Source organism: Rhodococcus sp. P4_E4 (genome assembly GCF_056401575.1).
Window position 1 is genome coordinate 221,318 of record NZ_JBFUJB010000011.1, and the last position, 56,977, is coordinate 278,294.

53 protein-coding genes (2 of these 53 cut by a window edge) are annotated in these 56,977 nt (G+C 62.7%); 30 read left to right on the top strand and 23 right to left on the bottom strand.

Annotated features, from left to right (window positions below):
- The 6 genes in view from AC1DVN_RS14520 to AC1DVN_RS14545 are tightly spaced (at most 52 nt apart) and all read left to right on the top strand, a layout consistent with a single transcriptional unit that may run on beyond the window.
- Positions 1-744 carry the 3' end of a polyamine aminopropyltransferase gene (locus tag AC1DVN_RS14520; protein ID WP_097386837.1) on the top strand. It extends 831 nt beyond the left edge of the window, so 744 of the gene's 1,575 nt are visible here — the last part of the coding sequence; the start codon falls outside the window, past its left edge; it ends in the stop codon at positions 742-744.
- Positions 745-796: 52 nt separating this feature from the next.
- Positions 797-1,537, top strand: coding sequence for an enoyl-CoA hydratase/isomerase family protein (locus AC1DVN_RS14525; RefSeq protein ID WP_097386838.1), 741 nt, complete (start codon positions 797-799; stop codon positions 1,535-1,537).
- A gap of 5 nt (positions 1,538-1,542) precedes the next feature.
- Complete coding sequence (locus AC1DVN_RS14530) at positions 1,543-3,096, top strand: acetolactate synthase large subunit (RefSeq protein WP_477993956.1); 1,554 nt, start codon at positions 1,543-1,545, stop codon at positions 3,094-3,096.
- 49 nt (positions 3,097-3,145) lie between these two features.
- Positions 3,146-3,823, top strand: coding sequence for a GAP family protein (locus AC1DVN_RS14535; RefSeq protein WP_042952994.1), 678 nt, complete (start codon positions 3,146-3,148; stop codon positions 3,821-3,823).
- 18 nt (positions 3,824-3,841) lie between these two features.
- Positions 3,842-5,764, top strand: coding sequence for an SEC-C domain-containing protein (locus AC1DVN_RS14540; RefSeq protein ID WP_477993957.1), 1,923 nt, complete (start codon positions 3,842-3,844; stop codon positions 5,762-5,764).
- A gap of 35 nt (positions 5,765-5,799) precedes the next feature.
- Positions 5,800-7,722, top strand: coding sequence for an SEC-C domain-containing protein (locus AC1DVN_RS14545; RefSeq protein WP_477993958.1), 1,923 nt, complete (start codon positions 5,800-5,802; stop codon positions 7,720-7,722).
- Positions 7,723-7,758: 36 nt separating this feature from the next.
- Here the strand turns inward: AC1DVN_RS14545 and AC1DVN_RS14550 are convergent, their stop codons facing one another.
- On the bottom strand, positions 7,759-9,189 hold the full coding sequence (locus AC1DVN_RS14550; protein ID WP_477993959.1) for a coniferyl aldehyde dehydrogenase: 1,431 nt from the start codon (positions 9,187-9,189) through the stop codon (positions 7,759-7,761).
- Positions 9,190-9,298: 109 nt separating this feature from the next.
- Between AC1DVN_RS14550 and AC1DVN_RS14555 the strand changes: the two genes are divergently transcribed.
- The 5 genes from AC1DVN_RS14555 (at position 9,299) to AC1DVN_RS14575 (ending at position 15,000) form a co-directional block, all read left to right on the top strand.
- Positions 9,299-10,096: an enoyl-CoA hydratase gene (locus tag AC1DVN_RS14555; RefSeq protein WP_477993960.1), complete on the top strand. Its 798-nt coding sequence runs from the start codon at positions 9,299-9,301 to the stop codon at positions 10,094-10,096.
- A gap of 44 nt (positions 10,097-10,140) precedes the next feature.
- Complete coding sequence (locus AC1DVN_RS14560; protein WP_029256328.1) at positions 10,141-11,661, top strand: acyl-CoA synthetase; 1,521 nt, start codon at positions 10,141-10,143, stop codon at positions 11,659-11,661.
- Positions 11,662-11,781: 120 nt separating this feature from the next.
- Entirely contained in the window at positions 11,782-12,948 is a 1,167-nt protein-coding gene (locus AC1DVN_RS14565; protein WP_019745415.1) for an acyl-CoA dehydrogenase family protein, read from the top strand.
- A 42-nt stretch (positions 12,949-12,990) separates the two neighbouring features.
- Positions 12,991-13,731, top strand: coding sequence for a 3-oxoacyl-ACP reductase FabG (fabG, locus tag AC1DVN_RS14570; RefSeq protein WP_003940214.1), 741 nt, complete (start codon positions 12,991-12,993; stop codon positions 13,729-13,731).
- Between the two features lie 72 nt (positions 13,732-13,803).
- Complete coding sequence (locus tag AC1DVN_RS14575) at positions 13,804-15,000, top strand: CaiB/BaiF CoA transferase family protein (RefSeq protein WP_070386343.1); 1,197 nt, start codon at positions 13,804-13,806, stop codon at positions 14,998-15,000.
- Positions 15,001-15,005: 5 nt separating this feature from the next.
- On the opposite strand, the gene AC1DVN_RS14580 is transcribed toward AC1DVN_RS14575, so the two are convergent.
- The gene (locus AC1DVN_RS14580; protein WP_205906893.1) at positions 15,006-16,226 is read right to left on the bottom strand and encodes an acetyl-CoA C-acetyltransferase; all 1,221 of its coding nucleotides are present in this window, start codon (positions 16,224-16,226) and stop codon (positions 15,006-15,008) included.
- A gap of 310 nt (positions 16,227-16,536) precedes the next feature.
- Here AC1DVN_RS14580 and AC1DVN_RS14585 point away from each other — a divergent pair, with 310 nt between their 5' ends.
- Positions 16,537-17,727: an acyl-CoA dehydrogenase family protein gene (locus tag AC1DVN_RS14585; protein ID WP_477993961.1), complete on the top strand. Its 1,191-nt coding sequence runs from the start codon at positions 16,537-16,539 to the stop codon at positions 17,725-17,727.
- A 50-nt stretch (positions 17,728-17,777) separates the two neighbouring features.
- Here AC1DVN_RS14585 and AC1DVN_RS14590 read toward each other — a convergent pair whose 3' ends face one another.
- On the bottom strand, positions 17,778-19,448 hold the full coding sequence (locus AC1DVN_RS14590) for a chitobiase/beta-hexosaminidase C-terminal domain-containing protein (RefSeq protein WP_477993962.1): 1,671 nt from the start codon (positions 19,446-19,448) through the stop codon (positions 17,778-17,780).
- A 181-nt stretch (positions 19,449-19,629) separates the two neighbouring features.
- On the opposite strand from AC1DVN_RS14590, the gene AC1DVN_RS14595 reads away from it, so the two are divergent.
- On the top strand, positions 19,630-20,520 hold the full coding sequence (locus AC1DVN_RS14595) for a LysR family transcriptional regulator (RefSeq protein ID WP_020970870.1): 891 nt from the start codon (positions 19,630-19,632) through the stop codon (positions 20,518-20,520).
- Here AC1DVN_RS14595 and AC1DVN_RS14600 read toward each other — a convergent pair.
- On the bottom strand, positions 20,454-21,398 hold the full coding sequence (locus AC1DVN_RS14600; protein ID WP_021345613.1) for a LysR family transcriptional regulator: 945 nt from the start codon (positions 21,396-21,398) through the stop codon (positions 20,454-20,456). The genes AC1DVN_RS14595 and AC1DVN_RS14600 overlap by 67 nt on opposite strands.
- A 187-nt stretch (positions 21,399-21,585) precedes the next feature.
- Between AC1DVN_RS14600 and AC1DVN_RS14605 the strand changes: the two genes are divergently transcribed.
- From AC1DVN_RS14605 to AC1DVN_RS14630, 6 genes are read left to right on the top strand one after another with little or no spacing between them, the layout of a single operon-like run.
- On the top strand, positions 21,586-23,145 hold the full coding sequence (locus AC1DVN_RS14605) for a long-chain-fatty-acid--CoA ligase (RefSeq protein WP_046379331.1): 1,560 nt from the start codon (positions 21,586-21,588) through the stop codon (positions 23,143-23,145).
- On the top strand, positions 23,142-24,188 hold the full coding sequence (locus AC1DVN_RS14610) for an MBL fold metallo-hydrolase (RefSeq protein WP_003940131.1): 1,047 nt from the start codon (positions 23,142-23,144) through the stop codon (positions 24,186-24,188). Before AC1DVN_RS14605 ends, AC1DVN_RS14610 begins: the two co-directional genes overlap by 4 nt.
- Positions 24,189-24,225: 37 nt before the next feature.
- The gene (locus AC1DVN_RS14615) at positions 24,226-24,987 is read left to right on the top strand and encodes a crotonase/enoyl-CoA hydratase family protein (protein ID WP_020909221.1); all 762 of its coding nucleotides are present in this window, start codon (positions 24,226-24,228) and stop codon (positions 24,985-24,987) included.
- Positions 24,984-25,796 carry an enoyl-CoA hydratase/isomerase family protein gene (locus AC1DVN_RS14620; RefSeq protein ID WP_047888317.1) on the top strand — a complete coding sequence of 271 codons (813 nt, stop codon included), beginning with the start codon at positions 24,984-24,986 and terminating at the stop codon, positions 25,794-25,796. Before AC1DVN_RS14615 ends, AC1DVN_RS14620 begins: the two co-directional genes overlap by 4 nt.
- Before the next feature lie 30 nt (positions 25,797-25,826).
- On the top strand, positions 25,827-26,729 hold the full coding sequence (locus AC1DVN_RS14625; protein WP_019745405.1) for a LysR family transcriptional regulator: 903 nt from the start codon (positions 25,827-25,829) through the stop codon (positions 26,727-26,729).
- A 3-nt stretch (positions 26,730-26,732) separates the two neighbouring features.
- Positions 26,733-27,644 (top strand): LysR family transcriptional regulator, encoded by a 912-nt coding sequence (locus tag AC1DVN_RS14630; RefSeq protein ID WP_021331933.1) that lies wholly within the window; start codon positions 26,733-26,735, stop codon positions 27,642-27,644.
- On the opposite strand, the gene AC1DVN_RS14635 is transcribed toward AC1DVN_RS14630, so the two are convergent.
- The 5 genes from AC1DVN_RS14635 to AC1DVN_RS14655 form a co-directional block, all read right to left on the bottom strand.
- Positions 27,641-28,546 carry an NAD(P)H-dependent flavin oxidoreductase gene (locus tag AC1DVN_RS14635; RefSeq protein WP_153211945.1) on the bottom strand — a complete coding sequence of 302 codons (906 nt, stop codon included), beginning with the start codon at positions 28,544-28,546 and terminating at the stop codon, positions 27,641-27,643. The genes AC1DVN_RS14630 and AC1DVN_RS14635 overlap by 4 nt on opposite strands.
- A 53-nt stretch (positions 28,547-28,599) precedes the next feature.
- Positions 28,600-30,255, bottom strand: coding sequence for a class I adenylate-forming enzyme family protein (locus AC1DVN_RS14640; protein WP_050654636.1), 1,656 nt, complete (start codon positions 30,253-30,255; stop codon positions 28,600-28,602).
- 41 nt (positions 30,256-30,296) lie between these two features.
- Positions 30,297-31,061 (bottom strand): SDR family NAD(P)-dependent oxidoreductase, encoded by a 765-nt coding sequence (locus AC1DVN_RS14645; RefSeq protein ID WP_007729494.1) that lies wholly within the window; start codon positions 31,059-31,061, stop codon positions 30,297-30,299.
- 54 nt (positions 31,062-31,115) lie between these two features.
- Positions 31,116-32,246, bottom strand: a complete 1,131-nt coding sequence (locus AC1DVN_RS14650) for a thiolase family protein (RefSeq protein WP_477993963.1) — start codon at positions 32,244-32,246, stop codon at positions 31,116-31,118.
- Positions 32,247-32,380: 134 nt separating this feature from the next.
- Positions 32,381-33,844 (bottom strand): MFS transporter, encoded by a 1,464-nt coding sequence (locus AC1DVN_RS14655; protein ID WP_176450530.1) that lies wholly within the window; start codon positions 33,842-33,844, stop codon positions 32,381-32,383.
- 195 nt (positions 33,845-34,039) lie between these two features.
- Between AC1DVN_RS14655 and AC1DVN_RS14660 the strand changes: the two genes are divergently transcribed.
- Positions 34,040-35,197 (top strand): acyl-CoA dehydrogenase family protein, encoded by a 1,158-nt coding sequence (locus AC1DVN_RS14660; protein ID WP_020970861.1) that lies wholly within the window; start codon positions 34,040-34,042, stop codon positions 35,195-35,197.
- Here AC1DVN_RS14660 and AC1DVN_RS14665 read toward each other — a convergent pair.
- The 3 genes from AC1DVN_RS14665 to AC1DVN_RS14675 are packed head-to-tail and all read right to left on the bottom strand — an operon-like array spanning position 35,140 to position 38,310.
- A complete protein-coding gene (locus AC1DVN_RS14665) occupies positions 35,140-36,408 on the bottom strand; it encodes a CoA transferase (protein WP_477993964.1) in 1,269 nt (422 codons plus the stop codon). The two genes, AC1DVN_RS14660 and AC1DVN_RS14665, sit on opposite strands and share 58 nt — an antisense overlap.
- A 31-nt stretch (positions 36,409-36,439) precedes the next feature.
- Positions 36,440-37,438: a MaoC family dehydratase gene (locus AC1DVN_RS14670; RefSeq protein WP_477993965.1), complete on the bottom strand. Its 999-nt coding sequence runs from the start codon at positions 37,436-37,438 to the stop codon at positions 36,440-36,442.
- Positions 37,435-38,310 carry an HpcH/HpaI aldolase/citrate lyase family protein gene (locus tag AC1DVN_RS14675; protein ID WP_259116637.1) on the bottom strand — a complete coding sequence of 292 codons (876 nt, stop codon included), beginning with the start codon at positions 38,308-38,310 and terminating at the stop codon, positions 37,435-37,437. The genes AC1DVN_RS14670 and AC1DVN_RS14675 overlap by 4 nt, the downstream gene beginning before the upstream one ends.
- Before the next feature lie 200 nt (positions 38,311-38,510).
- Here AC1DVN_RS14675 and AC1DVN_RS14680 point away from each other — a divergent pair, with 200 nt between their 5' ends.
- From AC1DVN_RS14680 to AC1DVN_RS14700, 5 genes are all read left to right on the top strand, one after another.
- Complete coding sequence (locus tag AC1DVN_RS14680; protein WP_019745395.1) at positions 38,511-39,662, top strand: acyl-CoA dehydrogenase family protein; 1,152 nt, start codon at positions 38,511-38,513, stop codon at positions 39,660-39,662.
- A 31-nt stretch (positions 39,663-39,693) separates the two neighbouring features.
- Positions 39,694-40,440: a GntR family transcriptional regulator gene (locus tag AC1DVN_RS14685; protein WP_003940169.1), complete on the top strand. Its 747-nt coding sequence runs from the start codon at positions 39,694-39,696 to the stop codon at positions 40,438-40,440.
- 67 nt (positions 40,441-40,507) lie between these two features.
- Positions 40,508-40,960: a MaoC family dehydratase gene (locus AC1DVN_RS14690; protein ID WP_003940415.1), complete on the top strand. Its 453-nt coding sequence runs from the start codon at positions 40,508-40,510 to the stop codon at positions 40,958-40,960.
- A 40-nt stretch (positions 40,961-41,000) separates the two neighbouring features.
- Positions 41,001-42,197 carry an acetyl-CoA C-acetyltransferase gene (locus AC1DVN_RS14695; RefSeq protein WP_069145568.1) on the top strand — a complete coding sequence of 399 codons (1,197 nt, stop codon included), beginning with the start codon at positions 41,001-41,003 and terminating at the stop codon, positions 42,195-42,197.
- 60 nt (positions 42,198-42,257) lie between these two features.
- Positions 42,258-42,647 carry an ArsR/SmtB family transcription factor gene (locus tag AC1DVN_RS14700; protein WP_019745393.1) on the top strand — a complete coding sequence of 130 codons (390 nt, stop codon included), beginning with the start codon at positions 42,258-42,260 and terminating at the stop codon, positions 42,645-42,647.
- Positions 42,648-42,654: 7 nt separating this feature from the next.
- Here the strand turns inward: AC1DVN_RS14700 and AC1DVN_RS14705 are convergent, their stop codons facing one another.
- The 3 genes from AC1DVN_RS14705 to AC1DVN_RS14715 form a co-directional block, all read right to left on the bottom strand.
- Entirely contained in the window at positions 42,655-43,152 is a 498-nt protein-coding gene (locus AC1DVN_RS14705; RefSeq protein ID WP_020970854.1) for a hypothetical protein, read from the bottom strand.
- A 111-nt stretch (positions 43,153-43,263) separates the two neighbouring features.
- Complete coding sequence (locus AC1DVN_RS14710) at positions 43,264-43,914, bottom strand: pyridoxamine 5'-phosphate oxidase family protein (protein WP_477993966.1); 651 nt, start codon at positions 43,912-43,914, stop codon at positions 43,264-43,266.
- Between the two features lie 17 nt (positions 43,915-43,931).
- A complete protein-coding gene (locus AC1DVN_RS14715) occupies positions 43,932-44,885 on the bottom strand; it encodes a DNA-3-methyladenine glycosylase family protein (protein WP_019745390.1) in 954 nt (317 codons plus the stop codon).
- 45 nt (positions 44,886-44,930) lie between these two features.
- Between AC1DVN_RS14715 and AC1DVN_RS14720 the strand changes: the two genes are divergently transcribed.
- The gene (locus tag AC1DVN_RS14720; protein WP_007729467.1) at positions 44,931-45,482 is read left to right on the top strand and encodes a ribonuclease H family protein; all 552 of its coding nucleotides are present in this window, start codon (positions 44,931-44,933) and stop codon (positions 45,480-45,482) included.
- A gap of 5 nt (positions 45,483-45,487) precedes the next feature.
- On the opposite strand, the gene AC1DVN_RS14725 is transcribed toward AC1DVN_RS14720, so the two are convergent.
- The 3 genes from AC1DVN_RS14725 to AC1DVN_RS14735 all read right to left on the bottom strand — a co-directional run bounded on the left by AC1DVN_RS14725 (position 45,488) and on the right by AC1DVN_RS14735 (position 48,232).
- On the bottom strand, positions 45,488-46,486 hold the full coding sequence (locus tag AC1DVN_RS14725; protein WP_020909206.1) for an MDR family oxidoreductase: 999 nt from the start codon (positions 46,484-46,486) through the stop codon (positions 45,488-45,490).
- 80 nt (positions 46,487-46,566) lie between these two features.
- Positions 46,567-47,700 (bottom strand): oxidoreductase, encoded by a 1,134-nt coding sequence (locus tag AC1DVN_RS14730; protein WP_029256307.1) that lies wholly within the window; start codon positions 47,698-47,700, stop codon positions 46,567-46,569.
- A 4-nt stretch (positions 47,701-47,704) separates the two neighbouring features.
- Positions 47,705-48,232: a nuclear transport factor 2 family protein gene (locus AC1DVN_RS14735; protein ID WP_019745387.1), complete on the bottom strand. Its 528-nt coding sequence runs from the start codon at positions 48,230-48,232 to the stop codon at positions 47,705-47,707.
- A gap of 125 nt (positions 48,233-48,357) precedes the next feature.
- Here AC1DVN_RS14735 and AC1DVN_RS14740 point away from each other — a divergent pair, with 125 nt between their 5' ends.
- Positions 48,358-49,263 carry an amidohydrolase family protein gene (locus AC1DVN_RS14740; RefSeq protein WP_003940342.1) on the top strand — a complete coding sequence of 302 codons (906 nt, stop codon included), beginning with the start codon at positions 48,358-48,360 and terminating at the stop codon, positions 49,261-49,263.
- 21 nt (positions 49,264-49,284) lie between these two features.
- Here AC1DVN_RS14740 and AC1DVN_RS14745 read toward each other — a convergent pair whose 3' ends face one another.
- Complete coding sequence (locus tag AC1DVN_RS14745) at positions 49,285-50,028, bottom strand: SDR family NAD(P)-dependent oxidoreductase (RefSeq protein ID WP_019745385.1); 744 nt, start codon at positions 50,026-50,028, stop codon at positions 49,285-49,287.
- Between the two features lie 27 nt (positions 50,029-50,055).
- Positions 50,056-50,994: a 3-oxoacyl-ACP reductase gene (locus tag AC1DVN_RS14750; protein WP_007729451.1), complete on the bottom strand. Its 939-nt coding sequence runs from the start codon at positions 50,992-50,994 to the stop codon at positions 50,056-50,058.
- Between the two features lie 369 nt (positions 50,995-51,363).
- On the opposite strand from AC1DVN_RS14750, the gene AC1DVN_RS14755 reads away from it, so the two are divergent.
- Positions 51,364-52,959: an acyl-CoA synthetase gene (locus AC1DVN_RS14755; protein WP_069145570.1), complete on the top strand. Its 1,596-nt coding sequence runs from the start codon at positions 51,364-51,366 to the stop codon at positions 52,957-52,959.
- Between the two features lie 56 nt (positions 52,960-53,015).
- Here the strand turns inward: AC1DVN_RS14755 and AC1DVN_RS14760 are convergent, their stop codons facing one another.
- The 3 genes from AC1DVN_RS14760 to AC1DVN_RS14770 all read right to left on the bottom strand — a co-directional run bounded on the left by AC1DVN_RS14760 (position 53,016) and on the right by AC1DVN_RS14770 (position 55,790).
- Positions 53,016-54,263: an Nramp family divalent metal transporter gene (locus tag AC1DVN_RS14760; protein ID WP_021345600.1), complete on the bottom strand. Its 1,248-nt coding sequence runs from the start codon at positions 54,261-54,263 to the stop codon at positions 53,016-53,018.
- 127 nt (positions 54,264-54,390) lie between these two features.
- Positions 54,391-54,882 (bottom strand): nuclear transport factor 2 family protein, encoded by a 492-nt coding sequence (locus AC1DVN_RS14765; protein WP_003939809.1) that lies wholly within the window; start codon positions 54,880-54,882, stop codon positions 54,391-54,393.
- A 32-nt stretch (positions 54,883-54,914) separates the two neighbouring features.
- Positions 54,915-55,790 (bottom strand): TIGR03619 family F420-dependent LLM class oxidoreductase, encoded by an 876-nt coding sequence (locus AC1DVN_RS14770; protein ID WP_336503691.1) that lies wholly within the window; start codon positions 55,788-55,790, stop codon positions 54,915-54,917.
- A gap of 138 nt (positions 55,791-55,928) precedes the next feature.
- Between AC1DVN_RS14770 and AC1DVN_RS14775 the strand changes: the two genes are divergently transcribed.
- Positions 55,929-56,837: an IclR family transcriptional regulator gene (locus AC1DVN_RS14775; protein WP_020970849.1), complete on the top strand. Its 909-nt coding sequence runs from the start codon at positions 55,929-55,931 to the stop codon at positions 56,835-56,837.
- 76 nt (positions 56,838-56,913) lie between these two features.
- Positions 56,914-56,977, top strand: the 5' end (the start) of a protein-coding gene (locus AC1DVN_RS14780) for an alpha/beta fold hydrolase (protein WP_019745379.1). 806 nt of this gene lie beyond the right edge of the window; the window shows 64 of its 870 coding nt (coding positions 1-64); its start codon is at positions 56,914-56,916; its stop codon lies beyond the right edge, outside the window.

A 56,977-nucleotide genomic window follows, 5' to 3' on the forward strand; every position in this document is an offset into this window, starting at 1 on the left:
CTCGACGGAGACCTGCAGTTCTCCAGTGTCGACGAGCATCGGTATACCGAGTCGCTGGTGTATCCGGCCCTGGTCAACGACCCACGGCGCGTGCTGATTCTGGGCGGAGGTGACGGCCTCGCTGCACGGGAAGTGCTGCGAATGAACAGCGTCGAGCAGATAGTTCAGGTGGAACTCGATCCGGCAGTCATCGAGTTGGCCAACACGCGTCTTCGTGATCTGAACGCGGGAGCACTCGAGGATCCACGGGTGGACGTCGTACTCGACGACGCGTTTCGGTGGTTGCGCGAGCGTCCGGATCCAGGCTTCGATGCGGTCATCGTCGACCTCCCGGATCCTGACACCCCCGCACTTGGCCGCTTGTATTCGATGGAGTTCTACGGACTTGCCGCTGCCGCGATGAATCCGGGCGGGCTGATGGTCGTCCAGTCCGGCAGTCCGTACTCGACGCCGGATGCGTACTGGAGAACGGTGTCGACGGTATCGGCTGTCGGACTGAGCGTCTCGCCCTACCACGTTTTCGTGCCGAGCTTCGGTGACTGGGGATACGTGCTCGCGCAAAGAGGTTCCACGCCGCCCGAGCTTCGTCTGCCCGCTGGTGTGCCGAACCTGCGGTTCCTCGACGAGCCCACCCTGGCGTCGGCCTCGGTGTTTCCTCGCGATCGCCCGAGGCGGGAAATGGAGCCTTCGACACTCGACCGGCCGCGCATCGTCGACGATATGCGCAAGGGCTATGAACGCTGAACTCCCGACCGAGTAGCTTGAATCGAGACTCTCGGCCACGACGGAGGTACGGATGACTGTTCGGATCGAGGAGCACGCACCGGGAGTCCGGTTGCTCACGATGGACCGCCAGGAGAGGCGCAACGCGCTCGACGCGAAGACTTACCGCGAGCTCACGAACGCGATCCTGGAGTCTGACGACGATGACGCAGTGCGGGTTTCGGTGCTGACGGGCGCCGGTGGTGTCTTCACCAGCGGCAACGACATCGGAAGTTTCCAGGACACTGCCGGGAAAGACGGCGGCGAGGCCAAAGACCTGCTGATCGCACTCGTCACCGCACGCAAACCGATTGTCGCAGCGGTCGAAGGGTTTGCAGTCGGAATCGGCACCACGATGTTGTTGCACTGCGACTTGGCATTCGCGGGGCGAGGTACACGATTCCGATTGCCGTTCGTTCCGCTCGGGCTCTCGCCCGAGGGCGGATCGAGTTACCTGTTGCCGCAGATCGCGGGGCTCAAGCGGGCAACGGAACTACTGATGCTCGGAGAAATGTTCGGGGCGGAGGAGGCTGCCGAAGCCGGCCTGATCAATCGAGTCGTGGAGGCCGAGACCGCGCTCGACGTGGCATTGGAGCGCGCGGTGCGCATTGCAGACTCCCCGGCTGAATCGGTGACGCTGACGAAGATGCTCCTCCGCCGCCCACATCTCGATGCCCTGCTGGAAACCATCGACGTGGAGTCGGATCATTTCGCGAGACGGCGGCGATCCGACGAAGCGCAAGAAGCCTTCGCAGCTTTCATGAAGAAGAGGTGACCGAAATGAATGGTGCACAATCGCTTATCCAGAGCTTGGTCGACTCGGGTGTCGAGGTGTGCTTCGGCAATCCCGGAACGTCCGAGATGCATTTTGTTGCCGCACTCGATTCCGTTCCCCAGATGCGTGCGGTACTCGGTTTGTTCGAGGGCGCCGTCACCGGTGCCGCGGACGGGTACGCGCGTATCGCCGGAAAGCCTGCCGCGACGCTGCTTCATCTCGGCCCCGGAATGGCGAACGGACTGGCGAACCTTCACAACGCGCGCCGCGCCCACACCCCCATCGTGAACATCGTCGGGGACCACGCGACCTACCACCACGGTTTCGACGCTCCACTCGAATCGAATATCGACGCGCTGACCGAGTGGCTGGAGGGATGGAGTCGACGTTCCGACTCCACCGCGACCGTCGGTAGCGATGCGGCCGACGCCGTTGCCGCCTCCATGGATCCGCCCGGACGCATTGCCACACTTGTCCTCCCCGCCGACGTCTCGTGGGGCGAAGGTGGAGTTCTTGCGGGTCCTCGAGACATACCGGGGCGGGCGGAAGTAACTGCAGCACAGATCGACTCGGTGGTAGGCGCGCTCAATGCCGAGGGGCGCGCCACGCTACTGCTGGGCGGCGCAGCGTGTTCCGAAGCCGGACTGCGCGCCGCTTCCCGAATTGCAGTCGCGACCGGTGCACAGATTCTGGTCGAGACCTTTCCGGCCAGGCTTCAACGCGGTGCGGGACTACCGTCATTCGAGCGCTTGGGATACTTCGCCGAGCACGCCACCGAACAACTTCGCGGAACAACTCAGCTCGTCCTGGCCGGCGCGGTTTCGCCGGTCTCGTTCTTTGCGTATCCCGGAAAACCGAGCGATCTGGTCCCGGACGGCGCCGCGGTGACAACGCTGGCGAATGTCAGCGACGATGTTGTCGGCGCGTTGGAAGCAGTGGCGGAACTCGTGGCACCCGGAGTGGAACCCGTTCTGCAGGAGGCAAATCGGCCGTCGCTGCCGAGCGGGCCTCTCGACGTGCGAAATTGGGCCGACGTGATCGGGGCCCTGCTGCCGGACGACGCCATCATCTCCGACGAGGCGGCCACTTCCGGTTGGGCGATCCCGATCGCGCTTGCCGGAGCGCCGCGCCACGACGTGCTCACGCTCACCGGAGGTGCCATCGGCCAGGGCATTCCGGTGGCGACGGGAGCCGCTGTGGCAGCGCCGGAGCGGCCGGTGATCAATCTCGAAGCCGACGGAAGCGCGATGTACACCATCACGGCGTTGTGGACGCAGGCGCGAGAACAGTTGAACGTCACGACGATTCTGCTCAACAATCGCGCATACGCCATCCTGCGTGGCGAACTGCAACGAGTCGGCGCAGAAGGTGGCGGCGTCGTAGCACAGTCGATGTTGGATCTGTCGTCTCCGAACATGGACTACGTCAAGATCTCCGAGGGGTTGGGAGTGCCCGCGTCGCGGGCGAACACAGCGGAGGAGTTGGCCGAACAGTTTGCCGCAGCGCTGGCGGAACCCGGCCCGCATCTCATCGAGGTCATGCTGCCTCCGCCGTCGTGATTTCGACCTCGAATCGATCGTCGATTTTGCATTCAACTGGAGGTTTTCGGTGCTAGCTGCGATCGGTCTGTCTCTTCCGATTGCCCTCGGCCTGCTTTTCGTCTCGATGCCCATGGCGGTGATCGTGCTCGTCATGATCACCGCTGGAGCACATCGAGGGGCAGCATCTTTTCTACTCGGGTGGGTCCTCGGAATCTCGGCAGTCGTTGCGGTGACGATCGTGATCGCTGACTATTCGTTTGCTGAGTCGGAGTCGTCGCAGACTTCGGTGTGGTCGAGCGTCGTACGAATCGTGTTGGGGCTCGTGCTGTTCGGATTGGCGTACAAGCAGTGGCGAGCGCGTCCGAGGGACGGAAGTGATCCGACAGTTCCGAAGTGGATGAAGAGCATCGACGGGTTGACTCCGCGGAAGGCGTTCGGGTTGGCGTTCTTGTCCGCGGCGGTCAATCCCAAAAATGCAGCGCTGGCAGTATCCGGTGCGGCCACTATCGCGGTCGCCACGAATGTTGTTGCCCAACAGATTGTTGCCGCGGTGATCTTCACGGTCATCGCGAGCGTCGGCATCGCGTCGCCGATCCTGGTCAAGGTGTTCTCCGGCAAGCGAGCCGACGAGATCCTCGCATCAGCGAAGTCATGGATGACCGCGAACAACGCAGTGATGATGGCGGTCATCCTGGCGATCCTCGGCGCGACCGTGCTGGGCGAGGGGCTCAGTGGACTGCAATAAGTCGCCTACCATTGGCAGGTGACTGATTTCGACGACGAAACCGCTGGTTCCGACGCTGCTGGTTCCATTGCCTCCGCTGCTTTGGCTGTTCTGCGCGAGCAAGGCCCGCTGAGTCTCGAAGAGTGGGCGACCCATCTCGAGGAGTACGGAACTGCGACCGAGTTGGCCGACGTGCTCGAGTATCTGTCCGAACCGATGCTCGGGTACCTGCCCAACGGAAAGTACGTCGCCCTCGACACGGTCCTCGAAGGCCTCGTGTTCACTCACCGGCTAAGCGAGCTCGAGATTGCGTCCGACATCCTCGACGCGAGCCCCGACCTGGAGCCGATCTTGGCATTCGGCGACGGCGACGGCGACGGCGAAGACGGGGCGATCCGGGTGGCCCTGGCGGAAGAAGCGGCCGTGGAACGTGGAGCTGCTCCCTTCCGGAGTCGACGAGTTGTGGTTCTTCCAGCCGGAACCCTCGGCGAGTGCGCCGACGGTGATCTCATCGGCCTGGCAGTCGAAGACGGAAGACTTGCGTTTCGTCTGGTCGAGATCGAGGACGAACCCGATCTTGCTCCGGCGCTCGGCGAACTCTTCGAGGAGGACGGAGTCGAGGCCCTGGATTCGGTGTGCTGGCAACTCCTGCTCGAGGATCCGTCTCTCTTCACGGTTCCTGTTGCGCCGCTGGGTGAGATCTTCGAGGCGGCAGGATACGAGCACGAGCGTGAACTACTGGCTCGGCGGGGATTCGACTTCGATGCCTACGACCTGCAGATTCGGACAGCATCGGTCGCCAGTACCTACGACCTGACCCACGACGAGGCCGTCGCTGCTGTTGCATTTGTCGATCTGGCGGACCGCGGATACACCGATGCCGTCATCGCCGACTTCGACATCGTGGACTGGGCTCGCCGTCACGTCAGCGCCGCCCCGGACTTCTTTGTCTCACTGGCAGATCCGGGTGCTGCAGTGGCCGTGTTCGATCTCGGATTTCGGAATCAGGACCCGGTGACCGACGCAATCCTCGAAGCGCTTGCCTCCGAACTGGCCGAGCGAGGGCCACGGTCGGTCAGGGCGGCGGCTCATTGGCTCGCCGGTAAGGCCGTCGATCGGCTGGGGCGCGTCCTCGAAGCGGAGGCGCACTACGAGAAAGCGCTCCTTGCCGAATCCGGTTGGGGTCCGGCCTTGTTCGAGCTGGCTCAGTTCGCGTCGGACCGCGGCGACGCGACCCGGGCGCTGTCACTGCTCGGGCGGATCGACGGCGGAAGTGAAGAGAATCTCTACGCCGTACTGCAGGACTTCGTCCCAGTCGATCACCCGGAACTCGGGCGAAACGACAAGTGTTGGTGCGGTTCCGGCCGCAAGTACAAGGTCTGCCACCTCGGAAAGGCCGATGAATCGGTCAAGGCAGATGGTCGCTGGTTGTACAAGAAGGCGTGCCTGTTTGCGTTTGCCTCCGAATTCGTCGACGTCGTGACCGGGCTCGACGATCTCGAAAACGCGAATCTCTCCGAGGACGAACTGATCGCCGCCACGATCTTCGACGGCTCGGCACTGGACGTGGCTCTGTTCGAGGGTGGGATCTTTGCCGACTTCCTGGCCAGACGCAGCGAACTACTTCCCGAGGCGGAAGTAGTGACAGCCGCACAGTGGCTCGGGGTCCGGAGGTCGGTGTACGAGGTGATCGAAACTTCCGACACCGGCGTCGTGCTGCTCGATCGTGTGTCCGAGGAAACCGTCACCGTTGGTCACCCGGTCGAAGGAAAGCCCGGCGACCTGATCAGTGCCAGGCTCCTGACGGCCCCCACTGGTGCGCTTGCGGTGGGCGTTGTCGTCATGTCCTCGGAATCGCAGGCTGCGAGGGTACTCGAGGTTCTCGCTTCCGAGGAACTCGACGCCGAAGAACTGGTCCGCGAGTCGCGTGGAGGCGCCGATCACTCGACCGATGACCGGTGACGATGTATCGAGTCGACCCCGTTAAAGTTGGATAGGTGAACGAACCGATGGATGCCAATGACTTGATCGCCGAAGCCGCGATGGAGTTGTTGCGTGAGCACGGCCCGCAGACAGCGGCGGACTGGGGCACCCTGTTGGCCGATGCCGGCCACGGTACAGCCGACGACATGGCCGAATTCGTCGAGTACGTCGAGGACCCACTGCTCGGCTACTTGAGTGAGGAGCGGTACGCCGCACTCGACACGTTGTTCGAGCATCGAGTGCTGACCCATCGGCTCACCGAAGCCGAAATAAAGTCCGGCGTTCTCGACGCGAACCCTGATCTGATGATGCTGCGGGTGTTCCTCGATCGTGACGACGACGAGATTCATGGCATCAGCGTCGTGCACCGCGGGATCGACGACGACCTGTTGGCTGATCGTGGGATCGAAGATCCGGAGTTCCTGCACGACGAGGGTTTTCTCCTCGACACCGATACTCTCGCCGAATGTTCTGCGGGCGATTTGATCGGACTGTTCGTCGCTGACCGTGAGCTGACGCTCTGCACCATCCCCGAGGTACTGGATCCCGCACCCGGATTCGGCGAGAGTCTGGGGACGGTCCTCGCAGACACCGGTGCTGACACCCTCGATGCCATTGTCTGGCAATTGATGCTCGACGAGCCGTCGCTGTTCCGTCAGCCCACCGCACCGCTGGGCGAAATGCTCGAGGCGGCAGGTTACGTCCGCGACGGTGATTACGTTGCGGTCGACGGATTCGATTTCGAGGCATACCACCTGGCGAACCGAGCCCGCATGCTCGAGGTTCGGGAGAACCTGCACCCGGAAGAAGCCGCCTCGGTGATTGCCTTCGTCGATGTGGTCATGGCCGCGAAAGCCGAAGCCGTCGAGGATGTCTCGGACTGGGCGCGCAAGCAGATCAAGGAGGATCCGCAGACCTTCGCCGGCATCGCCGAGCCGCCCGCGGCTGCGGCAGCGTTGGAGCTGTTGTCCGAACTCGACGATCATGATTCCGTATTGCATTCTGTTGCAACTGCTCTCGCCGAGAAAGGGTCGCGTCGTGTCAAGCCGGCAGCGCATTGGCTGGCAGGCAAGGCTTCGGATCGTCTCGGCAAGATCCTTGTCGCTGAGGCGTCGTACGAAACGGCGCACGATCTCGATCCCGACTGGACTCCCGCGATCTTCGATCTGGCACTACTGGCGGCCGATCGCAGCGACGTGACCCGCGCGCTGGCACTTCTCGGCCGGATCGAGGGTGGCGAGTCCGAGGTTCTGCACGAGGTTCTTCAGCGCTATGCCCCGGCCGAGCACCCCGAACTCGGCCGAAATGACAAGTGCTGGTGCGGTTCCGGTCGCAAGTTCAAGGTCTGCCATCTGGGCAAGTCCGAGGTGACGTTCGACGACCGGGCCAACTGGCTCTACGTCAAGGCTCAGTTGTTCTCGCGCACACCGGAGTACTTCGACGCCGTGTTCGATCTTGCGCTCATCCGTGCCGAGCAGTTCAACAGCGAAGAAGCACTGACGTTGGCCGTCGAAGGCGGATTGGCCGTCGACGCTGCCTTGTTCGATGCGGGTATTTTCGCGGCATTTGTCGAGCGGCGCGGAGAACTGTTGCCTGCCGACGAACGCGAACTGGCCGATCAGTGGTTGTCGATTCCGCGCTCGGTGTACAAGGTCGCCTCGACGGAGCCGGGACAGTTGGTGACCCTCAGCGACGTCCGCAACGGGCATCTGGTGAAGGTCACGGACGAGTGGGGCTCAGTCAATCTCGAGCCGGGCACGCTCGTCTGTGCACGCGTTCTCCCCGCCGGCTCCACGATGCGCACCTTCGGTGGCATCGAACCGCTTGCAGCAGAGGACAAGAGGGAACTGATCCAACTGATCGAGTCGGTGGATACCGAACCCGGTCAGCTGGTGGAGTTCCTCAGCCGCGGCCTTGCCGGTGCGCCTTTCGGGTAGCGTGCACTACCAAAAGGGCGCACGGGGCCGGAGGCCTCAGGGCGTGACCTGAGCCAACATCATCTGCTCGAAACCCTCACCGTACGGCGGGAGCATTCCCCATTCACCGCGCGGGTCATGCTGCGCTGCTTCGAATACCGTTCGGGCGTGACTGAACTCGAGGAAACCCTCGCGGCCGTGGTAGTGCCCGATACCCGAAGCTCCGACGCCGCCGAAGGGTGCGTCGCTCAGCCCTGGGTGTGACATCGCGTCGTTGATGGTGACGCCGCCCGAGACGGTGCGTTCGAGTACGGATTCCTTCTCGTCCAGGTCGGTTCCGAAGTAATACAGCGCCAACGGTTTCGGCCGTGAGTTGATGTCGGCGACGACGCTGTCGAGTTGGTCGTACGGCAGGATCACGACGGCCGGTCCGAAGATCTCCTCCTTCATGATCTGCGCGTCGGTCGGAGGGTCGACCACGATTCGCAGTGGGCGGCGACGAGTGTCTGCGGAGAGTTCTTCGTCGGGAACCGTGATGATTCGTGCCCCACGCTCTTCCGCGTCCGCGATGTACCCCTCGATGCGTGCGAGGTGACGATCGCTGACTATCGAGACCATGTCTTTGTTGTCGGCGATCGTGGGGAACAGTCCGGTGAACTGATCGGTGAACGCGTCGATGAACGCTTCTGTGTTCTCGCGCGGGACGTAGATCAGGTCGGGAGAGACGCAGAGTTGGCCGGCATTGGTCGACTTCGCGATGGCCAAACGTGATGCAGCAGAGCTGATATCGGCACTGCGGCTCAAGACGCTCGGTGACTTGCCGCCGAGTTCGAGGGTGACCGGCACCAGGTTCTTCGCAGCATTGGCCATGACCAGCTTTCCGACGGTTGTGCTGCCGGTGAAGACGAGGTGGTCGAAAGGCAGCGACGTCAGCAGATCAGCGACCTCCGGTCCACCTGTCACCACCGCGACCTCCACGGGGTCGAGCGTTCGACGCGCCGCCTCGGCCAGGACCGCCGCAGTGTTCGGCACGATCTCCGACGGTTTGAGAACGGCGCGATTTCCCGCTCCGAGGGCGCAGGCGAGCGGGCTCAGGAGAGTGAAAAGGGGAGCATTCCAGGTTCCGATGATGCCGATCGAACCCTTCGGCTGGTACGACACGTACGCCGTGGCACCCAGCTGATCCTGCATCGCCCCGGTGGCTCTCGGTGAGCGAATCATCCACTCTTCGAGCGAATCACGAACGTGCTTGAGTGAAACCATGGATCCCAGAACGTCATTCATCACCGAGTAGGCCGGGATTCGGCCGCCGAAGTCTTCGTTGATCGCTTCGGTCAGATCCTTGTGGTTTGCCACCAGAAGATTGACGACGCGTTGGATGCGCTCGCGTCGTGTCTGCGCGGACGGAAGACCAGCGGCGCGAGTTGCTTCCTGCTGGGCCCGCAGAATCTCTTCGAGATCGGTGGTGACGGCGGCATCGGTGCTCATGGGCACTCCTCGTAGTGGCGAAGTATTGACCGGACCGTATCGACGCGGCGCGAACAGATGCCCCTTTCGTCTCGTTGACCGGGACGGATTCGATTGGTAGAGAGAACACATGTCGCAGACACAGGTAGAAGACACTGCAGTGAAGATTTCCGTCGAGGAGTCGGTGGGACTCGGATTCCTGACGCTCGATCGGCCGGCGCGGCGCAATCCGCTCTCGGCGGAGACCATGCGCGAGGTGACGGCTGCCCTTCTCGAATTGTCTGCAGACGAGCGCGTGCGGGTCGTGATCGTGCGCGCCGAAGGCCCGGTGTTCTCCGCCGGCCACGATCTGACGGAGATGATCGGGAGAACCCTCGAAGACGAGCGGGCGATCTTCGACGGCTGTACCGAGATGATGGAGACCGTACAGCGGATTCCGCAGCCGGTGATTGCCCTAGTACAGGGCCCGGCTATCGCGGCGGGCTGCCAACTGGCCGCGTCGTGTGATCTGGTTGTTGCTGCGTCGAACGCTGTCTTCGGTACTCCCGGCGTCAAGATCGGACTGTTCTGCTCGACGCCCATGGTGGCCCTGAGCAGGGCAGTAGGGCGCAAGCGCTCGATGCAGATGTTGCTCACCGGGCAGACGATCGACGCCGACACCGCTGCGGACTGGGGTCTGGTGAACTTCGTCGTCGCGCCCGAAGACCTGGACCGAGAGGTGCGCGAACTGGCCGGCAAGATCACGACGGCCAGCCCCCTGACGGTGAAGATCGGTAAGCAAGCGTTTTATCACCAGATCGATCTGCCGCAAGCCCAGGCGTACGAGGCGATGGCGGAAACGATGGCAACCAATGCCGTGACCTGCGACGCTCAAGAAGGTATGCAAGCTTTTGTGGACAAGCGAAAGCCTGAATGGCGCAATAAGTAACGATCGCTCTTCCGGTTTAGTTGGACGTCCTATAACCTGAGCGAATGAGCCTGGATCCACGCACCAACACCGTCGACGGAGTGCTTCGGCGCTCGGCAGCCAAGTACCCCGACCGCGTAGCCGTCGTCTTCGAAGATCGCACTCGCACCTACCGCGAACTCGACGACGCGGTGACGCGGGTCGCGGCCCACTTGCTCGGTCTGGGCCTCGAACACGGCGACCGCGTCGCGGCATACGGAACCAACTCCGACGCCTATGCAATCGGATTCCTTGCCTGTGCGCGAGCAGGTTTGGTGCATGTTCCGGTCAATTACGCACTCAAGGGGGAGGAACTCCGGTACCTCGTGGCGCAGTCAGGCGCCCGCGCGGTGTTGGTGGATCCGGCATTGGCGTCGACGCTCGACTCGGTTCGCTCCGACCTCGATCTCGACCACGTGATCGCACTGCGGGACGCGGAACTGTCGGTGGTCACGATCGGCGAGGCCGGCGAGGTGCCTGTTTTCGAACCGCGTGCGACGTCGACGGATCTGGCGCAACTGCTGTACACCTCGGGCACCACCTCGAAGCCCAAGGGCGCCATGATGTCTCACGGCGCGCTGGTTCACGAGTACGTGTCCTCGGTGATCGCGCTCGGGCTCGACAAGAACGACAACCCGCTGATCTGCATGCCGATGTACCACTCCGCGGGCATGCACGTCTTCATGCTGCCGTACCTGTCCGTCGGTGCGACGGTCAGTCTGATGCAGGCGCCGGACATCCCGGAGATTCTGCGCCGCGTCGAAGCAGAAAAGATCGGATCGCTGTTCCTGGCCCCGACCGTGTGGGTACCGTTGGCCAACCATCCGGACCTCGAGACCCGCGATCTGTCTTCGCTCAAGAAGGCGCAGTACGGCGCCTCGATCATGCCGGTCACGGTGCTCAATCGTCTGCGTGAGCGTTACCCGGACATCGGCTTCTACAACTGCTTCGGCCAGTCCGAAATCGGTCCGCTGGCAACAGTTCTCCAGCCCGGCGAGCATGCTGATCGTCCGTCTTCTTGCGGGCGAGCGGTGTTCTTCGTCGAAACCCGTGTCGTCGACGCCGACGGAAACGACGTTGCCGACGGTGAGTCCGGTGAGGTTCTCTACCGCTCACCGCAGCTGTGCAACGGCTACTGGGAAAATCCGGAAGCCACCGCCGACGCCTTCCGCGACGGCTGGTTCCATTCGGGCGATCTTGTCGTGCGGGACGAAGAAGGGTTCATCACGGTCGTCGACCGAATCAAGGACGTCATCAACACCGGCGGCATCTTGGTGGCGTCGCGCGAGGTCGAAGATGCGGTCTACACACACCCGGCTGTGGCAGAAGTTGCCGTGATCGGTACGCCCGACGAGAAGTGGATCGAGGCCGTCACCGCGATCGTCGTGCTCAAGGACGGCAACGACGAGTTGACGCCTGAGGCGTTGATTGCCCACGTCAAGGAGCGAATTGCCCCGTTCAAGGTCCCCAAGCACGTGCGTTTCGTGGCCGAACTCCCGCGAAATCAGAGCGGAAAGCTGCTCAAGCGGGAACTGCGCACCGTCTGACACCTGCTATAGGTTCTGCCTTACCTTCGGTTCGTTTTCAGGTCTTTGACTCCGATTGCCTCACGGTATTGACTTCGGAGGACGGCATGGACTTCGGAAACAGCAAGGTGAGTGGTGGGAATGCAGGTCGATGCAGATGACTTCGCAGATATCTTGGCGACTGCGCGGGAGTTCATCCGTAAGGAAGTAGTTCCGCGTGAGCAGGAGATTGCCGACACCGACGCCATTCCTGAGGACATACGCAAGAAGGCCGCAGCCATCGGGCTGTTCGGCTACGCGATTCCTCAGGAATGGGGTGGGCTCGGACTCGATCTCACCCAAGACGTCGAACTGGCAATGGAATTCGGCTACACGTCCCTGGCGCTGCGTTCGATGTTCGGTACCAACAACGGAATTGCCGGGCAGGTGCTGGTCGGCTTCGGTACCGACGAGCAGAAGGCTCAGTGGCTAGAGCGCATCGCCTCCGGCGACGTCGTGGCTTCCTTTGCTCTCACCGAACCCGGCGCGGGCTCAAACCCGGCCGGCCTTCGGACCAAGGCCGTTCTGGACGGATCCGAATGGGTGATCGACGGCAACAAGCGGTTCATCACCAATGCTCCACTGGCACAGCTGTTCGTGGTGTTCGCGCGCACTCGCCCGGCGGATTCCGATGGTCCGGGAATTGCAGTCTTCCTGGTTCCGGCTGACACGCCAGGAGTCACAGTTGGTCCCAAGGACAAGAAGATGGGTCAGGAAGGTGCCTGGACCTCCGAGGTCACCTTCGACAACGTCCGGGTTCCCGAGTCGGCCCTCGTCGGTGGCGACCAGGACACCGGATACCGCGCAGCGATGACGTCTCTCGCGCGCGGACGAGTCCATATCGCGGCGCTCTCGGTGGGAGCAGCACAGCGAGCGCTCGACGAATCTGTCGCGTTCTCCGTGGTCACGGAACAGGGCGGCACCGCTATCGGTGACTTCCAGCTGGTTCAAGCGATGCTGGCTGACCAGCAGGCCGGTGTCATGGCCGGGCGTGCGATGGTGCGTGAGGTGGCTGCGCGGTACGTCAGCGGTGAGGATCGACGTCTCGGCCCCTCGGCGGCAAAGCTTTTCTGCACCGAGATGGTGGGCAAGGTCGCGGATCTCGCCGTGCAGATCCACGGTGGCAACGGGTACATGCGCGGTGTGCCGGTCGAACGCATCTACCGTGAAGTTCGCCTGTTGCGCCTGTACGAGGGAACCAGCGAGATCCAGCGACTGATTCTCGGCGGTGGGCTCGTGGCGCAAGCGAAAAAGCAAAACCAGCGCTGACACCTTTACCTGACGAGCTTTAACCTCACGAACGGAGTGGACATGGGATTGTTGGACGGCAAGGTTGCGGTAGTGACCGGCGGAGCGCAGGGCATCGGGCTCGAAATTGCGCGCACCTTCATCAAGGAAGGCGCGACCGTCGTTCTCGGCGACATCAACGAAACCGTCGGAACGGCTGCGGTCGCCGAACTCGGTGGAGAGTCGGTCGCCCGTTTCGCTTCCTGCGACGTGCGTGATTCCGGACAGGTCGAGGCCATGCTCGATCTGGCCGAAAGTGCTTTCGGTCCAGTCGATGTCATGGTCAACAACGCCGGCATGACGCGCGACGCCACGATGCGGAAGATGACCGAGCAGGACTTCGACGACGTGATCGCCGTTCACCTCAAGGGTGCCTGGAACGGAACACGCGCTGCCGCCGCCCGCATGCGCGAGCGTGAGACGGGCGCAATCGTGAACATCTCGTCGATCTCCGGCAAGGTGGGCATGCTCGGGCAGACCAACTACTCGGCCGCCAAGGCCGGCATCGTCGGTCTGACGAAGGCCGCGGCAAAGGAGGTCGCGTTCAAGAACGTTCGCGTCAACGCCGTTCAGCCCGGACTTGTCCGCACGGCGATGACCGAGGCAATGCCCGAACGGATCTGGAACGAGAAGCTTGCCGAGATCCCGATGGGGCGTGCGGCCGAGCCCTCGGAGGTTGCTTCGGTTGTACTGTTCCTCGCGAGCGACCTCTCGAGCTACATGACGGGCACGGTTCTCGAGATCACCGGCGGCCGCCACATCTGATCCGTCCTGTTCGAGTGCAAGAATTCAGAGTGTAAAACTTCTGGGTGTAAAACTTCTGGGGTGACTACTGACATGGGACAGCCGAACTCGGATCTTCCGCTCGACGGAATCACCGTGGTTGCACTCGAACAGGCGGTGGCGGCACCGCTCGCCACCAGGCATCTCGCGGACATGGGTGCGCGGGTGATCAAGATAGAACGCGTCGGCGAGGGCGATTTCGCGCGTCACTACGACCGGGCGGTTCACGGTCAGGCGTCACACTTCGTGTGGCTCAACCGTTCCAAGGAATCGATCGCTGTCGACGTGAAGTCGGAATCCGGCCGGCAGATCGTTCTCGATCTTGTCGCGCGAGCCGATGTGTTCCTACAGAATCTGGCACCCGACGCAGCTGCGCGACTGGGGTTCGGCGCGGAGGAACTGCGCGAGAAATTCCCACAGCTCATCGTGATCGACATGTCCGGATACGGCAGTGCCGGCCCACGGCGTGAGCGCAAGGCGTACGACATGCTGGTCCAAGCCGAGACCGGAATGATCTCCGTGACAGGCACACCGGAGACGGCCACGAAGACGGGTATCCCGGTCTCGGACATCGCCGCTGGAATGTACGCGCTGACTTCGATTCTGAGCGCCCTGTTCCGTAGAGAGCGAACGGGTAAGGGAGCGCTCGTCGAGGTCTCGATGTTCGATTCCACCGTCGAATGGCTCGGGCATCCGATGTACATGAAAATGTATGCAGACAAGCAGATTCCGCGGGTCGGTCTCGGCCATGCGGCGATCGTTCCCTACGATTCGTATCCTACTGCCGACGGCGAGATCCTGATCGGCGTCCAGAACGATCGTGGATGGCGTGCACTGATGGTGGACGTGTTCGAGCGAGAGGATCTGGTCGACCATCCACGCTTTTCCACCAACATCGTGCGCGTCGAAAATCGCGGCGAGGTAGACGAATTGGTGGGTTCCCTGACTCGTCTGTATTCGACGGCAGATCTGGATCAACGCCTTGCCGCCGCCGGTGTCCCGGCCGCTGCACTCAACGACATGGCAGGTCTACTGGAACATCCGCAGTTGGAGAAGCGTGCCAGGTGGAGGTCCGTGGGCACCGAAAACGGACCGATCGATGCCGTGCTGCCTCCGATGACGTACTCGGACGTCGAAATGCGCATGGGTGACGTTCCGGCACTCGGCCAGCAGACGGATTCTCTGCTGGCCGAGTTGGGGCGTACGGGAGACCAGATCGCGGACCTTCGCCGCGACGGATCGATCGGTTAACGCTTCTAGCGTCGCAGGTTCTCGAACACCGCTGCAATCCCTTGTCCGCCACCGATACACATGGTCTCGATCCCGTACCGTCCCTGGCGCCGGTCGAGTTCGCGCAGCAGATTGGCGAGGATCCGCCCACCGGTGGCACCGACAGGATGTCCGAGCGAGATCCCGGAACCGTTGACGTTGAAGCGCTCCTCGATGTCCTGCGCGCTCAATCCCCAGGCCTTGGCGCACGCGAGAACCTGTGCGGCGAATGCCTCGTTGACTTCGATGAGGTCGATGTCGTCGAGCGACAGATCGACACGGGAGAGAGCTTTCGCCACGGCAGGCACCGGTCCGATGCCCATCCGGTTCGGCTCCACACCCGCCACACCCCAGCTGATCAGTTTCGCGAACGGTCGCAGGCCAAGGCGTTCGGCGTTGGCCGCAGTGGTGACGATGGCCGCGGCTCCGGCGTCGTTCTGGCCGCAGGCGTTTCCGGCGGTGACTGTGGCTTCGGGGTCGACTCGACCTCGAATGGGGCGCAGTGCAGCAAGATCGGACAGCTGAATCCCTCGGCGCGGATGCTCGTCGCGAGTGACGACTGTCTGCTCACCACGGCGCCCGCGTACCGAAACGGGAATGGTCTCGTCGTCGAAATACCCACTGTCCTGGGCATGAACGGCCCGTTCGTGCGATCGCACCGCGTATCGGTCCTGCTCGTCGCGGGTGATCGAGTACTCCCGGCGCAAGTTCTCGGCGGTCTCGATCATGCCGCCTTCGACCGGAAAGTTGACCCCGCCGGAGTTCGTGCGCGGTTTGGCCAATCGGTCGTGAAACTCGACCGAAGGGCGCTTTGTGCCCCAACGCATATCGGTGGAGTAGAACTCGGTTCCGCTCATACTCTCGGCGCCGCCGGCGATGACCAGATCACTCATCCCGGTCTGTACCTGCATCGCGGCGTAGATGATCGCCTGCAATCCCGAACCGCAACGGCGATCGAGTTGTATTCCGGGAACGGACACGTCCAGACCGGCGTCGAGTGCCGCGATTCGTCCGATGGCCGCGGCCTCTCCGTTGGCGTAACCCTGACCGAAGATGACGTCGTCGACATCGGTGGACGCAATGCCGGTTCGTTCGACGAGGCCACGCACAACCGTGCTGGCGAGAGTGGTGACGGGAACGTCCTTGAAGACTCCGCCGAATCCGCCCACCGGGGTGCGAACGGGTTCACAGATGACTGCGTCGTGCATGGAATGCGCCTGTCTCGAGGAGAGGTGGGGAATGCGTCGCGTGAACGGGCCGATCGAAGGGCCCCATCGCGACCTGGCCACTCGAATATCCAGCACGCGTGGCGCGGTTGTCAACAGCAGGAACGACCTGTTCGGACATAGTTTCCGCCATACGGTTCGTATGCGAAATCGACTTTGACACATATACCGTTCGGGGATTGAATGGATGCAGCGTCTCTGCCGCACACATGTCGCGGTGGGGTGAAAGTTCCTGGAGTCGAATCAGTTTCGTCGACAGGAGAGCACGAAGTACCGACTGACAGGTGGAACAGTGACTCGTTTGGCGCAGACGACGGGATTGACCGAAACCCAGACCGATATCGTCGGGGCGGTACGCGAGTTCGTCGATCGTGTGGTCATCCCCGCGGCGCAGGAGCTCGAACACTCCGATACGTACCCGACCGACATCGTCAAGCAGATAAAGGACATGGGTCTGTTCGGACTGACCATCGACCCCGAGTACGGGGGTATCGGCGAATCATTGCTCACCTACGCACTGTGCGTCGAAGAATTGGCCCGTGGATGGATGAGCGTGTCCGGTGTCATCAACACGCATTTCATCGTGGCTCACATGATCTCCGCGCACGGGACGCCGGAACAGAAGGCGAAGTACCTGCCACGTCTGGCGTCCGGGGAACTCACCGGCGCATTTTCCATGTCGGAACCGGCCCTGGGTTCCGATGTTGCTGCCATATCGACAAAGGCGAAGCGTACGGAGTCCGGCGATTACGTGATCACCGGCCAGAAGATGTGGCTGACCAACGGTGGTTCGTCGACGTTGGTGGCAGTCCTCGTCAAGACGGACGAGGGCGCGGAGAAGCCGCACAACAATCTGACGACGATATTGATCGAGAAGCCCGCAGGTTTCGGCGAGGTACTCCCGGGCCTGACCATTCCGGGCAAGCTCGAGAAGATGGGCTACAAGGGAATCGACACCACGGAGATGATTTTCGACGGCTTCGAGATCGGAGCCGAAGGGGTTCTCGGTGGCACTCCCGGCTTGGGATTTCGGCACATGATGGACGGCGTCGAGGTCGGCCGGGTCAACGTCGCCGCGCGTGCGTGCGGAATCGCCCAGCGCGCTTTCGAACTGGCTGTCACCTACGCCAAGCAGCGCGAGACGTTCGGCAAGCCGATCGCCGAGCATCAGGCCATCGCGTTCCGGATCGCCGAAATGGGCACCAAAGTCGAAGCGGCACATCTGATGATGGTCAACGCTGCCAGGCTCAAGGACTCGGGTGAGCGCAACGACGTCGCCGCGGGTATGGCGAAGTATCTGGCGAGTGAATTCTGCTCGGAGGTCACGCAGGACAGCTTCCGTATCCATGGTGGATACGGCTACTCCAAGGAATACGAGATCGAGCGGTTGATGCGTGAGGCGCCGTTCCTTCTGATCGGTGAAGGCACCAGCGACATCCAGAAGCAGATCATCAGCAAGGGCCTGCTTCGCACGTACAACTGAGCCGAGAAGCGGCACCGCGAACATGCGCGGTGCCGCTTTGTCGTGTCGGGTCAGCGGGTGAAGGCCAGGGTTGTCACCGGTGACCGGTTGCCGTATGCGTCAACGGCTTCGACGCGGGCTTCGTATACGGTGCCCGCTGCGGCATGGGGAATCGGAATGTCGAGGCTGTTCGGCCGTGGCATGAAGTAGAAGTCGGAGAGCACCTTCGACGAGACCACCTTCGCTCCGGTGGCTGTGTCCGTGATCTCGACGGCATAGTGATGGACCATCTGGTCGTCCTTCGCCTGCGCGATCCGTAGCGCAGTTTCACCGTTCGCTCCGGTGCTCACCGAGAGTGGGGTGGCCGTGGTGAATTCCGGTCCATTCTTGTTTCGTGCACCCGAGGTGTAGCGGAAGTTGTCCTTGATCTGCTGGTTGGTCGACCCGTCGAGTTCGACCGTCCAACCCGAGCCGCTCAGCGTGCCCGCGCTCGAGTACGGCGGCTGCCAGTTGGCTGACCACGCGCCTCCGGTGTAGATGTCGTGCTTGTCTGCCGCCATGTTGATGCGGTTGATTTCCGTGCGGTCCTGGTAGACCTCCACGAAGAGCGCTTGGGCAGTGGGTGATTCGAAACGGTTCGCGAGACCGGACTCGGTCACCATCTGGTAGCCGTGATCGATTTCGATGTACGACATCGAGCCGTCGTTGACCGCCGTGAAGTCGCGTTGATGGATCGACCGGTCGTCGTTGTTGTTCAGATGTGAGTGCCCGGAGAAGAAGATTGCCTGAGGGAAGGCGCTCAAGTCTTCGGTCAGTCGAGGGTTCGACGCCTGCTGGCCGTCCATGGCTGTGTTGCTTGCCGGCCGGTGTCCCTGGACCAGGATCGGTTTGGTCAGGTTCCCGGACTCCGCGGTTATTTCGGTCAGGCGGGACTTCAGCCAATTACGTTGCGCTGAATCATTGTTGTATGTCTCGGTGTTGACCGTGAAGAGATGGACACCGCTTACATCGGATTCGTAGTATCCGCCACCGGAATCCGGGAACCACTCCGCCGGATATCCGGCTCTGATTGCCGCGAGACTTGCATCGTGATTGCCGTTGGAGATCAGGAGTTGTGTGTCGTTCATGCCCTTCCTGGCGAGGTTTGCCTGGAAGATTTCTGCGACGATCTTGTGGTCAGGCCCCTTGCCGTCTCCGTTGTCGTTGATCATGTCGCCGTTGGAGAGGATCGCGTCGGGTTTCGGGAAGATGGAACCGATTGTGTCGAAAAAGCTTTCGTACTTCTTGTCGTTGTTCGCGTGGTCGCCGACGTGGACGTCGGACATCACGACGACCTGAGCCAGCGGCTTCTCCGAGGTCTTGATCAGGTAGCCGAACGAGACTGCCGCGCTCGCGTGATCGCCGCGGAAAGCGGCGACAGTGACGTTGGTGTCCTGTGCGATCTGCAGCGGACGTCCCGGTGTGGCAGCTTGGCTGTCGGTGGTGGGTGTCGTTCCGTCCAAGGTGTAGCGGACAGTGGCGCCGCGCTCGGCGGTGAAGGTCAGATCGACAGGGTGCTCGTACCGTCCGCCGGGGACGCTGACGCCGGGCGCTGCGGGCGGCGTGTTGTTCTCGCCCGAAGAGCTACCCCATTCGAAGGACGAACTGCCCCAGCTGGGTTCGGCTTGGGATTCGGCGGGGGCGATGCCGGGAACGGCGAGAGCCGCGGTCACGGCTGCTATCGCGATGGTCGTACGTCTCACGAGGATTCCTTGTCTTCGACGCGGTGGTTCAGACCCATCCGTAATTGGTCTGGACCAATTACGCTAGGTGGCGCCGGGTAGAAAAAGGTGTGTCCTGTATGTCCGACTAGTGAAGCGTGCATGAACACCGTCCGCGCTTGCCGGCGGTACTGTCGGCTGCGCTTATGGCAAAGTCGATGGCGTGGACCTACGTCAGATCGAGTACTTCCTTGCCGTTGCCGGTGGGGAGTCCCTGTCGACCGCTGCGCAGAATCTGTCGGTCACCAAGCCGTCGCTGTCGCAGGGTATTCGTGGTCTCGAGCGTGAACTCGGAGTCGAACTGTTTCACCGTGTCGGTCGCGGTTTGGTTCTGACGGCGGCAGGTCGGGCGTTGGTAGGGCCGGCGCGGCAGATGATGCGCAGCAGTGCGGCCGCATTCAATGTCGCGACCGGGACGGCCGACGAGCCTCGTGGGCGGCTCGACATCTGCTCCGCGGCACATGGTCTCGAAGGTCCGATCGCACGCATCGTGGCGGACTTTCGTGAGCGGTGGCCTGCTGTGACCGTTCGGGTCGGTGAACTGCCGCAGGGTGCAACGTCTGAGCAGGTGTTGGCAGACGGCGCATGTGAGGTGGTCTTCAGCTATTGGCCACCCGACATGTCGGCGCTGTCCACGAAAGTGATCGGGGTGAACGAATACTGGCTGGCAGTGCCGTCGGGGGTTCATCCTGACGTCTGGCCGAATGGTGTGAAACCCGCTGCGGGAGAGCCGGTGTCATTGACGGCTTTGCCCGATCTCCCCGTGGTGGGTGTGCTCAAACACTCGCGGGCTCGGCTTGCCATCGAGTCGTCTCTGCAGGCCGCCGGGGCCCGGACTCGGATGTCGACGGAACTGGCGCAGCGGGAGACCGTCGGCGCGTTCGTCTTTGCGGGTTTGGGTATGGCATTCATGGAGCGTTCGTTGGCCGAGAGATCGGTCGCGTCCGGCGCGGAGATATTTCCGGTGGAGCCGGCGATCTCACTGAATTACGGCATCGAGTTCGATCCGGAGACGCTCTCGCCGTTGGGCAGGCTGTTCGTGGACGGCTTGTGACGTGTGGAGACGTTCTCGATGTACGCAGACCCGGCCGGCGAGAGCGGGCCGTCGCGGTAGACCAAGATCGTCTGCCGCGTGATCGGTGGGAAAAGCGAGCGAACCTCAGATGCTGGGGAGTCTTGTTCGGCGATCGATCTGGGCAGCAGCGCGGCGCCTACACCTTGCCCGACCATTTCCCGGACGGCAAGGCGATCAGGTACTTCCACGACGACGTTGGTGAGCTCCAGATCGTCGTCGATCGAATGCCCGCGCCGAAATGTCGATGCCTCGACCACCATCGGCAGGCGCGCAACCACGGCGCGCGGAACCGGATCGGGGAGGTCTGTGGCCAGGCGAACGGGGATCGACAAGACCGTTTCCTGGGTACTCACGGCAATTTCTCGAAGCCCGTCGGAGACATCGGTACCCGGGTGGGTCTCGAGAAACCCGAGTTCACACGTGCCCGCTCTGACCAGCGCGCGCACGTCCTGTGCGTTCGGGACGGCGTTCGTGGAGAACCGAATTCCGGGCGCCGTCAGATGGAGGCGTCCGGCGACCTCTGCGACAGGGTCGATGGCAAGATCGGACTGAACAGCTATGGCGAGTTCGCCGGCGCGCAGAGCGGTTACTGCGGCCACCGCGGCTTCGGCCCGAGCAACGTCGGCGAGCAGCGCACGTGCAGAATCGGTAATTGCCAGTCCGACTGTGGTGGGAGCCAGACCGCGAGTGGTGCGCTCGAAGAGTGTGGCTCCGAGTGCTCGTTCGAGGTTGCGTACGGCCTGCGAGAGTGACGGTTGCGAGATACGCAGGACGTCCGCGGCGGCGGTGACGCTGCCGTGATCGACGACGGCGACGAGATACTGCGCGCTGCGTATGTCCATCCCGGGTGCCTGCATCTGGCAAATTCTCCCAGATGACCGGACCTTGGCGGCGGTGACTTGCTGCGACCTGCAGACATAGGTCTCAGCTATGGCTCTGTGCGCCTTCTCGTCTTTGTGGCGCAGGCCATAGCGATGATCGACTGTTCCAGTACCACCGACCGCGGTTCGTGCTCGGTGAGTACCTGGAACACAGGAGCGTGATGTGAGCGAGCTTCACCTACCCAACCGGATACGCCACTCGGCGTCGACACGGCCGTCCGATCCGGCGATCACGTGCGGCGACCGAACTTTGACATGGGCTGAGCTGGATGGCGAGACCAGTACCTTGGCGAGCGCGCTGGCAGAAGTGACCGCTGCCGGTGCTCGCGTCGGTGCGCTACTGCGGATGGGGCTCGAAGGTGCGGAAACCTTCATCGCGTGTGCGAAGGCAGGCGCTGTGTTCATCCCGTTGAACTGGCGGCTCAACCCACTCGAACTCGTCGACATCGCCGAGGATGCGGAGCTCGACGTCTTGATCGTCGATGACGAGTTCGCCGCGGGGGCGGCGGCGATGTCCGCAGCGTTGCCGGAGATCGAGGTCATAACCGTGGGAGCTGCAGGGGGCCTGCCGGATTCGCGAACCTGGGCGGAGTTCGTGGCCTCCGGGAACGGCGTCGACCCCGGACATGGGCACGATCCGGACGCAGCAGTTCTGCAGCTGTACACGTCCGGGACAACCGGCCGGCCCAAGGGCGTCGTGGCCACGCACCGGAATCTGTACAACGAGCCCGAGGGGTTCGATGTCTACGAATTCGGTTCGAATGCAGTCGCACTCGACGCACTTCCCCTCTTTCACATCGCCGGCGCCGGCTGGATGAGTACGTGCTTGTCGGCCGGAGTGCCATTGGTGCTGCTCGGAGACATGGCGCCGGCTCGGGTCGCTGATGCCATCGCGACTCACCACGTCACCCACGCATTTCTGGTGCCTGCCGTCATTCAGACGCTGGTAGATCTGCCCACTCTCGACAGTTTCGATCTGACCAGCCTGGAGGTGGTCGCCTATGGGGCGTCGCCGATCACTCCGGCACTCCTCGCTCATGCGATGACTGTCTTGAACTGCAAATTCGTCCAGCGATACGGGATGACCGAGACAACGGGTTCGGTATCCGTCCTTCGTGCCTTCGACCATCATGTGAGCGGTCCGCGTTCGGAGTTGCTCCGCTCGGCGGGAAAACCGATGATCGGCGTCGAGATCTCCATTCGAGACGTCACAACTGGTGAGGTATTGCCGCCCAACAAATCCGGTGAGATCGTTGCGCGCAGCAGAAACAACACTCGCGGGTACTGGCGACGTGACCGAGAGACCGCGGAACTGTTCACTCAGGACGGCTTTCTCCGAACAGGCGACGCCGGCCATTTGGACGACGAGGGGTATCTGTTCGTCACCGACCGCCTCAAGGACATGATCATCACCGGCGGTGAGAACGTCTATCCGATCGAGGTGGAATCCATTCTGGCCGAACACCCCTCGGTTGCCGAGGTCGCGGTGGTCGGGGTTCCGGACAAGCGCTGGGGTGAATCCGTCACCGCGGTGGTCAAACTGGTCGACGGTGCCGACGTGCCGAGCGTCGACGAGTTGATCGCGTTCAGCACAGCGAAGTTGGCGTCGTACAAGAAACCTCGCCAGATCCATTTCGTGGACTCCTTGCCTCGCAACGCGAGCGGGAAACTGCTCAAGTCGAGCCTGCGGACCATGCTGAACGCGAGCGGAGAAGCATCATGATCGTGACCGAAGACGTCGGTGTCGCACAACGTGAGGCGTGGGCGAACAAAGTCCTTCCACCGGTGGAACAGGTGCGGGACGGACTGTGGTCGATCCCTGTTCCCATGCCGGACAACCCTTTGCGTTACGTGCTCGTCTACGCACTCGCGCTCGACGACGGACTTGCCCTCATCGACGTCGGTTGGGATCACGAACAGTCGTGGCAGGCTCTCGTCGACGGCATAGCATCGATCGGATACCACGTTTCCGAAGTGCGCTATGCGGCAATCACGCACCTGCATCCCGATCACTTCGGTCTGGCGCCGCGTCTTCGGCAGGTCAGCGGCGCAACGCTTGCGATGCACGTGGCCGACGCGACGCTCCTCGGATACCACGGTCCCGAGCAGACCCGCGACGACATCAGTGGCTGGAACCTGCAATTGTCCGAACTCGGCGCACCGGCCGAAGTGCTCGACGCGTCTCGGGTCGACCTGGTGCGGTTCGCTGAGCACGAAACCATCGACATTGTTCTGGGAGATGGTGATTCACTCGATCTTCCCGGGTGGAATCTCCGGGCTCAGTGGACACCGGGGCACACTCCCGGACATCTCTGCTTCGTGGAAGAGGACAGAGGCTTGTTGTTCAGCGGCGATCACATGCTGCCGAGGATCAGCCCGAACATCTCCACGATTCCCGGTGAACTCGAGAACCCGCTTCATCGTTATCTTCTCTCGCTCGAGGCGACGACAACACTGGGCGAGTGCGAAGTGCTTCCGGCACATGAATATCGATTCCGTGGGATCGCCGATCGTGCACGTCAATTGATGGGGCACCACGAGGAGCGATTGGCGGAGATCGTGGCTGCGGTTCAGGATGAGCCCGAATCCACGGCCTGGGAACTCTCACGCACGATCTCCTGGTCTCGCCCGTTCGAACAGATGTCGCCGCGACTACTTCGCTTGGCAGTCCGCGAAACCCATGCTCATCTCGTTGTTTTGGCCAAGCGGGAGATCGTGACACCGTCCGGCGGCACACCCGTGCGCTGGAGCATTCGCGCGCAGTGACCTTTCAAGAATCTCATCACGGAAGTAGGAACCGAACATGAGCGTCGTGCTCACCGACTTCGCCGAGGGCGTTGCCGTCATCACCCTCAATCGTCCCGAGGCCAAGAACGCGGTCAATCTCGAACTTGCCGAAGCCTTGGCTGCGGCCATCGACGAGTTCGAGGAACGGGCCGATCTCACCATCGGCATTCTGACCGGAGCTGGTGGAACCTTCTGCGCTGGTATGGATCTCAAGGGATTTGCGCGAGGGGAACGGCCATCGCTGCCCGGTCGTGGTTTTGCCGGTCTGACCGAGGCTCCGCCGTCGAAGCCGCTGATCGCAGCCGTCGAGGGGTGGGCCCTCGCCGGCGGGTGCGAACTGGCGTTGGCAGCCGATCTGATCGTGGCGTCCACCGACGCGAAATTCGGCTTGCCCGAGGTGAAGCGGGGACTTGCCGCGGCCGCCGGTGGCCTTCTGCGTCTGCCCAAGATCCTCCCGTATCAGTTGGCCATGGAAATCGCGATCACCGGGGATCCGCTCAGTGCCACCGTGGCGCATCATCACGGCTTGGTCAATCGGCTCGCCGAACCTGGACAGGCGCTGACCGTCGCACGCGAGCTTGCGGCCCGAGTAGCGGCAAACGGTCCACTGGCTGTTCGCGCGACCAAGCAGGTACTGGCAATGTCCGCCAAGTACACCGATCCGGATGCCTTTGTCGCGCAACGCGAATTCATCGATCCGGTCTTCACCTCACGTGACGCCAAGGAAGGTGCAACGGCGTTTGCCGAGAAGCGCTCTCCCGTGTGGAGTGGCTCATGAGTGCCGAGACGATCGAGCGCGCGGCCGTAAGCATCGAACGTGACGGTGCTGTCGCGACGATTGTTCTCTGTCGGCCGCACCGCCGCAACGCTCTCGATCTCGACGCCTGGATCGCACTACGTGAAGCAGTCCTCGAACTTCAAGAGGATTCGCAGATTCGCTCTGTGATCCTGACCGGCGCGGACGGGACCTTCTGTGCGGGCTCCGATCTGGACAAACGCGGCTCGTCGCACCCTCTCGATCGCATGCGTGTCATCAACGCAACGGCCATCGCACTGGGTGAGTTTCCCAAGCCTCTGGTGGCGAAGGTCGACGGGTTTGCCGTCGGAGCCGGATGGAACATGGCGTTGCTCTGCGACTTCGTCGTGGCAGCCAAGGGTGCGAAGTTCAGCCAGATCTTCGCCAAACGGGGGTTGTCTGTCGACTTCGGGGGTTCGTGGATCCTGCCGAGACTGGTCGGCCTCCAGCAAGCGAAGCGACTGGTGATGCTCGCCGAGACGATCGACGCACAGGAAGCCTACGAACTCGGGCTGGTGACCTATCTGGTCGAGCCGGGTGAACTGGACGAACACACGTCGAAGCTTGCGCAGCGGCTCGCTGACGGTCCGCCAGCCGCACTGAGTCAGTCTGCCGCCATGCTCGAACGTCACACCTCACTCTCGTTGCGGGAAGCCTTGGACAACGAGGCGAGGGCGCAAGCGGTCAATTTTGCGACGGATGCTACCGACGCGGTTCGTGCCTTCGTGGAAAAGCGGGAGCCGGTCTTCACCGGAGAGTGGGCCGTACCAGGGCTAACTCGATTGGAGTGAGCGTCGGATCGCTGGTCGTATGATGGATGAGTGGATCTGCACTTCGTTACCTACTTCGTCGCTGTTGTCGACCACGGTGGGATAACGAAGGCCGCTCAGGCTCTCTACATTTCGCAGCCCTCGCTGTCACAGGCAATTCGCACGCTCGAGCGTCGACTCGGCGCCACGCTGTTCGATCGGACCGGTAGGCGGTTGGTTCTTACCGACGCGGGCCGCACCTTCGATCTCGCGGCCAGGAGAATCCTTGCCGACGTCGAGCGCGCGAAGGCTAAAGTGACCGCCGTTCGCGAACTCGAGTTCGGCCGGGTGGACGTCGTCTCGTACTCGGCGTTCTCCATCGATCCGATGGTCGAGTTGGTTCGTCGATTCCGGGCCAACTTTCCGAAGATCGTCGTGCGCGTCCTCGACACGTACGGCCCGGCCGGGGTCGACAATGCGTTACGGCGAGGGTCGGCCGAGGTCGGCGTCACCGATCTGAGTATCGGGTACGAAGGTTTGGTCACGGCTCCGATTGCCGCCCAGGAGTTGGTACTCGCCACCCATGCGTCGTTGTCCGGCCGGCTTGCAACGCCGTTGGCGGATCCGGTTCCGCGAACGCTCTTGCACAGTTTGCCGCTGGTGGTCGATCTCGGTGATCAATCGAATCAGTTCCGGGGTCTACTCAGCGAAGGCGCCGAGAACGTAGTCGTGGACTGTGTCCACCCTGTGACCACGTGGGAACTCGTGCGTCGAGGGATCGGCGCCACCGTCGTGCCGAGAAGGGTTGCACAGCAGCAGATGACAGACGTCTGCGCCTTCTCCTTCGATCCGCCGCTGACACGCGACGTCGGCATCGTCTATCGCTCGGGCGAGCAATCCCCGGCCGCCGCCGCATTCATCGCGACGGCTGCGGAAATGGCCACCTCCGCCGTTCCGTCCAAGGAAGAGGAGTGAACTGTGGAGTTCCGGCAGATGGAGTACTTCCTCGCGGTTGTCGAAAACAAGGGGATCAACGGCGCCGCAGCTGCTTTGGGAGTTGCTCAGCCGACCGTGTCACAAGCGTTGCGCGGGCTCGAACGTGAACTGGGAGTGCGGCTTTTCCATCGCATCGGGCGCGGCATGGTGCTCAGTGCGGCCGGTCGCAGCCTGGTCGGCCCGAGTCGACAGGTTTTGCGAGACGTAGCTGCGGCGGCTGAACAGTTGACGGCATCCGATGGCGCCATCGTCGGTCGCCTCGACATCATGGCTTTCCCTGCACTGACCTCGGGGACGATCGTCGATCTGATTGCGGAGTTCTGTCGACGGTATCCGCAAGCACGAGTCAGATTCTCGGAACTCGAGCGTGAGGACAATCTGGAAAGTCTCATCAGGGACGGCCACTGTGAATTCGCGGTGGCTCATCTGCCTCTCGAAGCGGGCGAAGGGCTCGAGATCGTCGAATTGGGGGAGCAGGAGTACCGCCTGGTCTACCCGGCGGGAACCGAACTACCCGAGGGGCCGGTACGCCTCTCGGAAATGCCGGACATTCCCATGGTATTCGTTCCTCGCGGGGCAGCGATGGGTGACGCGATCGAAGATTCGATCCGAAAGGCCGGTACCAGAACGGAACTCGCGGTGGTGACCGAGCAACGGGAGTCGCGGCTCCCGATGGTCATCGCCGGGCTCGGCGGTTCGTTGGTCGAGCGCTCGGTGGCGAAATCGATGCCTGGTCAGGTCGTGGAACGGGCCTGCGAGCCGAGATTCCTGCGTGCGTACGGTCTCGCCTTCGACCCCTCGACGTTGTCGCCGGTGGGACAGGTATTCGTGAACCTGATCCACGAGTACCTGTCCGACGAATCCCTGTCCGACGAACACCGGTCACAGCACTAGAGTCGGCAGATGCGTTCTCGAGCGGCAGCGTACTCGGCGGCGAGACGCTCTACTACTGCATGCGTCGGAAGTACGGCGTCGATCGCTCCGATGCCCTGTCCGGCGCCCCAGATGTCACGCCACGCCTTGGTATCGGTGTCGGTTGTCGCGAAACTCATTGCGGAAGGATCGGATTCGGCTAGGTTGTCGGGATCCAAGCCGGCGGCAACGATGCTGCCCCGCAGGTAGTTTCCGTGTACTCCGGTGAACAGGTTGGAGTAGACGATGTCGGAGGCCCCTGAACCCACGATCATCTCCTTGTACGCAGGATCCGCGTTAGCCTCTTCGGTTGCGATGAAAGCTGATCCGACGTATGCCAAATCGGCTCCGGCCGCGAGCGCAGCGAGAATCGAATCACCATGAGCGATGGCACCTGACAACAGCAGTGGACCGGCGAACCACTCACGAATTTCCCGAATCAGGGCAAACGGCGACTGCCTACCGGCATGACCACCGGCCCCGGCAGCTACCGCGATCAGTCCGTCGGCGCCCTTCTCGATCGCCTTGCGTGCAAAGCGATTGTCGATGACGTCGTGAAGAACGATTCCACCGTATGCGTGGACGGCGTCGTTGATGTCGGTGCGAGCGCCGAGGGACGTGATGACGATCGGAACCTCGAACTCGGCGATGGTCGCCAGGTCCTCTTCCAGGCGGTTGTTGGACCGGTGGACGATGAGGTTGACGGCAAATGGCGCCGACGGATTCTCCGGGTGCTCACGATCATGTTCCTCACGAGCCACGGTGATCAGTTTGAGCCAATCCCGAAGTGCCGACTGCGGACGAGCATTCAGTGCCGGGAAGGACCCGATGATCCCAGCGGTGCACTGCGCGATGACGAGGTCAGGAGTCGAGATGATGAACATCGGTGAAGCGAGAACAGGGACACGCAATTGCGACGTCAGGTCTGCGAAGGTCGTCACCTGGAACCGCCTTTCTGATCGACGGATTCGAGAAGTCTCGAGCGGAGGTCGGTCTTGAGGACCTTACCGGCAGCCGATGTCGGAAGGAGTTCTACCTCGACGACCTCGCGAATCTTCTTGTACGGCAGCACCTGCTCGGCGACAAACGCCTTGATCTGCTCGGCGTCGAACTCGGCGCCCGGAATCATCACCACGAAGGCTACGGGCTCCTGGCCGTTGCTCCCCACTTCACGGCCGACAACCGCGGCAGTCGAGATCGCCGGGTGCGAAACCAGAATCTCTTCGAGTTCACGCGGATAGACGTTGTACCCCTTGTAGATGAGCATGTCCTTCGCCCGGTCACAGATGAAGAGGTATCCGTCCGAGTCCAGGTACGCGATGTCACCCGTGTCCAACCAGCCGTCGACGAACTGTTCTGCGGTGGTTTCCGGGTGTCCGAGATAGCCGTCGGTGACCTGAGGCCCACGCACCCACAGTTCGCCGCGTTCGTTCTCGCCCAGAACGGTCTTCCGGTCCAGCTGATCGCGAATCTGGATTTCGGTGTCGAAAATCGGGAGGCCGACGCTGCTCTGCCGGTATTCCGAGCCGTTGATCAGCGGAGCTGCCGTGACCACACAGGTGGCCTCGGTCAGCCCGTACCCCTCGACGACGAGCGCTTTGGGAAATGCCCGGCGGAGTGCGGCGAGCGTGACGCTGTCGATCGGGGCAGCGCCCGAAGATACGACGCACACGCTGTCGGTGTTGCGCACCGTAGCGTCGGGATGAACCGACAGTGCATGCCACATGGCAGGAGACCCGGTGAGATAGGTGGCCTCGTGCTTTTCGATCAGCTCGAGCATCCGGCCGGGTTCGAACCGACCGGCAAATACCTGGGTGAGACCGGAAATCAACAGGAACGACGTGTTGAGCAACGAATGTGCGTGGAAGAGAGGTGAGACCACGATGGTCGCCCCTGTTCCCGGCGTCGGACCGAGCACGTCGAGGCCGTCGATGCGTCGAGGCGTGACGAGACCGTCCGGACCTGCCTCCAACTCGTGCCCGGTTCTCCACCCACACATCTGCGTGATGTTGCCGACGACGTTGCGGTGAAGAACACGAACACCTTTGGATACTCCGGTGGTTCCGCCGGTGAACGCGATGTGTGCGATGTCGTCGCTTCGGACGGAGGCAGGGGTGAATTCGGTGGGTAGATCGGCGATGAAGGCGTCGAACGCGACGACCGACTCCGGTGTGTCGAGCGCACCCTCGGTGTCCTGGACCATCACGATCGTACGTACGGAGGTTCCTGAAGAGGCCGCGAGCAGTGTGTGCAGCTGCGAACTCTGAGTGACCGCAGCAACGGCGGACGTCTCCTCGATCTGCTTGCGCAGTCCAAGTTCTGGCTGCAGCGGATTGACCAATGTAACGGTCGCCCCGGCCTGCAGGCAGCCGTAGTAGGCCTGGAGGAACTCGACGCAGTTGCCGAGGTGTAGCAACACGACATCGCCGACGCCGACCCCGGCCTGCCGCAGTGCGCCGGCGAATTGTGCACTGCGCTGACCGAGTTCGCGGAACGTGCACGTGCGCTCGCCGTCCACGACGGCGAGGCGATCACCGTAGAGCGCCGCCATGCTGGGTGCCCAGTAGGCCATGGTGGTGTCCGGGTAGTGCATGTTGTGGCGCAGTTGTGGATTGGCGATCACGCTGATGCCCGTCACCGGGGAGCCATTCGGATAGCGCCGTCGAGTCTGATGGTTTCGCCGTTGAGATAGCCGTTCTCGAGCATCGAGACGGCCAGCTGGCCGAACTCGTCCGGGCGACCCAGCCGTGAGGGGTTGGGAACCGAGGCTTCGAGGGCCGTGCGCACATCTTCGCGCAGGCGCGCCAGCAGGGGAGTGTCCATGATGCCGGGAGCAATGGTGTTGACGCGGATTCCGCGGCTGGCGAGATCGCGGGCAGCGGTGACCGTCATACCGACGATGCCGGCTTTGGACGCCGTGTAGTTGATCTGACCGATCTGACCTTCGAATGCTGCGACCGACGCCGTCATGATGATGGCTCCTCGCTCACCATCCACGGCATCGAGTTCTGCCATCCGCTCGGCGCCGAGACGGAGTGCGTTGAACGAACCGACAAGATTCAGTTTGACGACGAACTCGAAATCTTCGACCGATCCGGCTTTTCCGTCCTTGTCGAGAATGCGCATGCGACGCCCGGCACCCGCGCAGTGGACGACGCCGCGAAGGCCGCCGCGCTCGTGCGCCGCGTCGAGTGCTTCGGCGAATTGTTCGCTGTCGGTGACGTCGGCCGGGGCGAATTGCGCGGCAGCTCCGAGATCGGCCGCCACCTGCTTACCGTCGGACGAAGGCAGATCGATCAACGTGACCTGCGCTCCGGCGTCGAGCAGCCGTCGAGCGGTTGCCAGGCCGAGACCTGAAGCGCCGCCGGTGATCGCGGTGGAAAGTCCCTCGAGTTTCATGAATCAATTCTTCTTTCCTGCTGGATGACGTGTCGGCCCGAAAGCGTTGTCGGGTCAGATCAATTCGAGAATGGTCGCATTGGCCATGCCGCCGGCCTCACACATCGACTGGAGACCGTATCGAATTCCGTTGTCGCGCATGTGATGTGCCAGGCGAGTCATCAAGATCGCACCTGATCCGCCGAGTGGGTGGCCGACCGCGATAGCGCCGCCGAGCGGATTCACACGATCGATGGCTGCGCCGGTTTCAGCCTGCCAGGCGAGCGGGACGGGGGCGAATGCCTCGTTGATCTCGAAGGCGCCGATGTCGTCGATGGACAATCCGGAGCGATCCAGTGCCTTTGCGGTGGCGGCAATCGGACCGGTGAGCATGATGACCGGGTCGTCGGCTGCGACCACTGCGGTGTGAATACGAACGAGCGGCTTCCAACCGCGTGCCCGGGCGTACTCGCTGGTCGTGACGAGTGTGGCGCCCGCCCCGTCGGAGATCTGAGAAGAGTTGCCGGCGTGGATGACACCGTCGGCGTCGAAGGCCGGGGGCAACTTCGCGAGCGACTCCAGACTTCCACCTCGCCGAATGCCTTCGTCCTGGGACAACCCGGCGATCGGAGTGATCTGCCCGGTGAATGCTCCAGCATCGGTGGCGCTGGCCGCGAGCTCGTGTGAGCGGAGGGAATATTCGTCCAGAGCCGTTCGGGTGAGTGCCCATTTCCGGGCCATCATCTCGGCGCCGGTCCCCTGGCTGAAACTGTCCACACCGTAGCGTTCGAGTACCGAAGGCGGGAAATGCTCACCGTTCTTGCTGGCGGTTCCCATCGGAACTCGCGACATCGATTCGACGCCTCCGGCTACGACCACGTCGTTCTGACCGGCGATGACGGTGGCCGCAGCAAAGGAAACTGCCTGCTGGCTCGATCCGCAGGCCCGGGTCAATGTGACGCCGGGAACGCTGTCGGGCCAGCCGGCGGCGAGTGCCGCTGTGCGGGCGATGCTTCCGGCCTGTTCGCCGACCTGACTGACGCATCCCCAGATCACGTCGTCGACCGTGGCCGCGTCGAGTCCGGTCCGTTCAGCGAGTGCACGCAGTACATGTGCGGACAGTTCGGCCGGATGGATCTCCGAGAGGGCGCGTCCTCGACGGCCGATCGGTGTACGTACTGCGTCGACGATGACGGCATCTCGCATGTATCTCTCCTGCTGTTCGTGCCCGGTGTTGCGATTGTGCGGTCGGGGCGTGCCTCGAGTCGATCACGAGCGGGTCGACCCGGCAATGTCTTTCGGTGAATGGCTTTGTTAGCGAATGGCTATACGTGGAGCATTCAGCCGCGGATGAGCTTGCGATCGCGCTCGGGATTGGCGAAGACGAGGACCAGAACCGCGGCGACGACTCCGATGATGCCGATTGCCTGGAAGGACTGGGCGTAACCGTCGGCCGGGGTTGCTGCGTTGTCCACGATGACTCCCGTTGCGTAGGGAGCAATCAGGCCGCCGATCGACATGATGGCGAGGAAGAATCCCATGGTGCCTGCAGTCTGCTGCGGCGGGCACAGTTCGGAGATCGCAGCGTTGATGAGCGGGAAGGTGATTGCCGAGAATCCGTAGCCGATCGAGACCATGGCGACAGCGACGATGGGAGTGGAGATCTGTGGCAGGAACAGGAGAATCGATCCGCAGATCAGAACGCCGACGCAGGGAACGATGACGCGAACCGTGCGAGAGGTGAAGCCGCGGCCGATCAACTTGTCCGTGACGGAACCGGAGGTGATCATGAGGACGAGGCCGACGATCGAGGGCAGTGCGAACATCGAACCGGCTTGCATCGCACTGTATCCGAGGCCGACCTCGAAGTACGACGGCAACCAGGTGAGAACGACGGTGGTCAGTGCGTAGATGGTGGCGATGAGGAAGCAGCAGCTGACGAAGGTGCGGGAGAGCAGGATCTTGCGCCACGGAACGTTGGGCTCGGTGACTGCCTTCGTTGCCGTCCCGGTCGCCTCGGTTGCTTCTGTATCTGCAGTCTTGGTCGCCTTGACGGCCTTGCTCGTGTACGGGCCTTCGGACCAACCGGCCAGCCAGCAACCCATCCACACGAGTCCGAGGACAGAGAGCGAGAGAACCGCTGCGCGCCAGCCGTAGTGAACGGCGATGAAGGTCAGTACGGGCGCGAGGGCGATCTTCGCGACGGAGGCGGATCCGGCGAGCATTGCACCGGGAAGGCCGCGCTTGGCCGGCGGGTGCCACGAGTACGCGGCGGTGTGCATCAGCGCCGAGCTGGGGCCTTCGGCAAATCCGAGGAGCATGCGCGAGACGATCAACATCGCGAGGCTGGCACCGAGAACGAGGGGGAGCATGACCACGGACCAGATTGCGGCCAGGATCAACAGAGCCCAACGTAGGGTCAGGTACTTGTTGAGCGGTCCGGCGAGAAATCCGCCGATGCAGAACATCAGGAAGAACAGCGAGCCGACCATGCCGATTTGCGAAGACTTCAGTCCGAGCTCGCGAGCGAGGGGCTGAGCGATGATTCCGAGGACTGCTTTGTCCGCGTAGTTGACGATGTAGAGGAAGACGACGAGCCCGGTCATCGTCCACGCACGCTTGCGGGTACCGAAGACGGGGACTGCTGACGAATCTGGCGTTGCTGTTGCTTCGGGCTGGACGTCGTTACGCTGTGGCGCGATGGGGGTCACGTGGCGTCCCTTCGAGACTGGTGGGCGGATGCGATCGTGCTCGAAGCGCGGCCTCGAAGCGATCGGTGGTGTTGTGTTTGCCGGCTGACCCATTCAACGTGTTCTGGATCACTTTGAGCAATGTCGCGTCGATGATCGGAACGATAGCGGTTGCCTATGTATCGCAGGTCAGGCCATATTGGTACGCCCTATCGGACGCATAGCCGATGAGTGTTGGATCGAATACGGAACGTTGAGGCAAGGTGAGATCAGGATCACCCTGTTCCCTTGACCGACTGGAGTTCATACATGCAGCGCACCGTGTTCAACGAGGATCACGAGGCATTCCGGGCTACCGTCCGCGATTTCATCGCGAAGGAAGTAACCCCGGTCCACGAGAAGTGGGAAGAGGACGGTCACCCGCCCCGTGACTTCTACCGACGACTCGGAGAGCTTGGCGTACTCGGAATTCAGGTGCCGGAGGAATACGGCGGAGGCGGCGAGAAGTCGCTCAAGTTCAACGTCGTCGTCGCTGAGGAGGTTGCTGCCGCCGGGGCGTCTTTCGGCTCGCAGTCGGTGCATACGAACCTGATCCTGCCCTACCTGCTCGAGTACGCGAACGACGAGCAGAAGAGCCGCTGGTTGCCGGGCTTCGCCTCCGGCGATCTGATGTTCGCGATTGCGATGACCGAACCGGGAACAGGGTCGGATCTGGCGAACATCGCGACGACGGCCAAGCTGTCGGAGGACGGTACGCACTACGTGGTCAATGGTTCCAAGACGTTCATCACCGGCGGGGTACTTGCCGATCGCGTCCTGGTAGTGTGCCGCACCGCGCCGAGCACAGCGGAGAACCGACGCACCGGGTTGTCGATCCTGGTGGTCGACACGTCGTCGCCCGGATACTCGGTGGGGCGCAAGATCAACAAGATCGGTCTCAAGACCTCCGACACTGCGGAGCTTTCGTTTGTCGACGTACAGGTGCCCGTCGAGGACCGGCTCGGAGAAGAGGGCGACGGATTCAGCTATCTGACCCACAACCTGGCTCAGGAGCGGTTGACCATCGCTTTCGGAGCGGCCGCCACTGCCAGTGCAGCGCTTCGCTTTGCCATCGACTACGTCAAAGACCGCAAGGTGTTCGGTAAGCCCGTCGCGGCATTCCAGAACACCAAATTCGTTCTGGCCGAATGTGCTACCGAGGTTGATGCCATCCAGCTGGTGTCCGACAACGCACTCGAATGTCATGACCGCGGCACTCTGACGATTCCCGACGCCGCGAAGGCGAAACTGTTCTGCACCGAGGCAGCAGGTCGAGTTATCGACAAGTGCCTCCAATTGCACGGCGGGTACGGCTACATCACCGAGTATCCCATCGCGCGTCTTTACGCAGACACGCGTGTCACACGAATCTACGGTGGCACAAGTGAAGTCATGAAGACCATCATCGCGAAGGATCTTGGTCTCTGACGCACTCTCGACATGTTTTCGGCCTCGGAACATTTGTTCTGATCAGCAGTGGTTCCGAGGACATCCGCGAGCACCGCAATCGAATCGCCGCCGACCTCGGAGGCCGGTCCGGTGCTCAGGTGTGCGCCGTCGAACGAGGCTGGGTTCGCGGCAGCCAGATAACTTCCGATTCGAGGCTGATCGAGTGCGGAGAACATCGGGTTCTTCTCCAGTTCACCGGAATTCACCACTTCATCGAAACTGCGGTACCTCTCGAACAGAACCGACGATGTGTCCAGCGCTGCAGCGATCTCGGCGCCGCTGTGTTCCCGGAACCAATGTGAGAACAGAGCAGTGAGTACCTCTCGATGACGGTAGCGGTCTGCTTCGGTGGAGAAGTCGGCTCCGAGTGCAGCTTCGACAGCGTCGACAGCCGCCGTGGTGCCGGTGACCGACGCAAGGTCGCGGAAATGGCGGGTAGTGAGTGCAACGATCATGAACCGTTCGTTGTCGCGGGAGACGAAATCGATTCCGTACGTGCCGTAGACGGCGTTTCCGCCGGACTCGCGACTGCGACCGTTCACTTGGACTTCGGTGAGGTAGCCGAGGGTTCCCGCGGTGGCCAATGCGACGTCTTCGAGTGGCAGCGTGATCTGCGTGCCGTGTCCGGTCGAGTCACGTTGGCGCACTGCGGCAGTGATCGACAGAGCGGCGTAGAGCCCGCAGGCGACGTCCCAGGCGGGCAGTGCGTGGTTGACAACTCCGGCGTAGTCGGCGGGGCCGGTGATCTGTGGAAATCCCAACGCGGCGTTGACCGTGTAATCGACCCCGGGGCTGCCGTCGCGGCGTCCGAGAACCTCGAGGGTGATGACGTCGCTACGCAACTGGGCCAGGGAGTCGTGGCTCATCCAGGTGCGACCGCCGGCATTGGTGACCAGGATTCCGCCGCCAGGTCCCGGAGCCGTGACGAGTTGGCGAATCAGTTCTTGACCGCGCTCGGCGCGCATGTCCACTGACAGTGACCGTTTGCCTTTGTTGAGTCCGGTCCAGTAGATGCTTTCACCCGTGTCGGTGACGGGCCAGCGTTTGTAATCGGAGGCACCTCCGATCGGGTCGATGCGGATCACCTCGGCGCCGAGCTGGGAGAGAGTCAGTCCGCACAGGGGCGCGGCGACAAAGCTCGAGACCTCGACGACGCGAAGCCCGGACAGCGGGCCTTGGGTCTGAGTCATCTGTGGTCCTCCGTGGTAGATGAGTGTGCGATCATGCCATCAACACGGTGAAACGCCAGTCGAGAACCGGAGTCTGTGTTGCAGAAGCATTGTGGGAGAACACGAGTGAACGCAGTTGCATTGCGGTTCCGTGTTCAAGGGGCGACGAACTTTCGACGTGCAGTTCGCTCGTGAGGGTATCGCCCTCGTGAACGGGCCCGGTGTGATCGCACGAGTGCCATCCGAGAACCGTCACCACGTTGGGCAGAGCGCGAGTTGCCTGGGCAAGTGCAATTCCGATGGTGTGGCCGCCGTAGACGAGGCGACCGTGGGCGCCGACGCGATCGTCGTGGTGCGTCGCTGCGATGTTCAAGCTCAGCCGGGCAAGTTCGGGTGCACTGGAGACGACGTCGCCGCTGCTGTGGAAGACGGAGCCCACCAAGTCGGAATCGAAGTGCCTGCCGGGTACCCGATCTCGATATGTGTCGAGGTCCCAACCGTCAGGTGATACGTACGGCGCAGGTTCGGACGGACCGATCACGGAGAGGTCGTCGGCGTGGCGAGTTCTCGTCTCGATCGGGTCGGGGCTCAGGGGGAGCATGGCGCAGCGATAGAAGTCGAGGACCGTGTTGCCATTCTGATCAGCAGACGTCATCCGTAGCGCGGCAAGTCCGGTGGCGCCGCGTCCCGGCTTGGCCGAGTTCTCGCGCAGACCGACAACCTCGGTGCGCGTGTACAGGGTGTCACCGAGTGCCGGGAAACGGTGGAATCGCAGTCCGCGGTAGAAGAGGTTTGCCTTGACGTGGTGTGTGACCACGGTTGACTGGCTGATGGCGACGTCGGTGACCAGTCCTGGATTCGCCACTGGTGCAGCGGAACCTGTGACGCTCGACGACAAGTGTGCGTCGAGAGGCAAGCGCATGCGGTCACCGAGGATCGCCTGATGGGAGGCGGCGAGTCCACTGGTCAACGTCACCGCTGGTGCTTCGTCGAAGATCTGACCGTGGGTGAGTTCGTCGAAGTACGGTCCTCCTACGTAGTGCTCGCTCATACGGTGACTCCTTCGGCTCGGGCAAGCGTACGACGCGCTGCCACGGCCACTGCTTCGTCGAGCATTTGGCCGTCGAGCTGGGCGGCGCCGGAACCCAGGGTTTCGGCTTCTTCGAGTGCGGTCAACACCCGTCTGGCGTCATTGACGGCGTCGTCCGAAGGAGTGAATGCGGTAGTGGCCGAGTCGATCTGCGCCGGGTGGATGACCCATTTACCGTCGAACCCGAGAGCGCTGGTCCAGTGCGCGGCGCGGCGGAAGGCGTCGTCGTCGGTGATGCCGAGAAAGGGTCCGTCGATGGCGGCGACGCCGGCTGCGCGGCAGGCGATCAGGATTCTGTCCTGGACGGCAAGCCAGTGTTCGGGCAGTGCCGAGCGTGAGCGACCCAGCGCTGCACCGAGATCTGCGTATCCGATGATCGCGGCCTGCAGACGAGGAGTCGCGCGGGCGATGGAGTCGGCATTCTGGACGCCGAGCGGAGTTTCGATCAGGGCTTGCAGGGTGGTGTGGTGCCCACCGGCAGCGAAGAGGATGTGCTCGGCCTCGAGGAGTTCGTCGGCGGACTCGACCTTCGGGACGATCACGCTCGTCAGCGATTCTCCGAGGGTGCCGCAGGCGATCAGGTCGTCGCGGGCCCATGGTGTGGTGAGGCCGTTGATTCGGACCGAGATGGTGCGCGCCTTACCGAACTCGTGCACCAAGGAGCTCACGAGGGTTCGCGCCAGGTCCTTGTTCGCCGAAGTGACGGCATCTTCGAGGTCGAGAATCACCTCGTCTGCGTTCGAAGAGAGTGCCTTGCGGGCCTTGCGCTCGTCTGAACCCGGAGCGACCAGGGACGCGCGGCGTCTGGTCGCGCGGTAGTGGTTCTCGTCCATAGTGTGTCGATTACCTCGATCTGGTGATCAAATGTACGGCCAGTTGCGAAATAGATGTGCTGCCGTGAACGGCGTCGATGTGCAGCGAACTGCCTCGATGCTGGCAGTTGCTGCGTATCGATGTCAAGGCGCGGTATTGACATTGCGCGAACAATATCGAAATATGGCCGTACAAACTTATTTCAAGTCGAGGCGGATTCATGCTCAAGCTCAACGACGAAGAGACATTCCTGATCGAAACCGTGCGCCGGTTCGTCGACCGAGAGGTCAAGCCCACGGTCCAGGAGGTGGAGCACGCGAACGAGTATCCCGAGAAGTGGATCGATCAGATGAAGCAGATCGGGATCTACGGCCTCGCGATTCCCGAGGAGTACGGCGGATCGCCGGTGTCCATGCCCTGTTATGCGCAGGTGACGCAGGAACTGTCGCGCGGATGGATGTCCCTGGCAGGAGCGATGGGCGGACACACAGTGGTTGCCAAGCTCATCTCGCTGTTCGGTACCGAAGAGCAGAAGGTGAAGTACCTGCCGCGAATGGCAACCGGCGAGATCCGGGCAACGATGGCCCTCACCGAGCCCGGCGGTGGCTCCGATCTGCAGGCCATGACGACCAACGCCAAGAGCGACGGCACTGATCTGGTCGTCAACGGCGCCAAGACATGGATCACCAATGCCCGCCGATCCGGCGTGATCGCATTGCTGTGCAAGACCGATCCAAGCGCAAGCCCTCGTCATGCGGGCATCTCGATTGTTCTCGTCGAGCACGGCGAAGGGCTGACCGTGTCCCGCGACCTCCCGAAGCTCGGATACAAGGGCGTCGAGAGCTGTGAACTGTCCTTCGACAATTACCGCATCGCCGAGTCGGCCATTCTGGGCGGCACTCCCGGAAAGGGTTTCGGGCAGATGATGAAGGGGCTCGAGACCGGCCGTATCCAGGTGGCTTGCCGTGCACTGGGCGTCGCCACGGCTGCACTCGAGGATTCACTTGCGTACGCGCAGCAGCGCGAGAGCTTCGGCCAGCCGATCTGGAAGCACCAGTCGATCGGCAACTACCTCGCCGACATGGCAACGAAGCTGACGGCCGCACGGCAGCTGACGTGGCACGCGGCACAGATGTACGACAGCGGCGAGCGGTGCGACATGGAGGCAGGCATGGCCAAGCTGTACGCCTCCGAAGTGGCGATGGAAATCGCGTTGTCCGCCGTCCGCATCCACGGCGGTTACGGCTACTCGACGGAGTACGACGTCGAGCGGTATTTCCGTGATGCGCCACTGATGATCGTCGGGGAGGGAACCAACGAAATTCAGCGCAACGTGATCGTTTCGCAGCTGGTTGCCCGCGGCGGTCTGTGACGGACCGGTGAGCAAGTAGGATCATGTCGCTATGAGCGGTAAGGAAAGAGAGACGGAGCCGGCGTACCAACGCCTCTCTCGTGAGCTTCGTCAGCAGATCTCTGCCGGTACCTACCGCGACGGCATTCAACTGCCCACCGAATCCGAACTGGCGCAGCATCACGGCGTGAGTCGGCAGACGGTCCGCCGAGCCTTTCACGATCTTGTTGCCGAGGGCATCGTGTACCGAGTACCCGGGCGCGGGACTTTCGTGACCGAGAACAGCGGCCGCTATCTCCGTCATCTCGGATCCATCGAAGATCTCATGAACCTTTCGCGGGACACGACGATGGAAGTGGTGTCACCGCTGCAACGGCGCGTGGACATCGAGGCGGCCAGTCGGCTTCGGCTCGACACCGACGTCGTGTACACCGTGGTCTTCCGACGGATACACGAGGGAGTTCCGTTCGTGCAGACGACGGCGCATCTGCCGGAGGCGATCGCGCGGCAGATCATCGACCTGCCCGCCATGGCGGCCGGTGCGGTGAGCGCCAATACGGTGATCGGCCTGCTGGAACCGCTGATCGACAGTCCGATTGTCGAAGCAGCACAATCGATCACGGTGTCCCCGGCAACGGCAGACGTTGCCAGGGACGTCGATTGCGAGATCGGCCACGCCATGTTGCGGGTGGACCGTTTGTACTCCAACGCCCAGGGCGTTGCCAACGAGTTGTCGGTGAGCTATTTCTTGCCGGAGCAGTACACGTATCGGGTCACGCTGCGCCGCGGCGCACATTAGCGCTGCGCCGGGGCGCACATTAACGCTGCACTTTTCTTTGCTGTTCAACACCTTTCAGGAGAGAACTATGCGAATTTTCAACGGAATCGACGAAGTTGAGACGGCTGTCGGTGAGCACTTGGGCTACAGCGCGTGGTTCCCGGTCACACAGGATCGGATCGACAAGTTCGCCGACGCCACCGAGGATCACCAGTGGATTCACGTGGATCCCGAGCGCGCAGCGCAGGGTCCGTACGGCGGCACCATCGCCCACGGCTATCTGACTCTTTCGTTGTTGCCGGTGCTCGGCGCTCAGGTGATGCGTGTCGACGGAATCTCCATGACCGTGAACTACGGCAGCAACAAGGTGCGATTCCCCGAACCGGTCAAGGTCGGTTCTTCGGTGCGGGCAGGTGCGGAGATTCTTTCCTTCGAGCGCACCGCGAAGGGCGCGACGATTGTCGTGCGGTACACGATCGAAATCGAAGGAGCAGGTAAACCTGCGCTGGTGGCGGATACCGTGCGCCTGTTGGTCTCCTGAATCCTTTTCCATTCTTCCAGAACGAAATTCGAGGTCAGTTGTGAAACGAGCAGCATTGGTCGCGCCGGTCAGAACCGCGGTGGGCCGTTTCGGAGGGGCACTTCGTGACGTGCCTGCGGAAAGTTTGGCTGCCACTGTCGTCAAGGAGACCGTGCGTCGTAGCGGAATCGATCCGTCCCGCATCGACGACGTCGCGATGGGGCAGTCGTATGCCAATTCGGAAGCACCGTGCATCGGAAGGTGGGCGGCGCTCGAGGCCGGGTTGCCGATTTCGGTAGCCGGCTTCCAGACGGATCGCCGATGCGGAACGGGTCTGCAGGCCATCGTTACCGCGGCCATGATGGTCCAGACGGGTGCTGCCGACGTGGTTCTCGCGGGCGGCGTCGAATCGATGAGCGGGATCGAGCATTACACCACCGGAGCGCGGTGGGGCACCAAATCCGGTGGGCTGCAACTGTTCGACCGCCTCGATCGTGGTCGAGAGCGCTCGCAACCCGAGTGGCGTTTCGGCCGGATCAGCGGAATGATCGAAACGGCCGAGAACGTCGCGACACGCTGCGGGATCACGCGGGAAGAGTCGGACGCCTTCGCCGTCGAGAGTCACCGAAAAGCTACACTGGCAAGAGAATCCGGCCGATTCGATGCCGAAATCGTCGCCGTCGAACTGACGGATCGAAAAGGGAACGTCACACAGTTTCGTGCTGACGAGGGGATCCGTCCGGATACCTCACTCGAAACCCTGGCACGGCTGCGTGCGGTGTCCGAGGGAGGCGTCGTGACCGCCGGTAACGCCAGCCAACAGAATGACGCTGCGGCAGCGATGTTGGTGGTCGCCGAGGATCGCCTGGACGAGCTGGGGCTGGAACCCATCGGGTTCCTCGACAGTTGGGCCGCGGCCGGTTGTGAACCGGCGCTGATGGGCCTCGGACCGGTTGCCGCCGTCTCGAAACTGTTTGCTCGCACAGGGGCAGGCTTTGCCGACTTCGATCTGGTCGAGCTGAACGAGGCGTTTGCGTGCCAGGTTCTCGGCGTAGTGAAGGAATGGGGCTTCGAGGACCTCGATCGACTGAACGTCAACGGTTCCGGCATCTCGCTCGGGCACCCCGTGGGAGCGACGGGTGCGCGTATGGCAACAACCGCGCTTCACGAACTCGGCCGTCGCGGCGGCGGAAAAGCGCTGTTGACCATGTGTATCGGCGGTGGCCAGGGCATGGCAGCCGTGGTGGAGTCTGCCTGACGAGGTTCGCTTCTGGGTACACTTGCGGCGGGGGATCGGAAGTTCTACGGAGGCAGTCGGTTGACGAATGCAGGCGCAGCAGACACCAGTGGCGCGCTGAGCGTCGAGGATGTTCGTCGCGCCAGGGCTGCACTCGAGGGTCTCGATGTCACCAGTTGGTCCGGTCGCTTCGAGCTTCTCTCCGACGCCAACCGTCTGCGTCTGTTGCTCTGCCTTCACCACGCACCGGGTATCTGCGTCACGGATCTGTCCGTGGCGCTGGGGATGAGCGGCACAGCCGTCTCACATGCGCTGCGGCTACTGCGTAGCCAGGGGTGGGTGAGCGCGACGCGCGACGGCCGATCGATGCGATACCAACTGGCAGACGACACCGTTCACCAGCTGTTGCATTCGATCGGCGCCACACATTTTCACGACGAGACACCCACCCCCGGGCACACGCACAGCTGAGCGTCTCTCAAGGAGTCGCGAAGAACTTCTCGACGGCCGGCGCAGCGTTCGGGTTTCCGTTGGTGATTCCCGCGCCGACTCCGGCAACCGTGCCGATGACTCCACCGACGATGCAGCCGGCGATGAAGTTCGGGAAGATCGACAGGCAGCCGATTCCGACGCCGAGGTTGGCTCCGATGAGCGTCGACTGCACGCCGCCGTTGTTCCAGCCGATATTGACCTCGTTGGCCATCGTGTCGAACGCGGCTTGCTTCGGATCGTTACCGGGGAAGAGCATCAACGCCGCCTGGCTGTTCGACTCGGCGGTCGGGGTCAATAGGGGTTGGGACGGATCGAAGCCCGCATTCGGGGGCGCTGCGACCGCGGTGCCGGCTCCGGCGCCGACAGCGGCGACGACGAGAACGGACATGGTGAGAGTTCGGGACAGTTTCATGGGGACGGCCAATCTGTCTGTGTGGAACCAGTCGTGAATGGTGGCGGTGCAGTTCGTCAGCCTGAACTCCACCGTCTGGATCGATCGTGCGGACCTCCTCGGGCACAACGGGACCCGTCGTCTCCGCGCGACGGGCCGTGTTTGGTGGCTACCCGACTCCGGGGGCCCTGAAACCGCCCAGTCTCATTCGTTTTTCGACAACCGCGCGCGCAATTCTTCGACCTCGGCAGTAAGCCGATCGACCTCGGCTTGCAGGGGTTGGCGTGCCAGAGCGAGGGATTCGTCCATGCGCTCCTTGTCGAAGCGAGGTGTGATGTTTCGACTGCAGTTCCAGTCGAACGCTTCGACCTCGACGACGATGGAGCGCTGCGCTTTTGCTGTCATGGTGCCGCCGGGGGCCTGCAAGAGTTGTTGCAGCAGTTCAGGGTCCTCGTCCGCTTCGATCACGTGTGCACGCCCGTAGATCTTCAATCTCGTTCGCGTCGGGTAATCGATGACGAACAGCGAGATGCGATTGTTCTCTTCCAGATTGCCGAGCGTCACGAATTGCTGATTGCCGGGGAGATCGGCGAATCCGATTCGATTCGGGCCCAACACATGCAGGAATCCGCGCGGTCCGCCGCGATGTTGGACATACGGCCAACCATCGGGCGTCACCGTGGACATGAAGAAGGAATCCACGGATTTCACGAATCCCTGAGCGCGGAAATCGAATTCCATCGGACCTTCGTCGGGCTGATCGAGCTTTGAACCGTAGACGGTGAAACTCCCGGTCGACCGCTGACGCTCCACCGCAGCGGGGGAGAAGGCGATGTGTGCGTATCGGGTCGACATTCTTTATCTCCTGGTGCTCAGTGCCAGCGGTGGTCGGCAACGGCAGTTCGCGGACCGAACTTGGGTTTGACGGCTTGGCCGCTGACCTGCAGAAGCCTCACGGCACGGTATCGATGCGGTTGGAGGGGAGCGAGGTACTGCACCATCTGGGCGTCGTCGATCGGTTCACCCAGGAGCGACCAGCCGACGACCGCAGCGAGGTGGTAGTCGCCGACCGAGAGTGCGTCCGAATCGCCGAAGGCGCGCTGAGCCACTTCCGCGGCAGTCCAGATCCCGACGCCGGGCACCGCTCGCAATCGTTTGGTCGCTTCGGCCCGGGGGAACGATGACGCCTGCTCGAGGCGGTCGGCGACCCGAGCGCACTGAACGATCGTCTTGGATCTCGCGGGATCGACATTTGCGCGATGAAACTCCCACGACGGCATTCGTCGCCATTGGTCCGCGGTGAGTGGAACTCGCATTCCGTCGGGCGCGGGGCCGGGTGGGCGCTCCCCGAATTTGGTCAGCAGCCGGCGCCATGCGGCAAACGCGTCGATGCCGTGGACGCGTTGCTCGAGGATCGCGGGAACGAGGGCTTCCATGACGCGTCCGGTGCGGCCGATGCGCAGATGAGGGAAGCGTCGATGAGCTTCGGCGAGCTTGGGATGCTCGGGCGCAAAATCTTCGGCCTCGTCGTCGAGACCGAGCAGAGCTTCGGCGCCGGTCAGAAATTCCGTGGCGCCGGGACCCCAGGCCTGTACCCGGACCGTATGGCGATCCGACTGCGTGATGCGGTAGGTCACAGGACCCGAAAGTTGGCGGGAAACTCGCCAGATCGCTCCGTCGGCTGACCGTCGATGTGCGGGGTCGCCGGGTCCGCGCTGATGCGGGCTGAGCGTCAGCGCGGCATCGAGCGGTCGCTGAGAAGTCACCGTGACTTCGTCGACCGGAGATAGCGGCGTCATCGAGGTCAGCGTATCGCCACCGTCCATCCTCCGTTAAGGCGTGTGTCGGTGGCGCAACGTATTGTCCGAGCCATGATCATCGTGAGCACCGACGGATCCTGTCTGCGAAACCCCGGCGGGGCTATCGGCTGGGCGTGGGTCAATCACGAGGGTCCGAGCATGTCCGGCGGAGAAGCGTCCGGCACCAATCAGATTGCCGAGTTGCGTGCGCTCTTCGAGGCCGTCGTCGCCCATCCCGGTGCTGATCCTCTGCTCATCGAATCCGACTCGCAGTACGCCATCAAGTGCGCGTCGGAATGGCTGCCGAGTTGGAAGCGCAAGGGCTGGAAGACCGCGAGCGGCGGGGCGGTCAAGAACCTGGAACTGGTGCAGAGCATCGACCGAGCCATCACCGATCGAGTCGGTCCGGTGCGCTTTCGTTGGGTGCGCGGGCACGTCGGCAACCATTACAACGAAATGGCAGACAAGCTGGCCGGCGAAGCCGCACGCGCCATCGTCTCGGGGGACATCGCATCGGTCCCGCTTGCTGCCCCGGTGAAGAAGGAACCGACCGCCGTGAACTCCCCTTACAAGGAGAAGTCCACGACGGCCGAAGAACCGGCAGATCTGTTCACACTTTTCTGAGCGGTTCAGAAACCGTCGGCAACCTGAACCAGCGCCCGGCCGGTGTACTTGCCTTCGCGCACCTGATCGATCACCGAGACGACGTCGCGGACGGCAACGAGGTTCGTGATCTCCTTCAGATGACGTGGGGTGAGGTCGGAGCCCAGGCGGGCCCACAGCGCGCGACGGGGTTCGATCGGCATCAATACCGAGTCCATGCCCAGCAGTGAGACTCCGCGGAGAATGAACGGCAGCACGGTCGTAGGCAGCGCGGCGCCGCCGGTCAAACCGCTGGCGGCCACAACACCGCCGTAGTTGATCGTGCTCAGAACGTGAGCGAGGGTCTTTCCACCGACGCAGTCGACGGCCGCCGCCCACTGAGATTTTCCGAGCGGGCGAGGCTTGGCGTCGGGATCTTCGGGGAGCCGGCCGATCACCGAAGACGCACCGAGTGACGTCAGAAGGTCTGCCGCGCCTGGCTTACCGCTGGAGGCGACCACGTCGAAGCCTGCGCTTGCCAGAAGGTCGACGCTGACGGTGCCGACTCCGCCGCTCGCGCCCGTCACCAGGACGGGACCGTCGGCGGGCTTCACTCCGCTGGCCAGAATGGCTTGGACGCTCATGGCTGCGGTGAATCCTGCCGTGCCGATCGCAGCAGCGTCGGCGGTGGAAATGCCGTCGAGCTTCACGACCCACTCGGCAGGCAAACGGGCGATCTCGGCGTAGCCGCCGTTGCGGGCGGTCCCGATCTCGTAGCCATGTGCGACGACCTTGTCGCCCGGGGCGAATGCGTCGGACTCGGAGGCAATGACCTCGCCGGCGACGTCGATGCCGGGGACGATCGGGTACTCGCGAACCACCCCGCCTTTCGGGGTGACCGCGAGCGCGTCCTTGTAGTTGACGCTCGAATACTCGACGCGAATGGTGACCTCACCTGCCGGGAGGAAGGATTCGTCGACGGTTTCGGGGGCGAAGTCGATGGTGCCGTCGCTTTCGCGGGCGACCCAGGCGTTGAAAGTAGTCATGGGTCGAACATAAAGGCCTTCGGCCCTGTGCGCCTTTTCGGTAGTGCGAACTACCGGAAAGGCGCACAGGGGCGGAGCCCCTAGATCAAGCTTCCTTCATGCACCGCTCGATCGAATGCCGGCAGCGGACTACCGTCGCGCAGGGTTGTCGCCAATGCCGGATCGGCGAGGTGGAGACGGCCGATCGCGATCAGATCGAACTCTCCACTGCCGATGCGCTCCTCGAGCTGTGGGATGTTGTCGACGACAGGTGCGACGCCTTCGATACGGCTGTCCCGCAGCGACTTTCCGATACCGACGCTGCCGACGGCCATCGTGACGGCGCCGGTCAATTTTTTCGCCCAGCCGGCCAGCGAGAGATCGCTGCCTTCGAAGGCGGGGACGTCGAAGCGCCTGATGCTGGCATCGAGAACGTCGACTCCGGCGTCGACCAGCGCGCCCAGGATGACGCCCAACTCCTCGGGGGTCTCCGCGATCTTCGCGGTGAAATCCTGCTGCTTGTGCTGTGAGAAACGGTAGACGATCGGCAGATCCGGTCCGATGGCCGCGCGGATCGCAGCGACGACGGCGGCCGGGAACTTGGTTCGACGCTCCAGGTCGCCGCCCCACGCGTCGTCGCGCTGGTTGGTGCCCTCCCAGAAGAAGGAATCGAGGAGGTAGCCGTGACCGCCGTGGATCGCGATACCGTCGAAGCCGAGTTCGACGGCGTGCTTCGCGCTACGGACATACGCGTCGATGACGTCCTGGATGTCCTGCTCGGTCATCGCTTCGGTGCTCGCCTGCGCACGTTCGACGTAGGCCGCGGAGTACGAGGTGACGCCCAGCGGACCCCACTCACCCGAGGGACGCATCGGCTTGAGCGAAGGGTCCATCTGCGTCATCGCGCCCCACAGAGGCCCGACGTGCCAGAGCTGAGGCACGATCTTGCCGCCAGCAGCGTGCACGTCGTCGACTACCTTGCGCCATCCGGCCTGAGCAGCGGGAGTGTGGAGGTTGGGGACGTTGGCGTGGTCGACAGCAGTCTCGTGATCGATCGCGACGCCTTCGGTGACGATCAGTCCGGTACCGCCCTCGGCGCGTCGGCGGTAATAGTCGGCGACGTCGCGGCCAGGCACGCCCTCGATGGAGTACGTGCGCGTCATCGGCGACATGACTATGCGGTTGGACAATTCGAGCGAACGGATGCGGAGCGGTTGGAACAGCGGGTTGGTCACTTCGTCACAGCGCTTTCATGAATCGGAAGAATCCGGGGTCCTGGTCGACACGGAGCCGGGTGAGGGTTCGGTAGCTGATCAGCCACTTGCCGTCTTCTTTGCGGTATTCCTCGTGGTAGTGGCCGTAGCCGTGCAGGTGTAGTTCTTTCTCGCCGTCGTTCCACCACAGCATGTCTTCCATCGCCCAGATACCGGTTGCGGTGGTGGGTGAGGTCAGCACGATTTCGGGAGTGTGTGCGTGGTGCGCCGTGGTGAGGGGGATGTCGCCGTCGAGCATGTTCCGAATTGCCGCGGTGAGTTTGTCGATGCCCACTACCTGGTTCGAGGTGTCACCGGTCTTGGGTTGCTTGTCTGTCGGGAGTCCGCCCCACGTCTCGCTGACGACGTCTGCGGTGTGCAGGGTTGGGTAGACGTGCCACTGCTTGGTGTCCATGCAGCGTAGGCGCGCGGCGAAGACACGTTTGATTTCCTCGATTGCGAGCAGTTCCTCGACGGCACTGATCGATCCCACTTCGGACTCGGCCTGAGACATTCAACCTCCAACGGTGATCGGCAAGATGGGTTCACATTCGGGTGCTCAGCGCGGGCCGTCAACGACCTGTCCCGGTGAGCGCGACGGCACTCGGTATGGTCGAGCGAACGAAAGGGGTGTCAGACGTGTGTACCGAAGAGGTCCCATCGACCGGACCGGAGGAGATCGCCGAGGTTCGGGCTTTCTGGCGCGAGCTGGGTGTTCCTGGCGTGATCGACGTCCATACCCATTTCATGCCGAAGAGCGTCATGGACAAGGTGTGGGGCTACTTCGATTCGGCGGGACCGATGATCGGTCGACCATGGCCGATCGCGTACCGACTTGCCGAGGAGGAGCGGGTACACCGTCTCCGCGAGTTCGGTGTCCGGGCTTTCACGTCGATGATCTACCCGCACAAGCACGCGATGGCCGAGTGGCTCAATCAGTGGGCCGTCGAATTTGCCGCGCAAACACCTGATTGCCTGCACACGGCCACGTTCTATCCCGAGGAGTCGGCGGCGTCGTACGTCGGAAAGGCCCTGGAGTCGGGCGCGCGAATCTTCAAGTCCCACATCCAGGTCGGAAACTACGACCCGAACGACCCTCTGCTCGACAAGGTCTGGGGTCAGCTCGAGGACTCCGAGACGCCCATCGTGATTCACTGTGGATCGGGACCGGCGCCGGGGGAGTACACGGGACCCGATCGCATTGCTTCGCTGCTCGCACGGTACCCGCGCCTGTCGTTGATCGTCGCCCACATGGGGATGCCCGAGTACAGCGAATTCCTCGATCTGGCAGAGGCTTACGGCAACGTCCGCCTGGATACGACCATGGCGTTCACCGATTTCACGGAAGAGCAGTGCGCCTTCCCGAAGGCAGACGTTTCACGGCTCGTCGACATGCAGGACCGGATTCTGTTCGGTAGCGACTTCCCGAACATTCCGTACCCGTATCTCACAGCCTTGCAAGCGGTTACGCGCTTCGATCTCGGAGACGAATGGCTGCGAGCCGTCGTGCACGACAACGCTGCGAAACTCTTCTCGGTGAGCTGAGCCCACCGAGAAGTATTTCGCTCAGCGCAATTTGATGCTGCCGCCGTCGGCCATCAACGTCTGTCCGGTCATGTACTTGGAATCCTCGCTCGCCAGGAATACCACGACGGGAGCGATGTCGGTTTCGGGATCACCGATGCGTCCGAGAGGTACCTTGGCAACCGATGCGGCTGCGCGCTCGGGGAAGGCTTCCTGCCACTTGACGACGCCTTCGGTGGCGGCGAACGGGCAGACCACGTTGACCCGAATGCCTTCCGGCGCCCACTCGTTGGCGACGACGCGCGTCAGGCCTCGCACAGCTTCCTTGGCCGCAGCGTAGGACGTCTGGGTGGGCATTCCGTCCAAACCTGAACCCGATGCGAAGTTGACGACCGAACCCTTGGTCTTCGCGAGTTCGTCGTGGCATGCCTGCATCAGGTGGACAACGGGGTAGAAACCGGTGTTGAAGGACAAGTCGAACATGTCCTGCGTGGTTTCGAGCAACGGAGCCTGACGGGATGCGTGAGCGTTGTTCACCAGGATGTCGAGCTTGCCGAAAGCCTCGAGCGCGGCGTCACGGATCTGCTCGGCCGAACCGGCGGCAGCAAGGTCGACGTTCAGGAACTTGCCGGAGCCGGCCAGTTCTTGTTCGAGGGCCTGGCCCTGCTCGTCGTTGATGTCGACGAACAGGACCTTCGCGCCTTCACGGGCGAAGACTCGGGTGATGGCACGACCGATTCCACCGGCGCCGCCGGTGACGATCGCTACCTTGCCGTTCAACCTCATGAAAACGCTCCTCTTCGTAAGTGCTGCTTAAACTGTTGCGGTCTCGTCGACTGCAAGTGCGATCTTTTCGAGGCCGGCGATGCTGTAGGCAGCGTAGGTCTCGTACGGCCCACGGCCGGAGAAGTAAGACGAGAGCTGGCCACCGAGTTCTTCGACGGTGAACGCGGATCCGGCTGCGTCGAAACGGTTCTCGACCTTGGGTGCTTCCATCAATGCCACCATCTTGCCGTAGACGACGAAGACCTGTCCGTTGATCTCGTCGGAATCGGGGGATGCGAGGTAGCTGACCAGGGTCGCGACGCGCTCGGGTGCAAGCGGATCGAGGCCGACGACGCCGGTGTTGTTCTCGCCGAAAGCTTCTGCCGTCATGGCGGTGCGGGCACGGGGGCAGATCGCGTTCGTGCGGACGCCGTAGCGGGAGAGACCTGCTGCGCTCGAGAGCGTCAGAGCGGTGATGCCGGCCTTGGCTGCCGAGTAGTTGGGCTGTCCGGCGCTGCCGAAGAGGAAGGCCTCGGAAGAGGTGTTGATGATGCGGCCGTAGACCGGTGCGTCGGCTGCCTTGCTGGCTGCGCGCCAGTGGACTGCGGCTGCGTGCGAGGTGGCGGCGTGGCCCTTGAGGTGCACGCGGATGACGTCGTCCCAATCGGATTCGGTCAGGTTGAAGATCATCTTGTCGCGCAGGATGCCTGCATTGTTGACGAGGATGTCGAAGGATCCGAAGTTCTTGACAGCCTCTTCGATGATGCGCCCGCCGAGCGACCAGTCGGAGACGTCGCCGGTGATGGCGAGTGCCTGTCCACCTGCGGCCTTGATCTCGTCGACCACGTCGTTGGCCGCTGCACCCATGTCGTTGACGATGACGGCTGCACCGGCAGCCGCGAGTCCGAGTGCTTCGGCGCGACCCAGGCCGGCGCCGGCGCCGGTGACGGCGGCAACTTTGCCTTCCAAGCTCAGTGATTGCGTCATGTCGTGCTCCTTCGATCCGGTCTGGCGGGTAGGTACAGCAAAATTAGTATTCATTCTAATTTGAAGTCGAGAGTTCGGCAGTCTTTCCGAAAAAATCATTCGAGCGAAATCAGAATTAGTTCTAGTTTTGAGCAGAAGTTTGACCAACTGAGGAGCAGTCTCACTCAGCGGGAGCGGTGATCTGGGTCACGAGCGCTGCATGCCACCTTGGGTCGACGCGGCGATCCCACCGCGTACGCGTTTGCGTCACCACCGATCCGCTCAGTTCTCGGCCGCATTCGTCGGCTCCAGGGTCGGATAGTTCTCACCGAAAACGCAGTACGGTCGGCCCCGAATTCACCGGGCCGGACATCAAGGAAGGCACCAGCAGTGTCACTGAATTTGGCAGATCTGTACGAGGGCATTTCGGATCTGATTCCGGACCGCACGGCGCTCGTGTGCGATGGCCGTCGTCGCACCTACGTCGAACTGGACGAGGGATCGAACCGCATTGCCCGCCACTTGGCGAGTGTCGGTGTCGGGCCGGGCGATCACGTCGCTCTGCACATGCGCAACAGCGTCGAGTTCGTCGAGAGTTTGCTCGGCTGCCTCAAGATTCGTGCGGTCCCGATCAACGTCAACTATCGCTACGTCGACGCCGAACTGACCTACCTGTACAACGATTCGCAGTCGGTGGCACTGATCGTGGACGAGGAGTTCGTTTCCGTCGTGGAGACGGTTCTCCCGGCCGCGCCCGGCATCAAACACGTCGTTGTCGTCGGCGAGTCAGCCGTCCGCGATATCGAAGGCGTCGACGTCGTTCGATTTGCCGACGCTGCCGCGGAGCAGCCCGCCACTCGTGACTTCGCGCCCCGCAGCAACGACGACCTCTTTGTCATTTACACCGGCGGCACGACGGGGATGCCCAAGGGTGTCATGTGGCGTCATGAAGACTTCTACTTCGCGGCGCTCACCGGCGGAAATCCGTTCGGTCCGCCGCACACGACCGCACAGGCTCTGTTCGCCGCGGTGCCGAACGTTCCCGCGATGAACATGCTCAGTACCGCACCCCTGATGCACGGTGCGGCGTCGTACTCGCTGTTCACCGGATTCTTCATGGGCGCCAACGCAATTCTCATGGCGCGGTTCGACGCGAAGACGACCCTGCAGCTCGCCGGGAGTGAGAAGGCCGTCTCCATCACCGTCGTCGGAGACGCGATGGCCCGTCCGCTCGCAGACGAATTGGCAGCAAACGCAGCAGATTACGACCTCAGTACGGTCGGCATGGTCTCGTCCGGCGGGGCCTTGTTCTCGCTCTCACTGCGGGAGCAGCTCAAGTCGATACTTCCGAACCTGGTGATCCGCGACGGATTCGGCTCCTCGGAGTCGGGCGTCGACGGCAATCTCGAAATCGGCGAAGACGGCCTGATGCGCATCGCCGCTCGCGACGAGACCCGCGTCGTGGACGAAAGGATGCGGCCGCTGGAGCCGGGATCGCCCGAGACCGGTTACATCGCTCGCAGTGGTCACGTGCCGGTCGGTTACTTCAACGATCCGGTCAAGACCGCGGCTACGTTCCCGGTGATCGACGGGGTGCGGATGTCGGTGCTCGGCGACGTCGGGCGCGTGGAAGCCGACGGCTCGATCGTCCTGCTGGGGCGTGGTTCTCAGTGCATCAACACCGGCGGGGAGAAGGTGTACCCCGAAGAGGTCGAGCAGGCACTCAAGAGTCACCCGGCGGTGCTCGACGCTCTGGTCGCGGGAATTCCGGATGCGAAGTTCGGTGAGCGCGTCGCTGCGGTCATCACGACCCGAGAAGGTTTCGACGTCCCGGACGCTGCCGAGATCGGTGAGCATTGCGCGTCGCAGGTCGCTCGGTACAAAGTGCCGCGCACCGTCATGAACGTTCCGTCGATCAGGCGTTCTCCCAGCGGAAAGGCCGACTATCGCTGGGCCAAGGTCACTCTCGCCGAGCAAGTTTCCTAGTCCGGCCGGAGCCATCCAGCGCGTTTGTGAGGGACGCGTTGGGTGGCTCCGGTGCTCTAGCCTGTGACCGTCAGAACCAGCAGAGCGACGTTGAGTGCAACGATCAAGCCGGCCGCAATCCATGCCGCGACGGTCGTGAACGGGGCATTGCGCGCGTCGCCCATGAGTTCGGGGTCCGAGGTCATTCGCACCAGCGGGATGATCGCGAAGGGGATACACAGGCTCAAGACCACTTGGCTGAGCACGAGTGCCAGCGTCGGGTCGACGCCGAGTCCGAGCACGATCAGTGCCGGGATGAGAGTGACGATTCGGCGTGTGATCACCGGAATGCGAATGGCCAGAAGACCATGCATGATCTCGGCGCCGGCCGCGCATCCCACGGAGGTCGACGCGAGTCCGGAGGCGAGGAGTCCGATCGCAAACACCACGGCTACACCCGGACCGAGTGAATTCTCGATCGCGGCATGCGCGCCGTCGATGGTGTCGGTGCCGGGTACTCCGCGCAGCGCCGAAGCGGCCAGAAGCAGCATGCCGATGTTCACGCCACCGGCGATGATCAACGCGACGACGACATCCCAACGGGTGACTTTGAGTAGTCGCTGCAACCGGGGCCCGGGTTTGATGTGGCCGTGGCGATCACGTGCCAATGCGGAGTGAAGGTAGATCGCGTGCGGCATGACCGTTGCTCCGAGCATGCTGGCGGCGAGCAGTACGGTCTCGGTTCCTTCGAAGCGGGGGACCAGTCCGGCGACCGCTTCGCTGCCGGAGACGTCGGTGAAGGCGAGCCCGGTCAGGAAGCCGATGGTGATGATGGCCAGCAATCCCATGACCACGAACTCGAAAGTGCGCTGTCCGCGCCGACTTTGGATCGTCAGGATCACCATCGACACGCATCCGGTGATCAACCCGCCGAGGAAGAGCGGGATGTTGAAGAGCAGGTTGAGTGCGATGGCGCCGCCGATCACCTCGGCCACGTCGGTCGCGATCGCCATCATCTCGGCCTGGAGCCAGAAGGCGCGGCGGTTGTTCTTACGCAGGCGCTGACCCAGCATTTCGGGCAAGGATCTGCCGGAGACCAGCCCGAGTTTCGCGGACAGGTACTGCACCAGGACGGCCATTGCATTGGCGAGTACCAGCACCCAGATGAGGAGATAGCCGTACTTCGCGCCGGCGGTCAGGTTGGCGGCGACGTTACCCGGATCGACGTACGCGATTGCCGCGACGAACGCCGGACCGAGCAGGGCGATGGATCTTCCCGTAGGTCGTCGGCGCGGAGTCGTCGGCTCTTGCGTACTGGTGCTCATCGGTCTCCTGGTCACACGTACTCGGACCTGTTGGTTCGAATAAGTGAACTATAGAGTTCGGGGAGCCGAACTTTCAACAGCTGTGCGCGGTCAGCGACCGCAGAGGGTCCCTAACCGCGCACAGGGGTTAGGCAGTCACCCCGGCGGCCAGGAGAGCGCGGGCCTCGGGTCGGCCGTCGAGGAGGGCGTTGGTACGCAGTTCGACCTTCCACTCGCCGTCGGTCTTGATCAGCTCCCAGCGGTTCGCGGTGATGCGGAGGACCTTGAACCCCGTCGGGTTCTCGGGGTCCTTGATGACCAACTGCGAATGGCAGGTCGCGACGGCCTTGTTGCCGTCGATGCGGATGTGCGCGGGCGTCATCATGTGAGCCGCGCCGTTCATGATCCAGTTCTGGTGAGAGGCGCTGTGAACCATCGCGCGCAGTTCGCCGCGGCCGTGCATCGCGCCGGTGTCGACGTCGTAGACACCGTCCTCGAGCCACAGGTTCGCGACCTCGTCGGCTGATCCGCTGTCGACGGCAGGGCTGTACGTGGTCAGCAGTTCGGTGATCGCGAGCTTGTCCTCGAGCAATTCCACTCGGGCGAGCAGAGATTCGATCAGGGCGGTCGAGTCGGTCATCGGTACGTCCTTTGTGTAGGAAGGTTGACGAATCATGGGGTGGTGAAAGCGAAGCCCTCAGCGAGGGCGATTCGGTGAAGTTCTTCGAGTTGTTCGCAGTAGTGCTCGACGCTTCGAGCGCCGACCGAGCAACTGGCGATGGTCGCCCCGGCGTCACGGACGCGTGTCAAGGCGCGAAGGGCGGATTCGCGATTGCCGAGGGGATCGAGCGGCGCACCGGCGGGGAGCACTACGTCGAATCCGTCGGGGAGTGTCGTGGCGTCGAGCATTTCCTTCAGTTCGGAGAATCGCAGCCCGAACGGCACCCACCCGTCGCCGTGTGTGGTGGCCCGGCGCAACGATCTCTTGGTCCGGCCGCCGATCCAGAGGGGCACACGTTTCTGGACGGCATGGGGTTCGACGACAAATCCGGAGTAGTCGTAGAACTCGCCGTGATACTCCGGAGTCGGAGTCGACAGTGATGCTCGAAGTGCTGCCAGAGCGTCGTCGGCACGTGCTCCTCGGTCGACGAACGGAGCATTTATGAGATCGAATTCTTGTTTCAGAGTCCCCACTCCGAGACCGAGTATCAGGCGTCCGTTGCTGACGCGATCAAGCGTTCCGTAGCGCTTGGCGATCTCGAGGGGGTGGTGATAACCCAGTACCAGCACCTGCGTCGCCAGGAGGATCCGCGACGTGCGTGCGGCCAGGTAACCCAGCGTGGCGAGCGGATCCCAATAGGTTCCGCCGCGTTCGGTGGCAATTTCTTCGGGAACCGCCACGTGTTCACTGCAGGTCAGATGATGGAAACCGAGTCGATCCGCCGTGGCAGCCACTGTGGCGATCTCGCCGATGTCAGCACTCGCCTCCCACTCCGAACGCGTGCTCGGGTGCTGAATCAGGACCGGCGTGACGATTCCCAGGTGCATCGGGCGTTTATAGCGCTCCCACCGACGCGGCGGCGGGTGAATTACCGCTGATCGGGATCGAAACGACCGATTCACTTTCCAGAAACTGTGACCTGGGTTATAGTCGGTAGAATCAATTCCAGTTTTCGGGAGGCGTCCATGACCATCGTTGACATGAACGACACACTGTCCACCGTCCAGAACGCCGCCGGGCAACCCAAGAAGGATCTGCCGCCGTCGATGGTCGAGCGGATGACATTGATTCTCGACGCCTTCGACGGCCGCGCCGCGCGGCTGACGCTGGAAGAAGTCGCGTGCCGCACTCAGTTGCCGCGGTCCACCGTCCACCGCATTCTCGATCAGCTCGTCAAGCTGGACTGGGTCGATCACGCATCGTTCGGCTACTGCCTCGGGCGCCGCGCGCTCGGCCTCGGTGGTGGCGACGGCGGCCACAGCCAGATCCGCGAAGCCGCAGCTCCGCTTCTGCACGAACTGCACCTGCAGACCGGCATGGTCGTTCACCTGTCGGTGCTCGACGGACGCGAGAGCGTCTACCTCGACAAGGTCGGCGGACGATTCGCCGCGGCGCTGCCGTCCCGCGTCGGCGGCAGAGTGCTCGCTCATTCGACGGCCGGCGGCAAGGCGATGCTGGCATGGATCGACCCCGAGCGCGTCGACGCTCTGTTCGGGTCGGCTCTTCCCCGCTGCACCGAGAACACCATCACCGACGTCGCCGTGCTCCATCAGGAACTGAACCGCATCCGTCAGCGTCGGGGACTGGCCTTCGAACGCGGGGAGTCGGCGCGTGGAGTCGCATGTGTGGCTTCGGCAATTCGCGGACACGAGGGTCCAGTCGGCAGCATCGCGTTGTGTGGTGACATGCGGACCGCTCAGCTCGAGCGAGTTGCTCCGCTGGTCGTCGACGCGGCTCGCGAGGTCTCGCGGACGTTGTACCCCGAACTGGGTGCTCCTCGTCGCGGCCGCAAGACGCCTCCCGTTCCGACCAATACGTTCTCGGCGGAGACGATGGATCGCCTGCTGGCAGCGTCGTCCGACCACTGGATCTGACGTATTTTGATCGACTTGTCTCGCTGATCGGGACGAGTCATAGCAGCTCAGCGGTACTGATGGCACCGTTCGGACCATGACGACTGAACTGAGCTACGAGGGAACCCTGAAGGAACTGCAGACCGATCTCGGTGTGCTCC

Bases quoted from the DNA above. Each gene is read 5' to 3' on its own strand.
- AC1DVN_RS14640 (WP_050654636.1), bottom strand. From the start codon at position 30,255: ATGCACTACCCGGACACCACCATGGCCTACTGGGCACCCAGCATGGCG.
- AC1DVN_RS14645 (WP_007729494.1), bottom strand. From the start codon at position 31,061: ATGAAACTCGAGGGACTTTCCACCGCGATCACCGGCGGCGCTTCAGGT.
- AC1DVN_RS14725 (WP_020909206.1), bottom strand. From the start codon at position 46,486: ATGACTACTTTCAACGCCTGGGTCGCCCGCGAAAGCGACGGCACCATC.
- AC1DVN_RS14685 (WP_003940169.1), top strand. From the start codon at position 39,694: ATGAGCGGTAAGGAAAGAGAGACGGAGCCGGCGTACCAACGCCTCTCT.
- AC1DVN_RS14665 (WP_477993964.1), bottom strand. From the start codon at position 36,408: ATGACTCAGACCCAAGGCCCGCTGTCCGGGCTTCGCGTCGTCGAGGTC.
- AC1DVN_RS14560 (WP_029256328.1), top strand. From the start codon at position 10,141: ATGAGCCTGGATCCACGCACCAACACCGTCGACGGAGTGCTTCGGCGC.
- AC1DVN_RS14600 (WP_021345613.1), bottom strand. From the start codon at position 21,398: ATGCAGGCACCCGGGATGGACATACGCAGCGCGCAGTATCTCGTCGCC.
- AC1DVN_RS14655 (WP_176450530.1), bottom strand. From the start codon at position 33,844: ATGGGTCAGCCGGCAAACACAACACCACCGATCGCTTCGAGGCCGCGC.
- AC1DVN_RS14715 (WP_019745390.1), bottom strand. From the start codon at position 44,885: ATGGACGGTGGCGATACGCTGACCTCGATGACGCCGCTATCTCCGGTC.
- AC1DVN_RS14610 (WP_003940131.1), top strand. From the start codon at position 23,142: ATGATCGTGACCGAAGACGTCGGTGTCGCACAACGTGAGGCGTGGGCG.
- AC1DVN_RS14620 (WP_047888317.1), top strand. From the start codon at position 24,984: ATGAGTGCCGAGACGATCGAGCGCGCGGCCGTAAGCATCGAACGTGAC.
- AC1DVN_RS14550 (WP_477993959.1), bottom strand. From the start codon at position 9,189: ATGAGCACCGATGCCGCCGTCACCACCGATCTCGAAGAGATTCTGCGG.
- fabG (WP_003940214.1), top strand. From the start codon at position 12,991: ATGGGATTGTTGGACGGCAAGGTTGCGGTAGTGACCGGCGGAGCGCAG.
- AC1DVN_RS14720 (WP_007729467.1), top strand. From the start codon at position 44,931: ATGATCATCGTGAGCACCGACGGATCCTGTCTGCGAAACCCCGGCGGG.
- AC1DVN_RS14575 (WP_070386343.1), top strand. From the start codon at position 13,804: ATGGGACAGCCGAACTCGGATCTTCCGCTCGACGGAATCACCGTGGTT.
- AC1DVN_RS14525 (WP_097386838.1), top strand. From the start codon at position 797: ATGACTGTTCGGATCGAGGAGCACGCACCGGGAGTCCGGTTGCTCACG.
- AC1DVN_RS14650 (WP_477993963.1), bottom strand. From the start codon at position 32,246: ATGCGAGATGCCGTCATCGTCGACGCAGTACGTACACCGATCGGCCGT.
- AC1DVN_RS14580 (WP_205906893.1), bottom strand. From the start codon at position 16,226: ATGCACGACGCAGTCATCTGTGAACCCGTTCGCACCCCGGTGGGCGGA.
- AC1DVN_RS14735 (WP_019745387.1), bottom strand. From the start codon at position 48,232: ATGTCTCAGGCCGAGTCCGAAGTGGGATCGATCAGTGCCGTCGAGGAA.
- AC1DVN_RS14680 (WP_019745395.1), top strand. From the start codon at position 38,511: ATGCTCAAGCTCAACGACGAAGAGACATTCCTGATCGAAACCGTGCGC.
- AC1DVN_RS14660 (WP_020970861.1), top strand. From the start codon at position 34,040: ATGCAGCGCACCGTGTTCAACGAGGATCACGAGGCATTCCGGGCTACC.
- AC1DVN_RS14710 (WP_477993966.1), bottom strand. From the start codon at position 43,914: ATGTCGACCCGATACGCACACATCGCCTTCTCCCCCGCTGCGGTGGAG.
- AC1DVN_RS14770 (WP_336503691.1), bottom strand. From the start codon at position 55,790: ATGCACCTGGGAATCGTCACGCCGGTCCTGATTCAGCACCCGAGCACG.
- AC1DVN_RS14565 (WP_019745415.1), top strand. From the start codon at position 11,782: ATGCAGGTCGATGCAGATGACTTCGCAGATATCTTGGCGACTGCGCGG.
- AC1DVN_RS14745 (WP_019745385.1), bottom strand. From the start codon at position 50,028: ATGAGGTTGAACGGCAAGGTAGCGATCGTCACCGGCGGCGCCGGTGGA.
- AC1DVN_RS14670 (WP_477993965.1), bottom strand. From the start codon at position 37,438: ATGAGCGAGCACTACGTAGGAGGACCGTACTTCGACGAACTCACCCAC.
- AC1DVN_RS14760 (WP_021345600.1), bottom strand. From the start codon at position 54,263: ATGAGCACCAGTACGCAAGAGCCGACGACTCCGCGCCGACGACCTACG.
- AC1DVN_RS14775 (WP_020970849.1), top strand. From the start codon at position 55,929: ATGACCATCGTTGACATGAACGACACACTGTCCACCGTCCAGAACGCC.
- AC1DVN_RS14530 (WP_477993956.1), top strand. From the start codon at position 1,543: ATGAATGGTGCACAATCGCTTATCCAGAGCTTGGTCGACTCGGGTGTC.
- AC1DVN_RS14615 (WP_020909221.1), top strand. From the start codon at position 24,226: ATGAGCGTCGTGCTCACCGACTTCGCCGAGGGCGTTGCCGTCATCACC.
- AC1DVN_RS14750 (WP_007729451.1), bottom strand. From the start codon at position 50,994: ATGACGCAATCACTGAGCTTGGAAGGCAAAGTTGCCGCCGTCACCGGC.
- AC1DVN_RS14765 (WP_003939809.1), bottom strand. From the start codon at position 54,882: ATGACCGACTCGACCGCCCTGATCGAATCTCTGCTCGCCCGAGTGGAA.
- AC1DVN_RS14555 (WP_477993960.1), top strand. From the start codon at position 9,299: ATGTCGCAGACACAGGTAGAAGACACTGCAGTGAAGATTTCCGTCGAG.
- AC1DVN_RS14690 (WP_003940415.1), top strand. From the start codon at position 40,508: ATGCGAATTTTCAACGGAATCGACGAAGTTGAGACGGCTGTCGGTGAG.
- AC1DVN_RS14675 (WP_259116637.1), bottom strand. From the start codon at position 38,310: ATGGACGAGAACCACTACCGCGCGACCAGACGCCGCGCGTCCCTGGTC.
- AC1DVN_RS14635 (WP_153211945.1), bottom strand. From the start codon at position 28,546: ATGTTCATCATCTCGACTCCTGACCTCGTCATCGCGCAGTGCACCGCT.